At 62.0% G+C, this 55629-nt stretch carries 53 protein-coding genes and 3 tRNA genes (2 of these 56 cut by a window edge); 24 read left to right on the top strand and 32 right to left on the bottom strand.

Annotated elements, in window-relative coordinates; translation table 11 throughout:
- From JFN93_RS18595 to JFN93_RS18575, 5 genes are all read left to right on the top strand, one after another.
- Positions 1 to 155: the end of an ATP phosphoribosyltransferase regulatory subunit gene (locus tag JFN93_RS18595; protein WP_199385630.1), read on the top strand. 1165 nt of this gene lie to the left of the window's left edge; only the last 155 of its 1320 coding nucleotides appear in the window; its start codon lies off the left edge, out of view; it ends in the stop codon at positions 153 to 155.
- Positions 148 to 1443 carry an adenylosuccinate synthase gene (locus JFN93_RS18590; protein ID WP_199385629.1) on the top strand — a complete coding sequence of 432 codons (1296 nt, stop codon included), beginning with the start codon at positions 148 to 150 and terminating at the stop codon, positions 1441 to 1443. The genes JFN93_RS18595 and JFN93_RS18590 overlap by 8 nt, the downstream gene beginning before the upstream one ends.
- A 111-nt stretch (positions 1444 to 1554) precedes the next feature.
- Positions 1555 to 1630 (top strand) — tRNA-Lys (locus JFN93_RS18585).
- 5 nt (positions 1631 to 1635) lie between these two features.
- Positions 1636 to 1713 (top strand) — tRNA-Glu (locus tag JFN93_RS18580).
- A 51-nt stretch (positions 1714 to 1764) separates the two neighbouring features.
- A tRNA-Lys gene (locus JFN93_RS18575) sits at positions 1765 to 1840 on the top strand.
- A 137-nt stretch (positions 1841 to 1977) separates the two neighbouring features.
- Here JFN93_RS18575 and JFN93_RS18570 read toward each other — a convergent pair.
- The 4 genes from JFN93_RS18570 to JFN93_RS18555 all read right to left on the bottom strand — a co-directional run bounded on the left by JFN93_RS18570 (position 1978) and on the right by JFN93_RS18555 (position 4140).
- Positions 1978 to 2865, bottom strand: coding sequence for a DNA-methyltransferase (locus tag JFN93_RS18570; RefSeq protein WP_199385628.1), 888 nt, complete (start codon positions 2863 to 2865; stop codon positions 1978 to 1980).
- Between the two features lie 117 nt (positions 2866 to 2982).
- Entirely contained in the window at positions 2983 to 3537 is a 555-nt protein-coding gene (locus JFN93_RS18565; protein ID WP_199385627.1) for a DUF1003 domain-containing protein, read from the bottom strand.
- 65 nt (positions 3538 to 3602) lie between these two features.
- Entirely contained in the window at positions 3603 to 3758 is a 156-nt protein-coding gene (locus JFN93_RS18560; protein ID WP_199385626.1) for a hypothetical protein, read from the bottom strand.
- Between the two features lie 163 nt (positions 3759 to 3921).
- Complete coding sequence (locus JFN93_RS18555) at positions 3922 to 4140, bottom strand: 4Fe-4S dicluster domain-containing protein (protein WP_328754305.1); 219 nt, start codon at positions 4138 to 4140, stop codon at positions 3922 to 3924.
- 308 nt (positions 4141 to 4448) lie between these two features.
- Between JFN93_RS18555 and elbB the strand changes: the two genes are divergently transcribed.
- Positions 4449 to 5102 carry an isoprenoid biosynthesis glyoxalase ElbB gene (elbB, locus tag JFN93_RS18550; protein WP_199385624.1) on the top strand — a complete coding sequence of 218 codons (654 nt, stop codon included), beginning with the start codon at positions 4449 to 4451 and terminating at the stop codon, positions 5100 to 5102.
- Positions 5103 to 5205: 103 nt separating this feature from the next.
- The gene (locus JFN93_RS18545; RefSeq protein WP_199385623.1) at positions 5206 to 5820 is read left to right on the top strand and encodes a porin family protein; all 615 of its coding nucleotides are present in this window, start codon (positions 5206 to 5208) and stop codon (positions 5818 to 5820) included.
- A gap of 173 nt (positions 5821 to 5993) precedes the next feature.
- Here JFN93_RS18545 and JFN93_RS18540 read toward each other — a convergent pair whose 3' ends face one another.
- From JFN93_RS18540 to JFN93_RS18530, 3 genes are all read right to left on the bottom strand, one after another.
- On the bottom strand, positions 5994 to 7670 hold the full coding sequence (locus tag JFN93_RS18540; RefSeq protein WP_199385622.1) for a radical SAM protein: 1677 nt from the start codon (positions 7668 to 7670) through the stop codon (positions 5994 to 5996).
- Between the two features lie 174 nt (positions 7671 to 7844).
- Positions 7845 to 9296 (bottom strand): SLC13 family permease, encoded by a 1452-nt coding sequence (locus JFN93_RS18535; protein ID WP_199385621.1) that lies wholly within the window; start codon positions 9294 to 9296, stop codon positions 7845 to 7847.
- 30 nt (positions 9297 to 9326) lie between these two features.
- Entirely contained in the window at positions 9327 to 10112 is a 786-nt protein-coding gene (locus JFN93_RS18530; protein ID WP_199385620.1) for a hypothetical protein, read from the bottom strand.
- A 383-nt stretch (positions 10113 to 10495) separates the two neighbouring features.
- Between JFN93_RS18530 and JFN93_RS18525 the strand changes: the two genes are divergently transcribed.
- Positions 10496 to 10765 carry a hypothetical protein gene (locus tag JFN93_RS18525; protein WP_199385619.1) on the top strand — a complete coding sequence of 90 codons (270 nt, stop codon included), beginning with the start codon at positions 10496 to 10498 and terminating at the stop codon, positions 10763 to 10765.
- Between the two features lie 81 nt (positions 10766 to 10846).
- Here JFN93_RS18525 and JFN93_RS18520 read toward each other — a convergent pair whose 3' ends face one another.
- The 10 genes from JFN93_RS18520 to JFN93_RS18475 form a co-directional block, all read right to left on the bottom strand.
- Positions 10847 to 11953, bottom strand: a complete 1107-nt coding sequence (locus JFN93_RS18520) for a dipeptide epimerase (RefSeq protein WP_199385618.1) — start codon at positions 11951 to 11953, stop codon at positions 10847 to 10849.
- 438 nt (positions 11954 to 12391) lie between these two features.
- Positions 12392 to 13078: a response regulator transcription factor gene (locus JFN93_RS18515; RefSeq protein ID WP_199385617.1), complete on the bottom strand. Its 687-nt coding sequence runs from the start codon at positions 13076 to 13078 to the stop codon at positions 12392 to 12394.
- The gene (locus tag JFN93_RS18510; RefSeq protein WP_199385616.1) at positions 13075 to 14241 is read right to left on the bottom strand and encodes a sensor histidine kinase; all 1167 of its coding nucleotides are present in this window, start codon (positions 14239 to 14241) and stop codon (positions 13075 to 13077) included. Before JFN93_RS18510 ends, JFN93_RS18515 begins: the two co-directional genes overlap by 4 nt.
- A gap of 85 nt (positions 14242 to 14326) precedes the next feature.
- The gene (locus tag JFN93_RS18505; protein WP_199385615.1) at positions 14327 to 14971 is read right to left on the bottom strand and encodes a hypothetical protein; all 645 of its coding nucleotides are present in this window, start codon (positions 14969 to 14971) and stop codon (positions 14327 to 14329) included.
- Between the two features lie 280 nt (positions 14972 to 15251).
- A complete protein-coding gene (locus JFN93_RS18500; RefSeq protein WP_199385614.1) occupies positions 15252 to 15740 on the bottom strand; it encodes a hypothetical protein in 489 nt (162 codons plus the stop codon).
- 38 nt (positions 15741 to 15778) lie between these two features.
- The gene (locus JFN93_RS18495; protein ID WP_199385613.1) at positions 15779 to 16297 is read right to left on the bottom strand and encodes a tetratricopeptide repeat protein; all 519 of its coding nucleotides are present in this window, start codon (positions 16295 to 16297) and stop codon (positions 15779 to 15781) included.
- Between the two features lie 127 nt (positions 16298 to 16424).
- Positions 16425 to 17921 carry an oligosaccharide flippase family protein gene (locus tag JFN93_RS18490; protein WP_199385612.1) on the bottom strand — a complete coding sequence of 499 codons (1497 nt, stop codon included), beginning with the start codon at positions 17919 to 17921 and terminating at the stop codon, positions 16425 to 16427.
- 273 nt (positions 17922 to 18194) lie between these two features.
- A complete protein-coding gene (locus tag JFN93_RS18485) occupies positions 18195 to 19169 on the bottom strand; it encodes a quinone oxidoreductase family protein (protein ID WP_199385611.1) in 975 nt (324 codons plus the stop codon).
- Positions 19170 to 19342: 173 nt separating this feature from the next.
- A complete protein-coding gene (locus JFN93_RS18480; RefSeq protein ID WP_199385610.1) occupies positions 19343 to 20125 on the bottom strand; it encodes an ABC transporter permease in 783 nt (260 codons plus the stop codon).
- Positions 20115 to 20903, bottom strand: a complete 789-nt coding sequence (locus JFN93_RS18475; protein ID WP_199385649.1) for an ABC transporter ATP-binding protein — start codon at positions 20901 to 20903, stop codon at positions 20115 to 20117. Before JFN93_RS18475 ends, JFN93_RS18480 begins: the two co-directional genes overlap by 11 nt.
- Positions 20904 to 21263: 360 nt before the next feature.
- Between JFN93_RS18475 and JFN93_RS18470 the strand changes: the two genes are divergently transcribed.
- Entirely contained in the window at positions 21264 to 21683 is a 420-nt protein-coding gene (locus JFN93_RS18470; protein WP_199385609.1) for a hemerythrin domain-containing protein, read from the top strand.
- 87 nt (positions 21684 to 21770) lie between these two features.
- Here JFN93_RS18470 and JFN93_RS18465 read toward each other — a convergent pair whose 3' ends face one another.
- Positions 21771 to 22217, bottom strand: coding sequence for a heme-binding domain-containing protein (locus JFN93_RS18465; protein WP_236021807.1), 447 nt, complete (start codon positions 22215 to 22217; stop codon positions 21771 to 21773).
- Between the two features lie 165 nt (positions 22218 to 22382).
- Here JFN93_RS18465 and JFN93_RS18460 point away from each other — a divergent pair, with 165 nt between their 5' ends.
- From JFN93_RS18460 to JFN93_RS18440, 5 genes are all read left to right on the top strand, one after another.
- Entirely contained in the window at positions 22383 to 23264 is an 882-nt protein-coding gene (locus tag JFN93_RS18460) for a hypothetical protein (RefSeq protein ID WP_199385607.1), read from the top strand.
- Between the two features lie 229 nt (positions 23265 to 23493).
- Positions 23494 to 25956: a PAS domain-containing hybrid sensor histidine kinase/response regulator gene (locus JFN93_RS18455; protein ID WP_199385606.1), complete on the top strand. Its 2463-nt coding sequence runs from the start codon at positions 23494 to 23496 to the stop codon at positions 25954 to 25956.
- 206 nt (positions 25957 to 26162) lie between these two features.
- Entirely contained in the window at positions 26163 to 26564 is a 402-nt protein-coding gene (locus JFN93_RS18450) for a hypothetical protein (protein ID WP_199385605.1), read from the top strand.
- Between the two features lie 133 nt (positions 26565 to 26697).
- Positions 26698 to 26844, top strand: a complete 147-nt coding sequence (locus tag JFN93_RS18445; RefSeq protein WP_199385604.1) for a hypothetical protein — start codon at positions 26698 to 26700, stop codon at positions 26842 to 26844.
- 79 nt (positions 26845 to 26923) lie between these two features.
- Entirely contained in the window at positions 26924 to 27238 is a 315-nt protein-coding gene (locus JFN93_RS18440) for a hypothetical protein (protein WP_199385603.1), read from the top strand.
- A gap of 160 nt (positions 27239 to 27398) precedes the next feature.
- Here JFN93_RS18440 and JFN93_RS18435 read toward each other — a convergent pair whose 3' ends face one another.
- Positions 27399 to 28292, bottom strand: coding sequence for an AraC family transcriptional regulator (locus JFN93_RS18435; protein WP_199385602.1), 894 nt, complete (start codon positions 28290 to 28292; stop codon positions 27399 to 27401).
- A 320-nt stretch (positions 28293 to 28612) separates the two neighbouring features.
- Here JFN93_RS18435 and JFN93_RS18430 point away from each other — a divergent pair, with 320 nt between their 5' ends.
- From JFN93_RS18430 to JFN93_RS18405, 6 genes are all read left to right on the top strand, one after another.
- Positions 28613 to 29800 carry an iron-containing alcohol dehydrogenase gene (locus tag JFN93_RS18430; RefSeq protein ID WP_199385601.1) on the top strand — a complete coding sequence of 396 codons (1188 nt, stop codon included), beginning with the start codon at positions 28613 to 28615 and terminating at the stop codon, positions 29798 to 29800.
- A gap of 128 nt (positions 29801 to 29928) precedes the next feature.
- A complete protein-coding gene (locus JFN93_RS18425) occupies positions 29929 to 30930 on the top strand; it encodes an aldo/keto reductase (protein WP_199385648.1) in 1002 nt (333 codons plus the stop codon).
- 100 nt (positions 30931 to 31030) lie between these two features.
- Positions 31031 to 32089, top strand: coding sequence for an NAD(P)-dependent alcohol dehydrogenase (locus JFN93_RS18420; protein WP_199385600.1), 1059 nt, complete (start codon positions 31031 to 31033; stop codon positions 32087 to 32089).
- 14 nt (positions 32090 to 32103) lie between these two features.
- The gene (locus tag JFN93_RS18415) at positions 32104 to 32430 is read left to right on the top strand and encodes a carboxymuconolactone decarboxylase family protein (protein WP_199385599.1); all 327 of its coding nucleotides are present in this window, start codon (positions 32104 to 32106) and stop codon (positions 32428 to 32430) included.
- A gap of 133 nt (positions 32431 to 32563) precedes the next feature.
- Positions 32564 to 33112 (top strand): flavodoxin family protein, encoded by a 549-nt coding sequence (locus tag JFN93_RS18410; protein WP_199385598.1) that lies wholly within the window; start codon positions 32564 to 32566, stop codon positions 33110 to 33112.
- A gap of 862 nt (positions 33113 to 33974) precedes the next feature.
- Positions 33975 to 35600, top strand: a complete 1626-nt coding sequence (locus JFN93_RS18405) for a methyl-accepting chemotaxis protein (RefSeq protein ID WP_236021806.1) — start codon at positions 33975 to 33977, stop codon at positions 35598 to 35600.
- A 184-nt stretch (positions 35601 to 35784) separates the two neighbouring features.
- On the opposite strand, the gene JFN93_RS18400 is transcribed toward JFN93_RS18405, so the two are convergent.
- The 3 genes from JFN93_RS18400 to JFN93_RS18390 form a co-directional block, all read right to left on the bottom strand.
- Entirely contained in the window at positions 35785 to 38907 is a 3123-nt protein-coding gene (locus tag JFN93_RS18400) for an efflux RND transporter permease subunit (protein ID WP_199385597.1), read from the bottom strand.
- A 173-nt stretch (positions 38908 to 39080) separates the two neighbouring features.
- Positions 39081 to 40214, bottom strand: a complete 1134-nt coding sequence (locus JFN93_RS18395; protein ID WP_199385596.1) for an efflux RND transporter periplasmic adaptor subunit — start codon at positions 40212 to 40214, stop codon at positions 39081 to 39083.
- A gap of 84 nt (positions 40215 to 40298) precedes the next feature.
- Positions 40299 to 41852 (bottom strand): efflux transporter outer membrane subunit, encoded by a 1554-nt coding sequence (locus tag JFN93_RS18390; RefSeq protein ID WP_199385595.1) that lies wholly within the window; start codon positions 41850 to 41852, stop codon positions 40299 to 40301.
- Between the two features lie 469 nt (positions 41853 to 42321).
- Between JFN93_RS18390 and JFN93_RS18385 the strand changes: the two genes are divergently transcribed.
- Entirely contained in the window at positions 42322 to 43944 is a 1623-nt protein-coding gene (locus JFN93_RS18385; RefSeq protein WP_199385594.1) for a methyl-accepting chemotaxis protein, read from the top strand.
- Positions 43945 to 44203: 259 nt separating this feature from the next.
- Positions 44204 to 44446, top strand: a complete 243-nt coding sequence (locus JFN93_RS18380; RefSeq protein ID WP_199385593.1) for a hypothetical protein — start codon at positions 44204 to 44206, stop codon at positions 44444 to 44446.
- 117 nt (positions 44447 to 44563) lie between these two features.
- Here JFN93_RS18380 and JFN93_RS18375 read toward each other — a convergent pair whose 3' ends face one another.
- From JFN93_RS18375 to JFN93_RS18365, 3 genes are all read right to left on the bottom strand, one after another.
- Positions 44564 to 44998 carry a hypothetical protein gene (locus JFN93_RS18375; RefSeq protein WP_199385592.1) on the bottom strand — a complete coding sequence of 145 codons (435 nt, stop codon included), beginning with the start codon at positions 44996 to 44998 and terminating at the stop codon, positions 44564 to 44566.
- Positions 44999 to 45090: 92 nt separating this feature from the next.
- Entirely contained in the window at positions 45091 to 45453 is a 363-nt protein-coding gene (locus JFN93_RS18370) for a hypothetical protein (RefSeq protein ID WP_199385591.1), read from the bottom strand.
- A gap of 675 nt (positions 45454 to 46128) precedes the next feature.
- Entirely contained in the window at positions 46129 to 46572 is a 444-nt protein-coding gene (locus tag JFN93_RS18365) for a response regulator (RefSeq protein ID WP_199385590.1), read from the bottom strand.
- A gap of 593 nt (positions 46573 to 47165) precedes the next feature.
- Here JFN93_RS18365 and JFN93_RS18360 point away from each other — a divergent pair.
- Together JFN93_RS18360 and JFN93_RS18355 are read left to right on the top strand one after the other, a co-directional pair.
- Positions 47166 to 47804, top strand: coding sequence for a fibronectin type III domain-containing protein (locus JFN93_RS18360; protein WP_199385589.1), 639 nt, complete (start codon positions 47166 to 47168; stop codon positions 47802 to 47804).
- Between the two features lie 97 nt (positions 47805 to 47901).
- Entirely contained in the window at positions 47902 to 48216 is a 315-nt protein-coding gene (locus JFN93_RS18355; RefSeq protein ID WP_199385588.1) for a hypothetical protein, read from the top strand.
- Between the two features lie 123 nt (positions 48217 to 48339).
- On the opposite strand, the gene JFN93_RS18350 is transcribed toward JFN93_RS18355, so the two are convergent.
- The 7 genes from JFN93_RS18350 to murC form a co-directional block, all read right to left on the bottom strand.
- The gene (locus JFN93_RS18350; protein ID WP_199385587.1) at positions 48340 to 48903 is read right to left on the bottom strand and encodes a flavodoxin family protein; all 564 of its coding nucleotides are present in this window, start codon (positions 48901 to 48903) and stop codon (positions 48340 to 48342) included.
- 216 nt (positions 48904 to 49119) lie between these two features.
- Positions 49120 to 50283, bottom strand: coding sequence for a cell division protein FtsZ (ftsZ, locus tag JFN93_RS18345; protein ID WP_199385586.1), 1164 nt, complete (start codon positions 50281 to 50283; stop codon positions 49120 to 49122).
- Positions 50284 to 50395: 112 nt separating this feature from the next.
- On the bottom strand, positions 50396 to 51634 hold the full coding sequence (ftsA, locus tag JFN93_RS18340) for a cell division protein FtsA (RefSeq protein ID WP_199385585.1): 1239 nt from the start codon (positions 51632 to 51634) through the stop codon (positions 50396 to 50398).
- Between the two features lie 14 nt (positions 51635 to 51648).
- Positions 51649 to 52476, bottom strand: coding sequence for a cell division protein FtsQ/DivIB (locus JFN93_RS18335; protein WP_199385584.1), 828 nt, complete (start codon positions 52474 to 52476; stop codon positions 51649 to 51651).
- 166 nt (positions 52477 to 52642) lie between these two features.
- On the bottom strand, positions 52643 to 53560 hold the full coding sequence (locus JFN93_RS18330; RefSeq protein WP_199385646.1) for a D-alanine--D-alanine ligase: 918 nt from the start codon (positions 53558 to 53560) through the stop codon (positions 52643 to 52645).
- A 343-nt stretch (positions 53561 to 53903) separates the two neighbouring features.
- Positions 53904 to 54806: a UDP-N-acetylmuramate dehydrogenase gene (murB, locus tag JFN93_RS18325; protein WP_328754284.1), complete on the bottom strand. Its 903-nt coding sequence runs from the start codon at positions 54804 to 54806 to the stop codon at positions 53904 to 53906.
- Positions 54807 to 54809: 3 nt separating this feature from the next.
- Positions 54810 to 55629: the 3' portion of a UDP-N-acetylmuramate--L-alanine ligase gene (gene murC / locus JFN93_RS18320; protein ID WP_199385583.1), read on the bottom strand. 563 nt of this gene lie beyond the right edge of the window; the window shows 820 of its 1383 coding nt (coding positions 564-1383); the start codon falls outside the window, past its right edge — the gene reads right to left on this strand; it ends in the stop codon at positions 54810 to 54812.

Raw genomic sequence — 55629 nt, 5'->3', positions numbered from 1 at the left:
TCAGGACCATCCTGGTGATCGGCGCCGCCGAATGCGCCGAGGACGAGGCCTACCTGGTCCGGGTGTCGGACCGGGCCGGGCGCGCGATAAAGAAAGAATTACTTCTCGAAAAAGGATTACCCAACTTAGAACCAGAAGGGGAGAATCATGGCTAACGTCGTTGTTATTGGCGCCCAGTGGGGCGACGAAGGAAAGGGAAAAGTCGTCGACATCTATACCGAGTTTGCCGATGACGTGGTGCGCTACCAGGGCGGAAACAACGCCGGGCATACCCTGGTCGTCGGGGACCAGAAGGTGGTCCTGCATCTGATCCCGTCCGGCATTCTCCATGACGGAAAGAGATGCGTCATCGGCAACGGCGTCGTGCTCGACCCGGAAGTGTTCATCCGGGAGATCAACAACCTCAAGGCCAGCGGCCGCCTGCAGGACGACTCGGCGCTGGTCCTTTCCGAGGCGCTGCACCTGATCATGCCGTATCACAAGCGGATCGACATCGCCCGCGAAGCGAAGAGCGGTTCCAAGAAGATCGGGACCACCGGCCGGGGCATCGGGCCGGCCTACGAGGACAAGACCGGGCGCCGCGGCATCCGCCTCATGGACCTCCTCGACGAGAAGGCGTTCACCCGCAAGGTGAAGGACGTCCTGGAAGAGAAGAACCTGCTCCTCACCCAGCTTCTGGGGGAGAAGCCGTTCACCTTCGAGGAGATCTACAACGAGTACATGCCGTACGCCGAGATCCTCCGCAAGTACGCCGCCGACACCTCGCTCCTCCTGCACAAGGAGATCAAGGCCGGCAAGAGCCTGCTCTTCGAAGGCGCGCAGGGGACCCTGCTCGACGTCGACCACGGCACCTATCCCTACGTCACCTCCTCCTCGACCTGCTCCGGCGGCGCCTGCACCGGCTCCGGCGTCAGCCCGCGCGAGATCCACGAGGTGATCGGCATCTCCAAGGCCTACGCCACCCGCGTCGGTAGCGGTCCGTTCCCGACCGAGCTCGAGGACGAAACCGGGGAGCGCCTGCGCCAGGTAGGCGGCGAGTTCGGCGCCACCACCGGACGTCCGCGCCGCACCGGCTGGTGGGATGCGCTGGTTGCCCGCTACGCGGTCCGGGTGAACGGTCTTTCCGGTATCGCTCTCACCAAGCTCGACGTCCTCTCCGGCCTGGAGACCGTGAAGGTCTGCACCGGCTACACCTACAACGGCCAGGTGCTGGACGAGGTTCCGGCGAGCCTTGAGATCATGGAGCAGTGCCGCCCGATCTACGAAGAGATCCCCGGCTGGACCGAGGACATCACCAAGGCCCGCACGATGGCGGAACTGCCGGAAAACGCCCGCAAGTACGTGGCCCGCATCGAGGAACTCGCCGGCACCGAAGTGGTGATGGTCTCCGTCGGCCCGCGTCGCGACGAAACCATCCTGCTGCGGAACCCGTTCGGGAAGTAGGGAAGGTTTCTTCCGGTCGCTAATGAAAAAAATCGGCCGGCAGGAAACAAAACTGTTGACCGGCTGAAATAGATTTGTTATAAAGCTGTTCTTGCCTGCCGGAGCAGCTATGAGCCGCTAGCTCAGTTGGTAGAGCACCTGACTTTTAATCAGGTGGTCGTTGGTTCGATCCCAACGCGGCTCACCATTTACGTCCCCTTCGTCTAGCCCGGCCCAGGACACCGCCCTTTCACGGCGGCGACGCCGGTTCAAATCCGGCAGGGGACGCCAATTTCAAATAAGGGGACAGACCCTCCAAAAGAGACTGTCCCCCTTCCATGTGAGCCGCTAGCTCAGTTGGTAGAGCACCTGACTTTTAATCAGGTGGTCGTTGGTTCGATCCCAACGCGGCTCACCACTTTACCAACGCCCGATCGACGATCGGTTCCCACTTCAAAGGCCCTTCCAGTCCACACTGGAAGGGCCTTTTTCTTTACCGAGGCCCAGCCCCGACTGCTTCACTCAACAACCAATGCCGCCCGACCGGATCCCGCCTCAGTCCGCCTTTGCCTGAGCCCCCGGCATAAGCCGGGCAATCCGCTTCTCGGCAAGCGCCACGTAGTCCGGATTGATCTCGATCCCGGTGAAGCACCTGCCATGGTTCAGCGCGACCACCGCCGTCGTTCCTGCCCCGAAAAAGGGATCGAGGACCAAGCCACCCTCGGGGCAGCCGGCCAGCAGGCACGGCTCGATCAGCCGCTCCGGAAAGACCGCGAAGTGCGCTTCCCGGAACTTGGACAACGGCACGCTCCAGACCGAACGCTTGTTGCGCCCCTTGGGATGAAACGCCTGTGCCCAGCGCCCGTCATGGAGATTGGCGCTCCCCCCGTTTTTCCCCTTTTCCGGCGTACCGCCGTTGCGCCCGAAATGGTTCCTCCCCCCCCGCATCTGCGACCGATCGGAGAACGTCACGTGCTCCTCCCGGATGGCGTCCTGGTCGTAATGGTAGGAGGTGCGGCTCTTGGTGAAAAAGAAGAGGTATTCGTGATCCACGGTCAGGCGGTTTTTCACCGAGTGCGGCATTGCGTTCGGCTTGTGCCAGATGATGTCGTTGCGCAGCACCCACCCCTGGTCCCCCAGCGCCAGCGCCACCCGCCAGGGAAGCCCCAGCAGCCGCCCCTCCTGGTACTTGTCACCGAGGTTCAACCACAGGCTCCCCTCAGGCTTGAGCACCCGGTTGCATTCCCGGAAAACCTCGGCGAGGCTGGCGACGTACGCTGCGGCACTCGCCTCGCAGCCGATCTGTCCCGCCGCCCCGTAATCGCGCTGGGCGAAGTACGGGGGGCTCGAGATGACGCAATCGAAAGCCGCATCGGGAAACTGCCGCAGGACGTGGCGGGCATCGCCATTGATAATCAGGTTTTCCAGTTCAGCTTTTTCCACTGCGGCTCCGCCAATAGGTAAGTTGGTGGATACTACCAGAAAACCGTGCCCCAAAACAGTGAAACGCGCTTCCGATCCCGGAGGCGCGCTTCAAATACCTACCCGACTGGCTTGCTCTTACGCCTGCTCCGTCCCGTCCCGCTCCACCTCATCCATCCGGTCCAGCACTTTTTCCGGCGCAACATCCTTGGCCAGTTCCTCCAGTTCGGGGTTCTCGGCGTCCTCGATCCCCATCTGCCGGGCAATCTGCGTGATCAGGGAAATCATCCGGGTCACTTCGTGTTCGGCGAGGAGACTGATATGGAGGTCCAGGTCGGAACGCTTGTCCGCCAGCGCCTGCATCCGGTTCTGGCTGATCAGGACGAAGGTGGAGAGAAAGATCGCTTCCACCGACGCCACCATGGCCAACACCACAAAGGTAGGATCGAAAGCCGGTACTCCCGGAACCCACTTCAGGTTCACCACGATCCAGAGCCCGAAAATGACCAGGTGCAGGTAAACGAAGAGCATGCTGCCGGTGAACCGGGTGATCGCATCGGCTACCTTGTCCTGGGTCTTTTTGGCCTTCTCTTCCGTCTGACGGCGAGCGAGCAGGGCGGCGATGTTCCGGTCCACGATCGCGGCCATCCCTTCGTCTTCTTCCCTGGGCGGGTTTTCGTAGGATATCTCCATCTGCGCCCTCGGATTCATACGTCCGTTGCAACGCGCAAGCCCCCGCTACTGCTAAAGAGCCGCCGTCAATCCCTGTCGGCGGGCCAGATCCCCAGGCAATAGGGACACTCTTCCACATCGGAAGGAATGGTGTCGCGCAGCACCTGGTTTTCGTAGGTTTCGCTGCAGCGCCAGACCGGCGGATACTGGTGAATCGTCCCGTCCTTGATGAAATAGAGCATGGCGTTCTCCTGATCGCATTCGGCGTTCGACGTGGGGAAAAGCTCCAGAGGTCGCGGCGTTAGCCGGGGACAAAAGCGCATACTAGAGTAACAGGTATCGGCAGGGTGACAAATCGCAGCGGTGGGGTTGGCGATGAACGCCAATGAGAAAAGCGATCGGCGGTCAGGTAGCCGGGGGGAAAGAAATCGCGGAAACCGGACAGGCGGCGCGGCATTTCCGGCACAAAGCGCACCGGTCCGCCCGGATCAGGTGGGCATGCTTTCGAAAGCCGGAGGTTTCCAGGGTCAGCAGATGTTCGCAACAGACAGCGACGCAGCGCCCACAACCGGTGCAGCGGGCAGTGTCGATGATGGGATGACTTTTTTGTCTTAGCTTGTTCACCAAAGGTTTCCTTTAACGGTCAGACAGGGGCAGGGATGATGCCTGATTGCTTCCACCGCAGGGGCGCCGCAGCCCTTCCTCATACTTTTCGACAGCTCATACTCTCACAACGCCGGTCTCCCGCACAAGCATCAATCGGCAATGGTCTTGGCACCGCGCGGCAATGATCATCCGAGCCACCATGACTGGCCGTACCGCTTGGTTGCGCCCGTTCTGCAATCCGTCTTGCATCGGCCCGGGTTCCCGAATACAATGTGCCGCATCTTTTCTTTTGGCATGGCACCACATTCATAGGGAGGACATTTTCCATGAAGAAAATCGGCGTAGTGCTTTCCGGCTGCGGAGTCAAAGACGGCAGCGAAATCCACGAGGCGGTAGTCACCCTCCTGTCCATCGCGCGCAACGGCGCCAAGGCGGTCTGCATGGCCCCCGACGTTGAACTTGCCGAAGTGAACCACCTCACCGGCCAGGAGACCGGAGCCAAGCGCAACGTTCTGGTCGAATCGGCGCGCATCGCCCGGGGCGACATCAGCAACATCAGCGCAATCAGCGCCAAGGACATCGACGCGCTGGTCCTGCCCGGCGGCTTCGGCGCGGCCAAAAACCTCTGTGACTTTGCCGTGAACGGCCCGAACGGAAAGGTGGTCCCCGAGGTGCAGCGCCTGGTCCGGGAAATGGCCCAGGCCAGCAAACCGATCTGCGCCATCTGCATCGCGCCCGCCGTCCTGGCGTTGGCCCTGGGTAAGGAACTGGCCCCGGAGATCACCATCGGCACCGACCAGGGAACGGCCCAGGCAATCAACGCCACCGGTTCCAAGCACGTGGAGTGCGCGGTCAGCGACTTCGTGATCGACAAGAAACACAAGGTCGTCACCACCCCGGCGTACATGCTTGCCGAAAACATCGCCGAAGCCGCAGAAGGGATCGAGAAAGCGATCAAGGCGACCCTGGACCTCATCTGAGCCTGCCGGGACGCCAGGCGCACCGGCCGGTTTTTCGTTGATAAGGGAATGGGTATGCATTAAGATACCCGCCATCTTGTTATTACCGGGAGGGACGCTTCGCATGAAAAGAATCATTACCTGCGCCGCCGGCTTGTTGCTGGCGGCGACGCTTTTTGCCGGTCCGGCCTCGGCTGCTGAATTGCGCGGGAGACTCGCCGCCACCGCCAGGGTGGGGGTCGTCAATCCTACCGACAACGAAAGGTCCGGCGGGGCCTACAACATCGTCGTCCCCACCGATGCCGGGCTTTTGATCGGCGGCGGCATCCTGTACGGCATCGACGACAACGTGGCCTTGGAGATCAACATCGATCGTTCGGTGGTCTCCACCCCCGGCAACCCCAACGGATGGGGCGACGTGGAAATGAAGGACCTCTCCATCGGGATGCAGTACCGTCTCCCCGAACGCTCCCGGCTGGTCCCCTACGCGGGAGGGGGGATCGACGTGCTGATCAACGGCGCCAGCGACAGCAATGTGAGCGCCATCGACACCGTCTTCGGCGCCCACATCAAGGGAGGGCTCGACTACTTCGTCACCCGGGAGTTGGCCATCAACGCCGAACTGAAGGGGGTCGAGGCCATTTCGGCCGACGTGAAGGACAACGCCGGGCACAAGATCGGATCGTTCGACCCGACCAGCCTCAACTTCACCGTCGGGGTCCGGTTCTTCTTCAACTAGAACCGAAAGGACATGAGAAAAGGGGACCGGCACTACGGGTGCCGGTCCCTTTTTTTTGACTGCAATCGCACCGTACCTGTGGGAGCGCCTTTCCAGCCGCGAACCGCCGAAGGCGGTGACCGCGTTGCGGGAAATCGCCTGCAAAGGCTTATCCCACGGCGCCAGTCATCCCCCTATTCCAAATCCAGCCCGAACGCCTTCCGATACTCCCGCACCAGCCGCCCCTCGTCCGGCCCCTCGATGAAGCTCCACGGCAGCAGCTCATCCAGCCCAATATCGCGATACACGTAGGCATCGCAGTCAATGCCGAGCTCCTTCACCGCGGCGGGCCAGCTCCCGCGGGCGTCCGCCGCAATCAGCAGTTCGCACAGGCGCCGGTCGCCCCGGGACAAAAGCGCCTGACGGTAGGACTCGCGCGGGCTTTCCATCTGCATCTTCAGGTTGGGGAGCTTGCCGAATGCCTTTTGCAGGAACTTCACCTTCTGCTCGATGCTCTTCATGTTTTCCATGGCGCACCACTGAAACGGCGTGAAGGGCTTGGGGATGAAGGGATTCACCGACAGGAGCACCTCACCTACCCGCTTGTTGGCCTTGGCGGCGGCCAACACCCGTTCCCGGATCCGCGTCACCAGTTCCACCAACTCCTGCAGGTCGTCCTCGGTTTCCGTAGGAAGCCCGATGATGAAGTAGAGCTTCAGGTTGAGCAGGTCGTGCCCGATCAGCGTGTCGCAGGCGTTCAGGATCTGTTCCTCGTTGATCCCCTTGTGGATCAGGTCGCGCAGCCGCTGCGAGCCACCTTCCGGCGCAAGGGCGACCGTTTTCTGGCCGCTCGCTTTCAGTGCCGCGATCATCGCGGGGTCGACGCGGTCGATCCGGAACGAGGAGACGGAAACTTTCCCGCCCGCGGCCATGATCTCATTGCAGATCGCACCGATGGCCGGATAGTCGGAGACCGCCGCGGCCACCAGTCCCAGCTTGCGCCCTTCAGCCGCACCTTTGAGAACCTCCGCCTTGATCACCTCCGCCGACCGGGTGCGGTAGGGGTGGTAGATGAACCCGGCGGCGCAGAACCGGCAGCCGCGCGGGCAGCCGCGGGAAAGCTCCACCAGGTGCATGTCGGCAAATTCGGTGTGGGGGGTGTGGATTTCGGTGACGGTAGGACGGGCATCGAGGTCGGGATCCCAGACCCGCTGGACCCGCGCCGGCGCCCCGGAGAGGGGACGGAAAGAGACGAGGCGGATGCCGTCGTACTCGGGGAGGTAGAGCGATGGCACGTAGATGCCGGGGAGCCCGGCGCAGCTTGTCAAAAGCTCATCCCGCTCGGCGTCGCTTTCCAGCAGGAGATCGAGCAGCGCCGGAAGGGCGGATTCCGCTTCCCCGACCAGGACCGCATCGAGCAGCGGCGCCACCGGCTCGGGGTTGAGAAAGAGCGCCGCGCCGCCCGCCAGCACCAGCGGCTGCCGGTGATCCCGCTCCGAGGCCGACGCCAGGATGCCGGAAAGCCGGAAGATGGCGGGAATATTGAGGTAGTCGCTTTCGAAGGAGACGGAGAAGGCGAGCACATCGAAGGAGGAAAGGGGCCGCTGGGATTCCAGGGAGACGAGCGTGCTGCGGGTCCGTTCCATTTCGGCCAGGTCGTCGCGTTCCGGCAGGAAGGCCCGTTCGCAGACGATGCCGGGGTGCGCGTTCATCATGGCGTGCACCGCCTGGAACCCCAGGTTGCTCATCCCGGCGTGGTAACGGTTGGGATAGATCAGGCAGCAGCTGAGGCGACCGCCCCGGCTGCGGGTCTCCGCCCCGTCCTCCGCGGCCAGCAGCGAGCGTCTTTTATCTATGATCTTGCGCGACATCCGGTGAGAGTATCACGCCCGGGGGTGCCGCCGGAAGGGGAAATTAACCGTCAAAAAGTCATTTTTAACTGGATACGCCACGACTTTGCTTATTAAGGCACGAGGGGATCACGGATGAGAAGGCCGTTCCTGCAGAGAAAATAATTCCTTATGCCGGCGCCGCTCCCGTTTCCCTCACAGCTTGAGCCCGATGAGGGGCCAGACGAAGACCACCGAGGCCATGAACAAAAGCCAGGAGACGCTCATCACCACGATCCCGGAAACGATGATGTCCTTGCTTTTCAGGTAGCCGGAGGCGTAGGCGATGGCGGTCGCGGGGGTCCCCATCGGGAGGCAGTAGGCAAGCCCCGCCGGAAGGGCGATGGCAAGGGTCATCACCTTCGGGTCCATCCCGGTGGTCTTGCAAAGCCCCATGCCGACCGGCATCAGGATGGCGACCACCGCCGCGTGGCTGATGCACTCGGTCAGAACGATCGCTACCAGCGAGATCACCGCCACGATCGCCAGGGGAGCATGCGAGAACGTCCCCAGCCCCTGTTTCACCACCCATACCGCGGCGCCGGTCTTCTCCAGGGCGGAGGCAAGGGCGATGGTCCCACCGTACATGAGGATGACGCCCCAGTTCACGTACTCCTCGATCTTCTGCCAGGAAACCACCTTGAAGGTGAAAAGGACCGCCGCCCCCAGGATGGCGATGGCGGCAAGCCCGGTTTTTTCCCCGGCAAAGATCCAGCCGGCCACGGTGCCGACCATCACCAGCGCGGTCAGCATCTCGTCGTACCCCATCTTCCCCGTCTCCAGGCGCTTCCGGTTCAAAAAGACCCGCCCCGGCGCCACGTCCGCCAGGTCGGGAGGAAAGAAGCGGATCAGGATGATAAAGGCGATCACCAGCAGCGGAACGACGATCAGGCAGGCGGCCGCGGTCCATTCCAGGAACGTGAAGTGCAGGCCGGTCGCCTCCTTCAGAAGGCCCGCGGCGAGCGGCGCCCGGGCACCGCCCAGAAAGGTCGCGATCCCCCCGATGATGCACCCCCAGGCGAGCGCCATGAACAGGAGCCGGCCGTAGCTGCTCTTCCCCTTCTCCAGGTTCAGGGCGGTGACGATCTCGGAAACCACCGGAAAGAGCATCGCGGCGACCGCGTGCTCGCTCATGACAAACGACAAAAGCGCCGACAGGAGGAAAACCGTGACGGCAAGGCTGGTGGGGGTCTTGCCGAACCTGGCGAGCATGGCGCGGGCGAGCCGGGCCGAGATGCCGGTCCCGGTCATCGCCGCCGCCAGGATGAAGGCGCCGAGGATGAAGAAGACCGCCTCGTTGCCGAACATCGAATAGGTCTTCTTCGCGTCCATGATGCCGAGCAGCGGCAGCATTACCATGGAAAGGAGCGCGGTCACCGCGATCGGGAGCAGCCCAGAGATCCAGAAGAAGACCGTCCCACCGAAAAGCACCAGCGACCGGTAGGCATCCGGGGCCAGCCCCGCCGGAGGATCGAGGTGGAGCAGTACCGCGAGGACCACCACGACCGCCGCCATCACCTGGTAACGCGCGGTCCGGTCCAGGATGATGAGCCACATCGGGCGGTTGTCGATCTTCAACGGCTTGTCGAAAAGCTGGTTTTCCTGCATTTGCTGGTCGTCCCCTGGCGTGTGCATCGGTTACAGTCCGGACGAGGCGAAGGATTCCTCGACCTCTTTTACCCTGAGGACCCGGCGCAGGTCCGAAGTCGCCAGCAGACGCCGCTCCTCGATTTTGTCGATGAAGCCGCGCAGCACTCCGGGAGCCGCGGCCGGAACCAGGGGCGAGGTGGCGTAGATCAGCGGCAGCAGCGGCTTGATCGCCACCTTGTGGGCGCGCCAGCCGTGCTGCAGATGGGAATAGATCCGGTGCAGCTCTTCTTTGGCAAGGTGGGTGGCCCGGCTGGAAAGGACCACCAGGGGCACCACCTCCACCGCGAGGAGGGCGTCGATCTTCTCCAAAAGAGCTGAGGCGGGCTCTTCTCCCGCGACCAGGCTCGAGACGACGGCCCAGCGGGGAAAGACGGTACGAGCGTCCTCAAGGGCCCGAAACAGCTCCGGGCGAGGGACAGTTCCCGAGCCGGGAAGGGGGAAATCGAGGAGATCGACACCGGCGGCGTAGGCACGCTCGATGACCTGGGTGGGTGCCGCGAACTCGAGCCGCCCCATGAGATGGGCGTTGAAATTCTTCTTGATGGTGCGGGCCATCGCCTCCCCCTTCGGGAAAGCGTCACGGGCCCCGAAGGTGAGGTGAAACAGGGAGGCGTTGCTTTGGAAGTGGCTTTCGTAGAGGGTTTCCAGGGTCTCCCGCTCGGGGAGGTCGGCGCCGACGAAGAAGATGTTCAGCTCGCGGCGCAGTTCTTCCGGCGAACGGGCGGAGAATTCCCGCGCGGCAAGCTGCACCAATTTCTCCCCGTCGATCCTCATACACCCTCCCTGCTCCTGCGCCAAACCATGCGTGCTGACCGAAAATTTCCGAGCTACCGCGGCACGAGCGACGTTGTGTCGCGAGCCCCGAGTTGGATTCAGGCCACCAATGCGCCGACATCGGCGCGACTTACCCTACCGACTCGATAGTTTTTAGGAAGATAAACAAATAAATCATTTCAGTCAAGAAAAATAGTTTTTTATTCCCACACTCCAATGGTGTACTTTAACCAGACCCCCTTCAGGTCGGGCCACGCCAGGCCGACTCGCAAAAACGTCCGTTTTGCCGCTGGAAAATTAATTGAGGAGCTTGACACGATCTTCCAATGAGATGATAATGGCTTACATGAAAGTAGTATTCAATTTCAAGGAGGTTCACCCCAATGAAAAAAACTGCCCTAGCGTTCGCCGCTATTCTCAGCCTGACCAGCGCACTCCCCGCCTTCGCCGATATGACCAACAACCAGAAAGACGAGTGCCTGCTTGCCTCGATGAACTGCCCCGAAGCGGTGATGGATATCCAGACCCAGATCAACCGTCTCACCGCCGAAGTCAAAAAAGGTGGCCGGGTGTACACCCCGGAAGAGGTCGCCATCCTGGAGAACAAGCTGGAACAGGCCAAAGCCATGCTCACCACCCTGGAAGACGAATGACCTGACCGGCGGTGCCAGCCGGAAACAAAAAGAGCGGGCTGCGGCCCGCTCTTTTTTTGCTCCGTTTTCTTTATCTCCCGATCAGAACTTCGCAACCACCCCGATCCCCGGGCCGGCCCCGGCGAGGTCGAAATGTCCGCGTTCATTCAGGCACGGCGAATGCGCCGGCTCCCCTTTCAGGAAAAAGGTGGTGTCCAGGTCCATGAAGTCGAAGCAGCCGAGTCCGGCGGCAAAATGGGCCGAAGCGGTAATGGAAAGAGAACTTTCCATCATCGCCCCGAGCATCAGCCGGATCCCGTTCGCCGCGGCCAGCCGCGCGATCTCCACCCCCTCGATGAACCCGCTTTTCATGGTCTTGATGTTGATCGCGCTGACCGCCTGGCTTTCGATGGCGCGCTTCGCGTCATCGAGGCTGCCGACGCTCTCGTCGGCACAAACCAGGATCCCGCTCCCGGCCAGCTTCGCGGTGATCTGCGCCAGCCCCTGCCAGTCCGTTCTGGGCACCGGCTGCTCCAGGAGCGCGGGGCGGATCTGGTATTTTTCGAGCCGGGCGAGGAAGGCGAGCATCCGGTCGGCGGTGAACCCCATGTTGGCATCCAGGATCAGCTCGCTCCCCGGTGCGGCCTGCCAGACCGCCAGGATCCGCATCAGGTCCAGATCCTCGTCCTTGCCGATCTTGATCTTGAACTTGCGGAAGCCGCGGGCGGCGAACTGCTTTGCCCCGCTTCGCGCCTCGTCGAGGGTCCCGATCACGATGGTGATGTCGGTGTCAAAGCTCAACTGCGGCTGCCGGCCGGTCGCCGGGGCGAAAAGCTGGTACAGCGGGACCTCTTGCTTCCGGGCGAAGAGGTCCAGCACCGCCATTTCCAGCGCCGCCAGTCCGGCGTGGTTTCCGGCAAAGGCGTGTGCGAACCCCTTGCAGACCTCCTTGGGATTGTCGACCCAGCTGCCGCGTAGCGCGTGGGCCGCGATCTGCAGGTTGGCCAGGGTCCCCTCCACCGTTTCCCCGGTGATGTGGGTGGCAACGGCGGCCTCGCCGTAACCGCAGATCCCGTCGCCGGAACGAAGGCAGAGAAAGACGTTGGCCAGCTCATCGTGCTGCCCGGTGGCGATCCGGAACGGTGAGGCCAGCGGAGCGCGGACGATCGAAGCCACGGCGTCTTCAATCACAAAGGGTTTTCCTTCCATACGATCTCCTGGCAATTCGATTTTCGCCCCGGCTGCTGGCGGGTCCCTGCGATCGCCCAAATGTAACAAAGGCCAACGCCTATCTTCAAGGGAAACCAGCGGGAGGATGCCAATTTCATTATAAATATCGACCGAAAGGAGATTTACTAAAGCCCGAAGTGAGCCCGTTGCCGGGCCCGGAGGCGGATGGAAGGAGGGACGGGTAGTTAAAGGAACGACGTTCAGGCGACAGCGACAGCTCTTCCGATCTTTTGTGCGGAAGATCAGCGCTGGGGGAGCGCCTTTCCCGGCACGACCGGTTGTAGATCAATCGCGTCGGGAAAGGCGCTCCCACAATCAAGACGGTAGGATGGGCACCCCGTGCTCCCGGGCCCAAGGCCACCCAATGGGGACTGGCACCTTGCGGAGCCAGTCCCCTCTATGTTCACGTCCTCACGTTCAGGAATTGAACCGGTAGCCGGCTCCCCAGATCGTTTCTATGTAAACCGGCGCCGCCGGGTCGGCCTCGATTTTCTTGCGGATCTTCTGCACGTGCACCGCGACCGTGGCGGTGTCACCGAAGTACCCGTTGCCCCAGACCGCATCGAGGAGCCGGTCCTTGGTAAAGACGACGTTGGGATGGGTGGCCAGGAAAACCAGCAGGTCGTATTCCTTGGCGGTGAGCATCACTTCCCGGCCGTTCACCGTCACCTGCCGGGAGGCGGTGTTGATCTCCAGCCCCCGGTGCAGGATGACGCCCTGCCCCTCGGCGTCGCCGCGCAGCCTCTGGTAGCGCTTCAGGTGGGACTTGATGCGCGCCACGAACTCGGCCGGGCTGAAGGGCTTGGTCAGGTAGTCGTCGGCGCCGAGGTCGAGCCCGCGGATCTTGTCGATGTCCTCGGTTTTCGCCGAAACGACCACCACCGGGATCTCGTGGTCCCGGCGGATCGCCCGGAGGATCTCGAAACCGTCGGTCCGCGGCAGCATGAGGTCCACCACGACGATGTCGAAGCGCCCCGAGACCGCCTTGGCGAGCCCCGCGGTGCCGTCGGTCTCGATCTCCACGTGGTAGCCGTTGAGTTGGAGGTAGTCGCGCTCCAGCTCGGCGATATTGAGGTCATCCTCGATGATCAGGACCCGGATCATGGCTCACCCACCGGCTCGGCGTATTCGGGAAGGAGCAGGGTAAAGCAGGCGCCCGCCCCTTCCCCGCTGGCGACCGACACCTCGCCGCCATGGGCCTGCAGCAGCTCGCGGGTGATGGCAAGTCCGAGCCCGGTGCTCTCGAGATCCTTGGTCCGCTCCGCATCGACCCGGTAGAAACGCTCGAAGATGTGCGGCAGCTTGTCCTCAGGGATGCCGGGTCCGTTGTCCTCGATATCTATAGCAATCCAGGCGCCGCGCCGGTAGAGACGCACCTGGAGGGAGAGCTCGCGGCTCCGCCCGTGCGCCTTGGCGTTGGCGACGATGTTGTTGATGGCCTGGTAGAGACGCTTGCCGTCGAGCAAAACCTGCGGCTGGTCGGGCAACAGATCGGCATAGCGGAAGCCGATCCCCCTCCCCTCCATTTCGATCTGGTACTCCTCCATCACGTCGCGCAGGTAGTTGCGGATCGGCATCGGCTGGAAACGGAAATCGAGCTTTTGCATGTCGAGCTTGGAAAAGAGAAACAGGTCGTCGATCAGGCGGTTGAGATACCCCGCGTTGTTGTGGATGACCTTGAGGTATTTCTCCTGCCGGTCGGCGGCAAGCTCCGGCTGGTCCAAAAGGGCCTCGATGTGCCCCTGGATCGCGGTGATCGGGGTCTTCAGGTCGTGGGAGATGTTGGCGACGAGGTTTTTCCGGTTCTCTTCGTATTCCGCCTTCACCCGCTCCCCTTCCCTGAGCTGCAGCGCCATCTCGTTGAAGGCGGCGATCAGCATGCCGAGGTCGTTGGGAATCCGGCACTCCAGGTTGATGTCGTAATTGCCGCGGGCCACCTGGTCCACCCCCTGGCGCAACTGTTCGATCGGGATCATGATCCGCTGCTCCAGCCTCAGCAGGAAAACGAACTGGAAGATCTCCTTGATCGCGATCAGCACGGCGAAGAAGATGCCGAACGCCTTGAACCCGGCCCAGCTGAAGAGAAGGTAGAGCATGGTCAGGTTGAAAAGGAGGATGACCGGGCGGGCGTAGCGGAAGAAGCGATGGTACTGCTGGAACTCGTGGTGATGGGCGTGGAAGTGCTCGTGGATCCGCCGCATGCGAGCCTGCAGCTCTTCGCAGCGCTGGGTGGCGCAGGGATTGAAACGGGCGTCGTGGCCGTGCATGGTGAAGCTCCGCGGGTGGCGCTTAGGTTTTACCTGTCGGTAGTGGGGACGCACGGCCAAGCAGCGCGTGCGTCCCCGGTTTCGGTTACCAGGCAAACTGCACGTCGGCAGTTGCCGTCATGGTGTGGGGCTGCTCGTTTCGGTCCACCACCCGGCCGTCCAGGTGGAGCGAGATCTTCTCGATCTCCCGGGCACCATTCAGGGTGAGCAGCAGCAGGCCGTTGAGCGACTCGACGGTGTGCGGCCCGTCCGGGAGCTCACAGTGGCCGTGGCAGCCGCCGCGGTGGTTCAGCCGCTCTTTCAGGTGCGCCTGCACCTCCTCGGGGACCTCGGAGAGGTTCAGCGACAGGAGCACCGCGCCCCCCTCCTTTTCCTCCGCCTTCACCGCGCTGAACAGGCCGAAGACCATGGAGAGCCGGGTGAAGAACCCCTTGACGCAGTTCCCGCCTTCGGTGCCGTGCCGGTGGTGGAAGAAGCGGCGCAGGTGGCTGCCGCAGCACGGACCGGAACCGGAAAACTCGGTGGAGCTCTCCCGCTTGCCCCGTTTGCCCTCCAGGTTCACCTCGCAGGTCACGTTGGTGGTGGCGACGTCCCCTTGTTTGGAGAACTCGTTGCGCAGGGTGAAGACCTCCTCTTCGTCCTTCTGGGCGAAGGCGTTGATCACGCCGGTGATCTTCTCCTTGTTTCTGAGCACTCGGGCCACATCGAATAGAAGTTTTGCTTTGTTCATGGATTGCCTCCTTGGGTTTAAGATGAGGCTACCCTACCGGACAGTTCTAAAGTGCCCTTAAACAAAGCATAAAATTTCCATAAAAAGTGATTTCGATCTTCCCACCGCCTCGTTGACAAGGTGGACGCCGGTAGGAGCGACATTCCGGTCGCGATCAAGGCTCCGTGAACAAGCAAGGTAGCTGCCGAGCCTTTGGGGGCGCATTTCGAGGCGATTGATCACAACCGTTGTTGCCGCCTGCGACGGTTCGCGCCGGGAAAGGCGCTCCCACAGTAAAACTTCACCGCCCGCTCTTCGCCGCATCCCTCCCGTTTTCCCGGCACAGCTCTCCCAGGCGAAAAAACGCCTTCAAAAGCGCTGCCGCGTCCTTGTCATTGGCGACATTGACCACGGTGGAGCGGACCTTGATCTCCTGGACATCATCCCGGTAGGTAAAGGGCGTACCGAAGTAAAGCAGGACAAAGGCAGTGTAGTCGTGTCCGGTTCTGGATTCGGCAGGGTTCAAGCCGGAAAAATCGAGTCCGGTGAAGCTAAGCGTGTAGGGGGTGCCGACCGGGTAGGTCCCGGAGACAACATAATCCAGACGGCAGTTTTGGAAGCGCAAATACGGATAGGTGTCGTTGCGGACCGGTGACTTGCTGCAGTTCATGATGCGTTCGATGGCAGCTACGGTTTCCGGGTAGGATCCGGTGTTCTCGGCCCGCGCCAGGGGCACGGCCGACAAAGACAGCAGGGAAACCAGGGAAAGAGCGATAGTGCGTCGCAACATGAACGGCAGCCTCCTTCAACGGTTGATTTGGAAACGAACTACCTCAAAGAGGCGACGTTGGCGTACTCCCGGCAGGAGAAGTATTCCAGGACTTCGATCGCTTCCTGGTCCCCCTGAGCGGCGGCCTTCTCGTACCATTCCCGGGCCTTGTCGCAATCAAGGGCGACGCCAAGGCCGTTCTCGTACATGAAACCCATGTTGAAGATGGCGTCCAGGTTCCCCTGCTTGGCCGCCCTCAGGTACCACTGGACCGAGAGCTCGTAATCCGCCTTGACGCCGTCCCCGTCGAAGTAAAAGGAGCCCAGGCAGAGCTGCGCTTCGGCGTACCCCTGTTCCGCGGCCTTTTGCACCCACTTCACCGCGAGTACCGGGTCCGCGGGGGTCCCCTTGCCATCGTGGATCAGGAGTCCCACCGCGTATTGCGCCTCGAGGCTTCCCTGTTCCGCGCACTCCTGGTACAGCGACAGGGCCAGCCCGTAGTTCCCCTTGTCATAGGCGGCCCGCGCCGCCTCGATGCCGGCGCCAAACGCAGGAGAAACAGCTACAAGGGAAATCATCAGAAGCAACCACGGAAAGCGCCCGTATTTCATAGTTGGAACAATCCTTTCTGGCTAGAAAAGCTGCCCGAGCTCCCCTCCCCTTCAAGGGAAAGACCGGGTGAGGATGGGGTTAAACGGCCCTCGCTTACGCCGCCTTCCTTGGCAACAGCACCCTGGTGAGCTTTTCCTTGTAAACGGCCACTCCGACAAACAAGAGAAACGCCGCACTGTTGGCGGCAAAGAGCAGCAACGGGGACCGGAAGGGCCAGTAGCGGCTCAGGAAAAACAGCCCGAGGGCGAACCCGACATACCCGAGGATCTTCGTGGTCTCATACTCCACGTAGAAGTGCTTCTGTCCCCAAAAGTAAGAGAGGAGCATCATCAGGAAGTAGCAGATGAAGGTGGCCCAGGCCGCCCCGGCATAGCCCAGGATCGGGATGAGCACGAAGTTGGCGGCGATGGTCACCGTGGCCCCGAAAAAGGTGAGATACGCCCCGTACCTGGTCTTGTTGTTGAGCTTGTACCAGATGGAGAGGTTGAAGATGATCCCCAGGCAGAGGTTGGCCAACAGCAGGATGGGCACGATACCGAGCCCGGAATAGTACTTTCTCCCGACGAAATGCTTGATGATGTCGATGTAGAGCGTCGCCCCGAGGAAGATCATCAGACCGAAGACGATGAAGTAGGTCATCACCTGGCTGTAGATGTGCCGGGAATCGTGTTCCCGCGCCTGCGCGAAGAAAAACGGTTCCGCCGCGTACCGGAAGGTCTGGATGAAAAGGGTCATCAGGATGGAGATCTTGTAATTGGCGCCGTAGATCCCCATCTGCGCCATCACGTAGGCGCCGGCGTCGGCGATGCCGTGCGGCACCACGAGAAGGTACCGGAGCAGGATCCGGTCCAGGGTCTCGTTGACCATCCCGGCGAGCCCGGCCAAAAGCAGCGGCAGGGTGTACCAGGTCATCTCCTTGAGCAGTTTGCGGTCGAACGCCGGCCGCACCGCGCAGAGCTCCCGGTGCAGGATGACCAGCGTGGCGGCGCTCGCGATCATGTTGGAGAGAAAGACGTAGCCGACCCGGCCGGTGGAGTGGTAGAGAGCGTCCGGCAGCTGCACCCCGTGTCTGACCAGGTAGGGGCAGAAGATCAGGAAGAAGAAGTTGCAAAGGACGTTGATGCCGATGTTGACGAGCTTGATGGTCGAGAAGCGGAGCGCCTGGTGCTGCTGTCTGAGCCGCGCGAACGGAATGGCGGTGATCGCGTCCAGGGCGAGGATCAGGACGAAATAGACGATGTACTCGGCGTGGTCGCCGTAATGGAGTTTGCCGGAAAAGTAGGAGGCGCTGAGGATCCCGCCGGCGGCGAAGATGAGGTTCACCGTGACGACCGGCCAAAGCGACGTGGCATAGACGCTTTCCTTGTCATGGTCGCTCTCGGAGAAACGGAAGAAGGTGGTCTCCATCCCGAAGGTGAGCAGGATCATGAGGAAACTCGCGTAGGCGTAGAGCTCGGTGACGATGCCGTATTCCTGGGGGAGAAAGATGCGGGTGTAGAGCGGGACCAGGAAGTAGTTGATCAGTCTTCCGACGATGCTGCTCAGGCCGTAGGTCGCCGTCTGGCGGGCGAGTTTTTTCAGGGAACTCATAGGTAGGGGTGAGTGCCGATGCAGCCTCGTTCTTTTAGAGAGACCGTGGGCTGCCCTTTAGGTGACGTTCAAGGTACCTTCCTGTTTTAGCATAATCCGGGCGTTTAAAGCACTAACAACTTAGCAAGCCCCCGCCCGGCCTTTGCATGCTCCTGCAGGAGCGCCATTTCTGGCGCGAACCGCCGGAGGCGGGGACTCCGGCGCACAAAGAAACAGGCGGTCCCGTAGCAAGACCGCCTGTCCCTTTGCATGGTCCCGTTTCAGCCAACTACCTTACTCCGGCAGCAATATCGTCGACCCGGTCGTCTTCCTCGCTTCCAGATCCCGGTGCGCCTGCGCCGCATCCTTCAGATCGAACCGCTGCTGCACCTCGATCCGGACGTTCCCGGTGGTCACCGCGTTGAAAAGCTCATCCGCCATCGCCCTGAGGTCGTCGGCCTTCTCGGTGTAGGTCATCATGGTCGGACGGGTGATGTAAAGCGAGCCGAGCTGCGACAGGATCGACAGATCGAACGGCGGCACCGGCCCGGAGGCGTTGCCGAAGGAAACCATGAGCCCGTAAGGGCGCAGGCATTTGAGCGACGACTCGAAGGTATCCTTCCCCACCGAATCGTAGACCACCGGCACCCCCTCGCCGTTGGTCAGCTCGCGCACCCGCTCCACCACGTTCTCGTTACGGTAGTTGATGCAGTGGTCGGCGCCGAACTTAAGCGCCAACTGGCACTTCTCCTGGGACCCGGCGGTGCCGATCACCCGGGCGCCGAGCGCTTTCAGCCACTGGCAGGCGATCAGCCCCACCCCGCCGGCTGCGGCATGGAACAGGACCGTGTCCCCCGCCTCGACCCGGTAGGTCTGGCGGATCAGGTACTGGACGGTCAGCCCCTTGAGCATCATCCCCGCCGCCTGCTCGAACCCGATGTTGTCTGGAAGCAGGCAGAGCCGGTCCGCCGGTATGACCCGCGCCTGGCAATAGGCGCCCAACTTCCCGGCATAGGCGACCCGGTCCCCCGGCTTCAGCGCCGTCACCCCGGCACCGACCGCCTCGACGACCCCGGCCCCCTCGTTGCCGGCGACCGCCGGGAGTTTCACCTGGTAAAGGCCGCTGCGCTGATAGATATCGACGAAGTTGACCCCCACCGCCCGGTGGCGAATCCGCACCTCCCCGGGACCGGGTTCGGGAACCTCGACATCCATGTAACGGAGGACCTCGGGCCCTCCGAACTCACTGAAACATACCGCTTTGCTCATCTCGTGCCTCCTGTGCCGCAAGCTATGAAGCTGATCTGAAACTGTCTCAGTACGTAGATTCAATGATGAGTTTACTCAATCAGAATAGCACCAGCGATGATCGAAGCTCCATACTAAAAAACAAGCCCCGACATAACAATCGCGGCAGGGCTTTGCAGTCCGCTCAACGGTCCCTATTCCTTGAGCTGGTGCGCCTCGGTGAAGTAGTGCCGGTAGCCCTGGAGGAGGATGAGAAAGGAGGTGATGGCAACCGCACCGGTGATGGCGCACATGATGGCAATCTGGTAGCGGACCGCAACCCCCGGCTCGGTGCCGGAGAGGATCTGGCCGGTCATCATCCCGGGGAGCGCCACGATCCCGGTTGCCGCCATGGTGTTCATGGTGGGGATGAGGGAAGCCTTGTAGGCGTTGCGCACCGCGGGCTCGGCGGCCTGCCGGGCGTTGGCGCCCAGGCAGAGGGCGGTTTCGATCTCCTCGCGGCGGTCGTGCATCTCCGAGGAGAGCCGCTCCGCGGCAAGGGTGGCGCCGTTCATGGCGTTGCCGATGATCATTCCCGCGAGCGGGATCAGGTAGCGCGGATCGAACCAAGGGGTGTAGCCGACCACCAGCAGACAAAAGTAGAAGGTCACCGCGCCGCAGCCGATGACGATCGAACTCCCGACCACCCGGTAAAAGTGCGGCATCCGCCGTTTGATGCGGGTTCCCGCGATCTGGAGCGAAAACCCGGTCATGGCCAGGAGCATCAAAAGGACCGGAAGGGGCGAGCGGACGGCGAAAACCAGGTGCAGCAGGTATCCCACCGCCAGAAGCTGCAAGACCATGCGGAGCGAGTCCCACAAAAGTTTGCCTTCCTGCCCGATCTTGCGCAGCCGGGACAACCCGGCGGCGAGAAGGATCAGCCCGTAGGCGAAGCCCAACTGGGCGAGGTCCATCGGAACCACGTGGTTACTTTCCATCGGTCGACTCCTTTTCCCAGGCCGGCTCGGCCAGAAACTGCCGGAACGCCTCGGTCTGCGGCCGGGCGAGCAGCTCCGCCGCGCCCCCCTCCTCGACCACCCTTCCCTTTTCCAGGTAGATCAGGTGGTCGGCGGTGTGCTGGGCCAGGCGCAGGTCGTGGGTCACCATCACGATGGCGAGCTGTTCCGAGCGGCAGACGTCATGCAGGGTGGCGGCGAGATGATCGGCAGTGGGGCGGTCCAGGGCGCTGGTCGGCTCGTCCAGAAGGAGCACCTCCGGGCGGCCGATCAGGGCGCGCGCCAGGTTCACCCGCTGCTGTTCGCCGCCGGAGAGGGAGCGCGCCTCGCGGTCCAGAAAATCGGGAGAGAGCCGGGCCAGGGCGACCGCACGCCGGACCTCGTCGGAATCGGCGGACGGAGGCGCCGCATTGCGATAACGAAAAGGAAGCTGCAGGTTGTCCAGGACGCTTCCCGGGAACATGAACGGCTTCTGCAGCACCATCGCGACCCGGCGGCGCAGCTCCAGCGGGTCCAGCGTGCCGGTTTCCGTATCGTCCAGGTAGATCCGGCCCGAACTCGGCTCGTCGAGACGGTTGAGGAGACGGATCAGCGTGCTCTTGCCGCTGCCGGACGGGCCGATGATGGTGGTGGTCTCCCCCCGCCCCGCAGCGAAGGAGACGTCATCGACGATGACGACGGAACCGCCGGGGACACCACGTACCACGCCGACATTTTCGACGCGGATTTTTACCGCTTGATTATCTTTGCCATCCCCCATCAGCGTCACGACTCCCTCCGGCTGCCCGAAATGCCCAGATATATACCCCACTGTGGGCAGGGTTATCCACTGCTAAATCAGCCGGGGATCGACTCTCCCCTGCAGGAGCGACGTTCCTGTCGCGAATCAGCAAGTTAGCTGCCTACCCGGTGGGAGCGCCTTTCCAGGCGCGAATGCCGGCACCATTATCACCGCCTCCGGCGGTTCGCGCCAGGATGGCGCTTCAACAGGGTCTCGCCTCCAGCGTCTAGGTCCGGTCTTTGTGTTTTCTTGACCCGCATCAAACTCTCACTCCGGTGCCGGGGGTACCATCGAACCATCTCAAACGACTACCTCAGGTAGCCCAGATAGGAGGGTAAGATGGCACGGCTGATTGACGAACTGAAGCGGGACCACGCTGAAATGGAACAGATGCTGCGCAAGGTACGGGAGTCGGGGGTGGGAACCCGGGAGGGGCACAAGATCCTCCAGGCGGCGCAGGCCAGCCTGCTCGCCCATTTGCGTAAGGAGGATCTCCAGCTCTACCCCGCGCTCAAGACGGCGGCGGCAACCGATCAGCAACTCAGGATGACCCTCGATCTCCTGGCCAAGGACATGGACCAGATCACCAGGAAGGCGACCGAGTTCTTCCAAAAGTACGCCGCACCCGACGCCAAGGGGGATCTCGTTTTCGCGCAGGACCTGGGGCGGCTTCTCGCCATCCTCACCCAGCGGATGCGCAACGAGGAGATGAAACTCTACAGCGAGTTCGAAAAGCGCAACCTCGGCGGCCGCGCCTGATCCGCCCCGTCGGCCGGCGACGAAAAAAGGGGACCGCCCGGTGGCGGCCCCCTTTTTTGCCTGAATCCTGCAGCGGCAAGCTCCCTGTCAGCGGCGGCTGAACCTCGCCACCCCATCCACCAGCTCCCGTTTTTGCTCCTCGGAGAGCCGGGCCTGCGGATGCGCCAGCCGATACATGAGCGGCGGCATCTCCCCTTCGGTCACCTCCTCCCGGATCTCCTCGGGACGTTCTCCCTTGCGCGCCCCATTGCGCCAATCGGAAAAATTCAGTTTTCGTCGCCCCTCATCCACGTCGTGTTGGACCAGCCACGATATCGGAGCGACCTGCGAATACCAGGGCCAGACCGTTTCGTTGCTGTGGCAGCCGAAGCAGGCGCGCATGGCAAGCTCGCGGGTCGCCGGACGGTCCCAGGCAGGCTCGCGCAGCACCGGCGGGTTGATGTGATTTCGGCCGTACGGCACGGCCTGGATGAGCACCAGAATGACGATGATCGCGGTCACTATCTTCCCTAATGGAATCCTTCGCTTCGTCATGTAACGCATCCCCTTTCTCATTGGTTTCAATCGCTCCTGATGATACCAGTCGAAATGTACTGCAACAACCCGACCTCAACCTTACCGGCCGATTTGCCGATAAGCCTTCCATGGGGGCAGCACCATCCAAAGCCCCGCCTCTCCGCCCCTATGAGGACACAAACGATGGCAAAAGATAAATCCACCGCTCCCTCTTTCGTGGTTCCGGTTGCGCACCTTTGGACGGCCCTGCTCGGGATGCTCCTGATGCTCATGGCCGGCGGCTGCTCGGCGATCCGGATGGGCGAGACCCGCTCCCTGCCGCCGACCACGATGCCGCAGACCGTCACCGTGTCCCCCCACCTGAAGCGAGCCCAGGTCAACTTTCACCCCTTCGACGTCAACGCCACCGTCATTTCCGGCGGACACTACGAGGGGCTGCTCCAGGTCAAACAGCCCTGGATCTGGGGACTCTCCGACGAGCAGAAAGCGGCGATGTACGGGGACCTGCGCAACGTCGCCCGTTACGCCTTCATCGACCAGTTCATCCGGCTGGGGCTCGAGGTTCGCGTCCCCCAGGAGCACGCCGCCCAGTTGGACCTGCCCAAACCGAAACGGACCAAGCCGGTCAAACGGGAGAGCCTCGAGATCCAGGGGGTGGTGACCTCGATCGACATGAACACCTACGGCCGGGGGCTTTCGGGAACCTTCGAGGGGTACGGCTCGGCAGGGAACTACTGGGAGGCGACCCTCGTTTTTTCCGGCATCAGCGTCGTCGACGCCCGGGGGAACATCATCTGGAGCGGAGACATCAAGAAGTACTGCAAGCTTGCGAACAGCCCGGTCCAACTCGACTGGACCATGTTCACCCTCATATCGAAATCCCTGGAGATGTCGGCTGCCCACCAGGGGCTCCTCGGCGCAAAGAACGCCCTCGAGAAAAGCAAGGCGGAGTACCACCTGGAGCCGATCAACGAGAACCCCGTCGAAATCGCGGCGCGGCTGGCCGCCATCGACCTGATCGGCATCATCGAGCAGGAGTTGTCAAAGAACACCTCCGGTCGATAAGTTACGCTCTCAGCGCCGTCAAGACTCCGGGACAGACTGACTCGGCCATAGTCCGGGCTGTCATTGCCCCCACTGATCCAGTCGCCGGCACAGTACCAAGATTACCTAACCTGTGAAAATTCGGTTATACTAAGCCCGCTGTCTTAGTAGCACTGCAACTGGGTATAGCTCATTCATAGCAGACTGAATCGCTGGCTTCGATTCTGCTTTCCTGCCGCCGGAGGTGACCGTGGCACAGGACCACAGCCAACAGCAGAAAATCCGGGACGAGATTCGATCCCTCCGTGAACGTCTGGCCGCAGCAGAAGCGGCCTTGACCACCGCACCAAGCCAAGGTGCCGGGGGAGGCGACGAGAACCGTCTGCTCCTGGCTTTGGACGCCGCTCATCTGGGGATGTGGGATTGGCACCTCCCCAGCGGCCGGGTTACCTGGAACAAGGAACACTTCCGCATGATGGGGTACGAGCCGGACAGTTTCGTCCCGACCTACCGGCACTGGACGGATCGCATCCATCCCGAGGATCGGGCGGCCGCCGAAGCGGAGATCCAGGCGGCGCTGGCCCGGGGAGCCGAATATCACGCCGAATTCCGGGTGCTCCAGCCGGACGGGGTGGAACGGACCCTGGAGGCCCTCGGGCGGGTCGAGCACGACGCATCGGGCGCCCCGGTGCGCCTCTACGGGGTGGTTTCCGACATCACCGAGCGCAAGCAGATGGTCGACGAACTGCGCAGCGCCAAGGAAAACCTCGAACAGCGGGTCGCCGACCGTACCGCGAACTGGGAACAGGCGGCCAAGGAGCGGGAACAGTTCTACCGGTTCTTCCAGACCTCCGCCGACATCATGGCCATTGCCGACCCCAACGGCGCCTTTCTCCAGACCAACCCCGCCTGCACCGATCTGCTCGGCTATTCCCCGGAAGAACTGGTTTCCCGCCCCTTCATCGCGTTCGTCCACCCCGATGATCAGCAGCCGACCCTGGACGAAATGGCCCGGCAACAAAAACTCGGCTACACCCTCAAATTCGACAACCGTTACGTATGCAAGGACAGGACGATTCGTTGGATCTCCTGGCGGGCGGTCTACGACGCCGAAGAGAACTGCACCTACGCCACCGGCCGTGACATCTCCCTGCAGCGGCAGCAGGAGGAGGCCCTGCGCAAAAGCGAGCGCGACTTCCGGCTGCTTGCCGAAGCGATGCCCCAGATCGTCTGGGTCACCGACCCCGCGGGGAGAAACACCTATTTCAACCAGCAGTGGGTCGACTACACCGGCATCCCTCTCGAAGAGGGCTACGGCGACGGCTGGATCAAGCCGTTTCATCCGGAGGACCGGCAACGGGCCTGGGACGCCTGGCAGGCCGCCACGAAACAGGAGGGTCGCTATTCGCTGGAGGTGCGGCTGCGGAGGTGGGACGGGGCTTACAAGTGGTGGCTGGTCCGGGGCGTGCCGGTTCTCGATGAGCAGGGGGGGATTCTCAAATGGTTCGGCACCTGTACCGACATCGAGGAGGTGAAAAAGGCCGAACAGGAGCGGCTCGCCCTCGAACAACAGATGCAGCAGACCCAGAAACTGGAGAGCCTGGGCATTCTCGCCGGCGGGATCGCGCACGACTTCAACAACATCCTCATGGCCATCATGGGAAACGCCAGCCTGGCCCTCATGAAGATGGATCCGGACTCGCCGCTGGCCTCCAACCTTCAGCAGATCGAGCAGGCCTCCGAGCGGGCGGCGGACCTAGCCAGACAGATGCTCGCCTATTCGGGAAAGGGAAAGTTCCTGGTCGAATCGGTGGACCTGAACGCGCTGGTGCGGGAAATGCTGCACATGCTCAAGGTCTCGATCTCGCGAAACGCCGTCTTGCGCCTCGAGCTTTCCGAACGCCTCCCCTGGGTCGAGGCGGACTCGACCCAGATGCGGCAGGTTATCATGAACCTCGTCCTCAACGCCTCCGAGGCACTGGCAGAGGAGACCGGCATCATCACCATCAGGAGCGGATACCGGCACTGCAGCCACGACGAGTTGAAGGATGCCTGGGGTGAGAGAACCCTGGCCGAGGGGGCCTACGTCTACCTGGAAGTAAGCGACACCGGCTGCGGCATGGACCAGGCAACCCTGGCCAGGATCTTCGACCCGTTCTTCACGACGAAGTTCCTCGGGAGAGGGCTGGGCATGGCGGCGGTGCAGGGGATCGTCCGGGGACACAAGGGGGGAATCAAGATCTCCAGCGAGCCTGGGCAAGGAAGCACCTTCCGGCTTCTTTTGCCGGTACAAGGGAAAGTCCCCCCGGAGTACGCCAACCAGGCCGCGTCGGACCAATGGCACGGAGCCGGCACCATCTTGCTCGTGGACGATGAGGAACTGGTCCTCGGGGTTGGTTCGGAGATGCTCAGGGAGCTCGGTTTTTCCGTGGTGACTGCCGACAGCGGGAAGAAGGCCGTGGAAATCGTCGGTTCCGGCAGGGATATTTCCCTGGTGATCCTGGACCTGAGCATGCCGGAAATGAGCGGGGATGTCTGTTTCCAGGAGCTGCGCAAGACGCGACCCGACCTGAGGGTCATGATCTCCAGCGGATACAGCGAACAGGAGGTCGTGCAGCGGTTTCCCGAGGGTCGAGGTCTGGCGGGCTTCATCCAGAAGCCGTACAAGGTTTCGGTGCTCAAAGATGCGCTGCGGAAGGCCATGGAGAGCTGATCGTTAGCAGGATCGTGCTTGACCGGTGGGTATAAACCCGTCTATAACGTGACGCTGTCTCACGAGGTAACGGCATCAAAGGTTCCGCCGGCACGTAGCTGGGGGCAAGGTGGATGATGATCCAAAGCAGATTAGTATCAGTTCTCGCAGCCGTCGTTTTCTTTGGCATCCCCGCCGTCAGTCATGCCGCGGAGGAGACGTCCCCGATGGGGAACCAAACTTCGGCGCGGACCGAAAAGCAGGAACCGCCCCTGCAGGCTGAGTACCGTCGGCTTCGGACCGCGCTCAAGGAAACCCAGGAGGAGCTGGACCGCAACCGGGCCGAACTCGCCCGGCTCAAGCACCGCTGGATCGTTCAGAAGGGAAGGCTCCCCACCGCCAAAGAGATCAAGGAGTACGAAGAGAAACTGGCGCAGGGGAAGAAGGTAAAACCGGAGGAAAATCCCTACGTGAACCGGAACCCGCTGTCCAGCCCGGCCCGCGCCCGGGCGGCGTTTTACGGCAAGCTCGAAGAGGTCCGGCGGGAGGAAAGCCACCTGAAGCAGTTGAACGATGATCTTGCCGCACTGGAGCGCAAAGCCGCTCGCGCGGGTGCCCCCGCTCCCTGACCGCACCGCTATTAATCCATTCCCGATCCGTCGACATGAAAAGGCCGGCTCCTCATCCCTGAGGTCGCCGGCGGCGGAACAGCTGCAGGCAGCCATCGCCTTTTTCAACGTGGGGGAGGCGGGAGGACGCAGGGTGAAAATGGCTTCCCGGAAGTTGCCCCAGTCCAAGGCCGCCCCCATCGCGGTTTCCCAGCAGAGGATCCAGCGCATGCCGGTTGCCGCAGCTGCCACTGTCGATTTAGGCGGCGACCCGTTGGACGTCGGATTTGAACGCTTCTGAGGTTACCCTTTCCATGCATAGCCCGTTGTGCTATCATCCTGTACCTTTGGAAACACTATTCCAATAGGAGGAGATGGAGATGAAGAAGGTTCTGTTATTAAGTGCTTTGTTATTAGTATTTGGTTGCAGCAAGGGTAAAAATGAACTGGTAGGACAATGGGAATCTGGCAAAGCCCAGGGCGGCAAGGCAGCGAAGATAGAGTTTTTCGCCGACCATACCGCCACGTTGAGCCTTGGTGTCGGTCAACCGATGAAGATTAAATGGAGCATGGGAAAGAACGGCCAGGTCAAGCTTCAGTCGGCCCAGGACCGCAACATGCTGACCTTCCAGCTCAACGGCGACAAGCTCGCGCCTGAAGGAGGCGACGGGGTGATGACCTTCACCAAGCAATAGCCAAAGCCGAATCAGCCCCCCCCTCACGCAGGCCAGACCACCGAGGCCCGGGCATGAAAAAAGGGACCCTGCTACTTTTCCAGCGAAAAGTGGCAGGGTCCCTTTTTTTTCGCCCCGCCTGAGCCGCCAGCCGTTCCAACCCGTTCCCAATAAAACAAACTCACGCCCCGTTTCCCATCTGCCGCAGGTTGTTGATGTCCCGCAGCGGCGGGGCCCCGAAGAACCGGTTGTATTCGCGGCTGAACTGAGACGGGCTTTCGTAGCCGACCTGGAACGCAGCCGTGGCGGCATCGACGTGCTCGGCCAGCATCAGGCGCCGGGCTTCGTGCAAGCGGAGCTGCTTCTGGTATTGTAATGGGCTTAATGCCGTCATGGACCGGAAGTGGTGGTGGAAGGTCGAACTGCTCATGCGCGCCTCGGCGGCGAGATCATCGATGCGCAACGGCCGGTTGAAGTTGTCCTTGAGCCAGTCGAGCGCCCGGGCGATCTGCTGGCTCTGGCTTCCCGCCGAGGCGATCTGGCGCAGGCGCCCCCCCTGCTCCCCGACCAGCAACCGGTAGACGATTTCCCGCTGGATGATCGGCGCCAGGATCGGAATGTCCCGCTCCTCGTCGAGGAGGTCGATCAGGCGCTGAAAGGCGCAAAGGAGCGGCAAGGTGATCTTGCTGGTCGCCATGCCGCGGCTGGACTGCACCGGAGCCGAAGGGAGGTTGCTGTCCACGATCAGCTGCGAGATCTCGCGCTGGTCCAGTTTCAGCTTGAGCCCCAGGTAGGGCTTCTCCGGGCTCGCCTCGGTAATCTGCACGATGGTGGGGAGGTGCACCGAGGTGATCAGGTAGTGGTTCGCGTCGTACTGATACGCCTCGTCACCAAGCAGCACGCGCTTGGCACCCTGGGCCACCAGGCAGACGCTCGGCTCATACATGCCGCTCATCGGCTGGGTCGGCTCGTCCCGGCGAAAGAGCGACAGCCCCGGCACCGGCGAGGCAAATAGCTCTCCCTTCTCGGTCCATCGGGCAATACTGTTTTTCAGTTCCTCCAGCGCAAGTTCCATCGCCTGCTCCTTTTTTCACGCTTGCCATCGACGGGGGGAGCGCCCTTCCCGGCGCGTTTTCTGCCGCAACCGGGCGGAAGGCAGCCTCTGATGCAGCAAAGCCCGGCTCCGGCCCGGGGGGGGGAAATCAACCTGTTTCCCTGCATTGCCCCCTGACCAGCACCTTACCCGACTCAACCTGGCCTTACAATATTTTTTGCAGCGTCCGGACGATCGGGCAAGAATCGGGCAGAATCATTCTACCTCTCGCTGCGAGATCGGGAGTACGATCCGATCATCAACAGGGGCAACCGGATCCAGCGTTGCCCGAGGAGGAGAGCATGCAGTTCGAGTTTCAAAATCCCACCCGCCTGATCTTCGCCGCCGGGGCGCTCGCGCGCCTGGGGGAGGTGGTACGCCGCCACGGCAAGCGCGCCCTGCTCGTTACCGGTGGCGGCAGCGTCAAGCGCAGCGGCGTCTTCGCCCGCGCCGTGGTCAGCCTCAATGCCGCCGGCGTGACCGTCATCGAATGTTCCGGCGTCGAGCCCAATCCCCGCCTTTCCACGGTGCTCCGCGGCGCAGAGCTCGCGCGCCGCGAAGGGTGCGACGTGGTCATCGCGCTGGGTGGCGGCAGCACCATGGACGCCGCCAAGGTGATGGCCGCAGCCGTCTACTACGAGGGGGACCCGTGGGACATGATCGCCCACGGCCAGGACCGGCAACGGCTCCCCACCCGCGCGCTCCCCGTCGTCACCGTGCCGACCCTCGCCGCCACCGGCTCCGAGATGAACTGCGGCGCGGTCATCACCAACGAGCAGACGACGGAGAAATCCTTCGTCATGGCCGAGTGCCTCTATCCGGTCGCCGCGGTGGTCGATCCGGAGCTCACCGTGAGCGTCCCGGCCGATCAGACGGCCTATGGCATCTGCGATCTCATCACCCACGTGACCGAAGGATACTTCAACGGCGTCGACGGGACCCCGGTGCAGGACCGTTTCGCCGAAGGGGTGGTCGCGACGGCGCTGGAATGGGGCCCCAAGGCGGTTGCCGACGGAAACGATCTCGAGGCGCGGGCCCAGATACAATGGGCGTCGGTGGTGGCCTTGAACGGCTGGGTGCAGATCGGAACTGACGCGCCGTTTCCGGTCCACATGATCGAGCACGTCCTGTCCGCCCACCACGATGTCGCCCACGGAGCGGGACTTGCCGTGGTGAATCCGGCCTGGATGCGCTATGCCGCCGAATCCCGCCCGGAGCGCTTCGCGCAGTTTGCCCACCGGGTGTTCGGCGTGCCGGCGAAGTGGAGCGACCCCGCCGGTTGCGCACAGGAGGGGATCGCGAGCTTCGAGTCGTTCCTCCGCTCGATCGGCTGTCCGACGCGTCTCTCCGAGCTGCGCATCGGCGACGCGCTCCTGGCGCGCTACGCCCAGGAAACGGTGCGGATCGCCCACGATGACCAGCGCCGTCTGCCGGGGCGTCCCGCGCTGAGCGAGGCCGAGATCGTCAACCTGCTCCGCTCGGCGCTGTAGCACCTACAAAGGAGATCCATGTAACGCTGCGTTGAAAGCAATCCCTGCGCCCCCTCCCCTTCAAGGGGAGGGATAGGGTGAGGATGGGGTACAAATTCGTCCTCTCCATCATGGAAAAGGAGAACGACATGCAAAAGCGAAAACTGGGGAAAAACGGTCTGGAAGTATCCGCCATCGGGCTCGGCTGCATGGGGATGAGCTTTTCCTACGGCCCTCCGAAAGATAAGGAAGAGATGGTCCGGCTGCTGCGGGGCGCTGTCGAGCGCGGAGTGACCTTCTTCGATACCGCAGAGGTCTACGGTCCGTTCATCAACGAGGAGCTGGTCGGCGAGGCGCTCTCCCCGCTGCGCGACCGGGTGGTGATCGCCACCAAATTCGGCTTTGCCACCGGCACCGATCCCCGGGGCAACCAGGGGGGACCGCGCCTGAACAGCCGTCCCGAGCACATCAAGGAAGTTGCCGAAGCCTCCCTGAAAAGGCTCCGGACCGACGTGATCGACCTTTTCTACCAGCACCGCGTCGACCCGGACGTGCCGATCGAAGAGGTAGCCGGAGCGGTGGGCGAGCTGATCCGGGAAGGAAAGGTCAAGCACTTCGGCCTCTCCGAAGCGGCGGTGGCGACGATCCGCCGCGCGCACGCGGTCCAGCCGGTGACCGCAGTCCAAAGCGAGTACTCGCTGTGGTGGCGGCGCCCGGAGGAAGAACTGCTCACGGCCCTGGAAGAGCTCGGTATCGGCTTTGTGCCGTACAGCCCGCTGGGACGCGGCTTTCTCACCGGGAAGATCGACGAGAAGACCACCTTCGAAAGCGGCGACTTCCGCGCCAACCTCCCCCGTTTTACCGCGGAGGCACGCAAGGCAAACCATGCTCTGGTCGACCTTTTGGGGAGCATCGCGGCCAAGAAGAAGGCAACTCCGGCCCAGATCGCCCTAGCGTGGCTCCTCGCCCAGAAGCCGTGGATCGTGCCGATTCCCGGCACCACCAAGCTGGAGCGTCTGGAGGAAAACCTGGGAGCGGCGGCTATCGAACTGACGCCGGACGACCTTCGCGAGATCGATGCCGCCTCCGCCCGGATCAAGGTCGAGGGTGAACGCTACCCGGAAACCCTGGAACAGATGACCAACCGCTGAAAAGCTCGCGTTACTACCTGGAGGGAACATCTGACGTCTCCTCCCCTTCAAGGGGAGGGACAGGGTGAGGATGGGTTTCCCACCCACATGGAGGAAACACATGTTCAACGTAAAAGCTTATTCCGCAGCCAGCGCGACTTCTCCGCTGGCCTCCGCCACCATCCCGCGCCGGGAGCCGACCGTGCGGGACGTACAGATCGAAATCCTTTTCTGCGGCATCTGCCATTCCGACCTGCACTACGCCCGCGACGAATGGCACAGCGTGATGCCGACCGTGTATCCCTGCGTTCCGGGGCACGAGATCGTCGGCCGGGTCACCAAGGTCGGCGCCGCCGTCACCAGGTTCAAGGCCGGCGACGTGGTCGGCGTCGGCTGCATGGTCGACACCGACCAGACCTGCCCCCATTGTGAATCCGGGCACGAGCAGTTTTGTGCCGACATGACCCTCACCTACGGCTCTCCGGACAAGCACCTGGGCGGGGTGACCTACGGCGGGTACTCGGACAGCATCGTCGTCAACGAGCGTTTCGTGCTGCGCGTCCCGACCAACCTGAACCTCTCCGGCGTGGCGCCGCTGCTTTGCGCCGGCATCACCACGTACTCCCCCATGCGTCACTGGGGCGTCACCCAGGGGAAAAAGGTCGGGATCGTCGGGCTGGGCGGGCTCGGCCACATGGGGGTGAAATTCGCCCATGCCTTCGGCGCCCACGTCGTTGTCTTCACCACTTCACCGGGCAAGAAGGAAGACGCCCTGCGCCTGGGGGCCGATGAGGTGGTGATCTCCCGCAACCCCGAAGAGATGCAGCAGCATGCCGGGAGTTTCGACTTCATCCTCGATACCATCGCGGCCGAACATGACATCAACGCCTACCTGAACCAGCTCAAGGTCGACGGCAACCTCACCCTGGTCGGAGCCCCCGACAAGCCGCTTGCCGTCTCCGCCTTCGGGCTGATCTTCGGGCGGCGCAGCCTCTCCGGCTCCCCGATCGGCGGGATTCCCGAGACCCAGGAGATGCTGGATTTCTGCGGAGCTCATAACATCACCGCCGACGTCGAAGTCATCCCGATCCAGAAGATCAACGAAGCCTACGAGAGGATGGCCAAGTCCGACGTCAAATACCGCTTCTCCATCGACATGGCCTCCCTGAGGTCCGAATGAACGGAGATACCACGATGAGTAAAGAACCTTCCGCAGCAAAGAAGCTGATCGGCGACTTCGCCCCGAAGCTGGTTGAACTGACCGACGACGTCCTGTTCGGGGATGTTTGGGAGCGCCCGGAGCTTTCCCCGCGCGACCGGAGCCTGGTAACGGTGAGCGCCCTGGTCGCCCTGAACCGCACCGAACAATTGCGTTTTCACTTGGGAAAGGCGCTGGACAACGGGGTAACCAAGGAAGAGCTGATCGAGCCGATAACCCATCTCGCCTTCTATTCCGGCTGGCCCACGGCGATGAGCGCCATCCTACTCGCCAAGGAGATCTGCGGGCAGCGGGCCGGCTGAGACAGGCAGGTGGTGCCCGCTTCGCGAGAAGCTATCACTTTGCAGGTAGGCGGGCAGCACGCCCTTCACTACCGACTACCGATGATCGCGCCAGGGATGTCGCTCTACCAGAAAAGATAACGAAGGAGTACCCATGCCTAAAAACATCCTCGTCCTCACCGGCAGCCCCAGGAAAGGTGGCAACACCGACAAACTGGCCGATGCCTTCATCGCCGGGGCCCAAAAGGCCGGACACACCACGGTCCGCTACGCAACCGCAGACAAGCACATCAGGGGATGTGTCGACTGCCAGACCTGCTTCAGCAAGGGAGTCGCCTGTTCTTTTGCGGACGACTTCAATGCGCTCGCCCCACTCGTCGAACAGGCCGACATGCTCGTGTTGGCAACACCCCTTTACTGGTTCTCTTTCCCAACCCAGCTGAAAGCGGCCATCGACAAGTTCTATGCCTTTTTCATCGGGAACCGGCCGTTGAAGATCAAGGAGTGCGCACTGGTTGTCAGCGGGGGAGACAGCGAGGTGAGGAAATTCGACGGCATCGTGACGTCGTACCAGTTGATCGCCGAGTTCCTCGGCTGGAAGGATAGCGGCATCGTCATCGTACCCGGACTGCACGACAAGGATGACGTCTTGAAAACGGACGGACTGCAGCGCGCCGAAGCGCTCGGACAGAGCCTCGTTTAACGTGAGGGTGGGCACGATTCGGGGACGGGCTCCCAAAGGTGCCGGCTCCCCGTCACCCTTGCCCCCCCCGAAAGGTCATCGGAAGAATCTCTTCCAAATCCGCAGCCAATGCAAAAGGGGACCAGCAGATTAACCTGCCGGTCCCCTTTCCTCGTTATTCGCTATGCACAGCTAGGCAGCCATCCCCCACCGGTGAACCAGCGGCAGGCACAGGGATAACAGTGTGCTATCCCTACTGTTTTTCGGTAACAGGGTAGGGTTTTCCCGGTATATTCCTCAGAATACGTCCCGTGCTATAAAAGGCTTCAAGGCTGCTCGCCCTCTTCGATCGGAACCACCTTGTTGACCAGGTTGGCCACCGCATGCACTACGCAGTACATCACCACGATAAGGATGAAAACCGTCACCGAAAGCGTGTCCTTCATTACCCATCCCCTTTCTGCCGTGCCTGTGCCACAGCCCTTCCTGTTACCGTCCCCGCCGGCAGCGGCGCCCGGTGCTGATGTGTATCGGTTCGAGAAGCGTCGGACTGAAGTACTTTTCAATACCTCGCCAAATAGCAGCCACGATCCCCAACAGCACGGTTCATGCCAGCAATAACACCTGCATTTTCAACACTTTCCCCAGAAGGCTCCCCCCCGACGTGTTCACGGTTTGCGCATCCGGGTCGGCGTCGTGAACAGGTGCACTGGCACAGCAGGTGATCCTGGCGCGAGTTCTCAAACAGAAAAGCAAGGAACAGTCAGCAGCGAAGGTAACAATACTGTCAGTATTTTGTTACACTCTCTTTACCCTGCTGAACCCCCTCATTGTGTTACCGGCAACAAGACATCACCCCCCCATCACCCAGAGAGGTAAGTACATGGACTGGATTAGAAACAGTGTCCGCAACAAGCTTTTTGCAACAACTACCTTTGGCGCAGCCATGCTCATTGCCGCAGCCGGCCTTGGGTTCCTCATGATGTGGAACAGCGTCCGCACCTTTCGCGACGACGTCGACCGCCAGTACCGAAATGCGGTGCAGGTGCTCTCGGTCCAGGCCGACTTCAAAAAACAGGTCCAGGAATGGAAGGACACCCTTCTGCGCGGCAGCAACCCGGCCGACCTCGACAAGTACTGGGGTCAGTTCGAGAAGCAGGAATCCCTGGTACGCAACGGGATGACCGAGCTGCTGAAAACGGTCGACGATGCCGAATCGAGGGCGTTGGTCGAACACTTCCTGGCGGCGCATCAAAAGATGGGATGGGATTACCGGAAGGGCCTCAACGCCTTCAAGGATTCCGGCTTTGCAAGCAGCGCCGGGGATGCAGCGGTGAAGGGGATGGACCGGGCTCCGAGCGAGCTTCTGTCGCAGGCGGCCCAGCGGTTGAAGACCCTTGCCGCGGAAAGCTCGCACCAAGCGGAGGCACGAAGCCGCCAGGGTATCGTCTGGAGCGTAGGCGCCATGGCGGTGGCTTGCGCCTTCGGCACGATCATCACCCTCGTATTCATCAGAAAAGAGGTCCTGCTCCCGATCGCACAACTGGAACTCGATCTCGGCAATCTGGCCAACTTAGACCTTGCCACCGCCTTTACCCAGAAGGGTTCCGACGAACTGGGAATGATCGCGGCAAGCGCCGAAAAGGTACGCAGAAACATGCAGGATATGATGGCCCAACTCCTCCGGTCGGCCGACGAGGTCTCCTCGGCAGCGCTGCAGTTGCGTGAGAGTTCGGACGTGATCGCCACGGCCACCGAAAAGATTGCCAGCCAGGCACAGACCGTCGCCACCGCCGGCGAGGAGATGACCGCGACCAGCCAGGGGATTGCCGAAAACTGCCAGCAGGCCGCGCAGGAAGCCCACCTTGCCACCACCTCCGCGCAGAGCGGGGCGGTCATCGTCGACACCACCATCGTCTCCATGACCAACATCGCCACCAAGGTGCAGGAATCCGCCAAGACCGTGGAGAGCCTCGGCTCCCGCTCCAAGCAGATCGGGGAGATCAGCTCGACCATCGAGGAGATCGCGGATCAGACCAACCTGCTGGCGCTCAATGCCGCCATCGAGGCCGCGCGGGCCGGCGAACAGGGTCGCGGCTTTGCCGTCGTCGCCGACGAGGTTCGCGCCCTGGCGGAACGTACCTCCCGGGCGACCCGCGAAATAACCCAGATGATCGCCATGATTCAGGCGGAAACCAATGGTGCGGTAGCGGTAATGGAGGCCGGCGTGGACCAGGTCTCTTCCGGCACCACCGAGGCGGCCCGCTCCGGCGAGGCCCTGCAGACCATACTGCAGCAGATCGACTCCTTGAACCTCCAGGTCAGCCAGATTGCCACCGCAGCCGAGGAGCAGACCGCCACCACCACCGAGATATCCCTCAACATCCAGCAGATAAACGACGTGGTCAGCACCGCCGCCCAAAACGCCCATGAGTCGGCACAAGCCGCCGCCCTTTTGAGCAGCAACGCGGAACGGCTTCACACCCTGGTGCAGCGCTTCCGGATCTGAGAGAGCCTTACCCCTGCTTGAATAGTTGGGCGTAAAACAAATAAGGGGATCGGCAAATTCCGCCGATCCCCTTCCTGTTCCTCCTGTGGGAGCGCCCTTCCGGGCGCGATTGATCGTCTTTCCCCCAACTCCCGACCCAGCTTGATTACCCTGGGGGAGCGACCTTCCCTCCCGCCCCGTCCCCCTACGACGGCTCCGCCGTCTCTCCCTCCGGCACCGTGCCCCCTTCGCCCCCCATCCGCTCCCGGTCCTTGCTGTGGTCGCGCGCGATCAGCATGTAAATGGAAGGCACGGCAAAAAGCGTGAAAAGGGTGCCGACGAACATCCCCCCCACCAGGACCAGGCCGATGGAATTCCGGGCTGCCGCGCCCGGGCCGGTGACCAGGGTGAGGGGAAAATGCCCCGCGATGGTTGCGGCGGTCGTCATCAGGATCGGGCGCAGCCGGGTCATCGCCGCCTCGCGTACCGCCTCCAGCTTGGCGCGCCCCTGCAGTTGCAGCTTGTTGGCGAACTCCACGATCAGGATGCCGTTTTTCGAGACCAGCCCGACCAGGGTTACCAGCCCCACCTGGGAGTAGATGTTGAGCGTGGTGGTCCAGCCGTGGGTGAAAAAGGGGGTATTCGGGTCGGGCATCTTCAGGAAGGTGAAGATGAGCGCGCCGAACATGGCGAGCGGCACCGAACCGGCCAGGATGACGAAGGGATCGCGGAAGCTGTTGAACTGGGCGGCCAGAACCAGGAAGATCAGGACCACCGCGAGGGCGAAGGCGGGGAGGAACTTGTTCCCCTCGGTGCGCAGCTGGCGCGACTCGCCGGTGTAGTCCAGGACGTACCCCTTGGGGAGCATCTTGGCCGCCTCCCCTTCGAGGTAACGGAGCGCCTCGTCCAACGGGCGCATCGCGACGCCGCTGATCTTCACCGCGTTCAGCTGCTGGAACCGGTTCAGCGAGCGCGGCACCACCGACTCTCTGATTTTCGCGATCGTACTGAGGCGGATCAGCTGCCCGTTGGGGCCGGTAACGTAGATCCCCTCCAACTGCTCCGGGTTGAGCCTCCCGGCTCTCTTCACCTGCGGGATCACCTTGTAGCTGCGCCCCGAGATGTCGAAGCGGTTCACGTAATCGCCCCCCACCATCCCGCCCAGGTCGCCCCCCACCTCACTCAGGTTGAGTCCCAGCGACCCCACCTTGTCCTTGTCGATGATGAAACGGGTCTCCGGCTGGTCGATCTTCACGTCGATGATCGGGGGAAACGCGAACATGCCGCTTTGCATCGCTTTGAGCTTCAGCTTCTGGGCGAACTCCAGGATCTGGTCGGTGTCCGCCGTCGAGGCGAGAATGAACTCCACCGGGAAGTCGCCCCCCCCCGGCAGCGCCGGCGGCGTCACCGGGAAGATCTGGATCCCGGGAATCCCCATCAGCTTTTGCTGCACCTCGGGCATGATCTGGAAGATGTTCCTTTTGCGCTCGGTCCAGGGCTTGGCCACCATCCCGGAAAATCCAGAGTTGGGGAAGGTGATCTGGAAGGTGAACTCGGTCTCCGGGATGCTCATGAACGCGCGGTTCACCGCACTGGCGAAGATGTGGTTTTGGTCCAGGGTCGAGTTGGCCGAGGCGTCGACGATCCCGAAGATGACCCCCTGGTCCTCCATCGGGGCGAGCTCCTTGGCGGACATGGTGAACATCGGCACCGTGAGGAGGACTACCACCAGCCAGACGAGGTAGACCGCCGGCCGCACCCGGAGGATCGTGTCGAGCCGTCTGCCGTACCACTCCCGCAGGCGGTGGAAGTCGCGCGCGATCTTCCCGGCAAAGCCGCGCTGGTCGCCTCCCGGCTTGAGCAGGCGCGCCGACATCACCGGAGAGAGCGTCAGTGCCACCACCCCGGAAATGGTGACCGCCCCCGCCAGGGTCAGGGCGAACTCCCGGAAAAGGGACCCGGTGAGCCCCCCCTGCAGTGCGATCGGCAGGTAGACCGCGGCCAGGGTGATGGTCATCGCGATGATCGGCCCCACCAGCTCCCGGGCTCCGGCCAGGGCCGCCTCCAGCGGTGTTTCCCCCTGCTCCAGGTGCCGCTCGACGTTTTCGACCACGACGATCGCATCGTCGACCACGAGGCCCACCGAGAGGACGATGGCGAGCAGGGTGAGGAGGTTGACCGTGAAGCCGAAGGCCTGCATCAGGAAGACCCCGCCGATCAGCGACACCGGGATCGCGACGATCGGAATCAGCACCGACCGGAAGGAGCCTAAGAACAGGAAGATCACCACCATGACGATTAGCAGGGTGTCGCGCAGGGTCTTGAGCACTTCGGTGATGGCGCTGGAGATGTAGTTGGTGGCGTCGTAGGCGATGTTCGCCTTCAGCCCGGTGGGGAGCTCCCGCTCGATCCCCTCCATCTCGACGCGGACCCTTTTGATGACGTCGAGGGAGTTGGCGTTGGGGAGGGCCCAAATTCCCATGAAGACCGCGGTCTGCCCGGAAAAATGCACCTCCGAATCGTAATCCTCCGCCCCCAGCACCACGTCGGCGATGTCCGAAAGACGCACCACCGTCCCCCCGGACTGGCGCACGATCAGCTGCTTGAACTCCGGCACCGTGCTCAGGTTGGTATCAGCGGTGAGGTTTACCTGGATAAAGCTCCCTTTGCTCCGCCCCAGCGCCGTGAGGAAGTTGTTGGCGGCGAGCGCCTGACGCACCTGCGCAGGGGTGATGTTGAGCGCCGCCATCCGGTCCGGCTTGAGCCAGATCCGCATGGCGAAGGTGCGGGCCCCCAGGATGTCGGCGCGCTGCACCCCCGGGATCGCCGAGAGCCGGGGCTGTACCACCCGCACCAGGTAGTCGGTGATCTCGTTTTGCTGCAAAAGATCGGAGGAGAAACTCAGGTATGCCGAGGCGAACTGGCTGTCGGCCGACTCGATGTTGATTACCGGGACTTCCGCCTCCGGCGGGAGGTCCCGGCGCACCTGGTCCACTTTCGAGCTGATCTCGGCGAGGGCCTTGGTCGAGTCGTAGTTGAGCTTGAGCCGGATGGTGATGGTGGAGAGCCCGAGCGTGCTCTGGGACTGCATGTATTCGATGCCGTCCGCAGCGGCGATGGCCCGCTCCAAGGGAGAGGTGATGAAGCCGCGCACCAGTTCCGCGCTCGCCCCGACGTAGACCGTGGTCACCGTCACCGAGGCGTTCTCGCTTTTCGGGTACTGGCGGACGTTGAGAGTCCGGATCGCCTGCAGTCCCGCGATCACGATGATCAGGTTGACCACGATCGCGAGCACCGGACGGCGTATGAAAAGGTCGGTGATCTTCATACCGATAAGCCCTTATCCTCCCCCCTTTGATTGAAAAAGAGGGGGTGGGGGGGATTTGCCTTTAGGGGCCCCCCGTATTTCCACCCGAACCTCGTTCCCAAGGTCCACCTTGGGAACGCAATGATGTTCAAAGCTCCAGCTTTCCCCCAGCCCCGAGTCCCCACTCCCCGCCTTTAAGAATCCTCCGGCTTGGGTGCCGTCTGGAACGACGGTGACAGCTTGTTGTTGACCACCACCGACTGACCGTTACGCAACTTGAACACCCCGGTGCTGACGACCACATCCCCCTGGTTCACCCCGCTCAACACCGCGACGAAATCCCCCCGTTTTTCCCCGAGCCGCACGAACTGCTGGCGCAGGACGAAGCCACCCTTGTGTTTGGGATCCGCGGCCACGATGAACACCGAATCGCCGTACGGATTATAGAGCACCGAGGTGGTCGGGATGATCAGCACCTGCTGGCGTACCGGCAGCCCCACCGCCACGTTCACGAATAGTCCGGGGCGCAGCCGTTCGCTGGCATTGGTCAGGGTCGCCCGGAGCCTGACGTTGCGGGTGTCGGTGTCGACGATGGGGTTGATGGCCGAGACCCGTCCGGTGACGACGACGCCGGGAAGGGAGTCGCAGGTGACCCGGACCGGCAGCCCCTGGTTAAGCCGGCCGATTTCCTGCTGCGGTATGGCAAAGTCCGCATAGATCGGATTGAGGGTCTGGAGGGTGACGATCGGGTCCCCCTCGCGCAGCATCTGCCCGAGGTTGACCTGCCGGATGCCGGCGCGCCCGGTGAAGGGGGCGCGGATGGTCTTCTTGCCGATGGTGGCGCGGATGTTGTTCGCCTGCGAGATCGCCTGGCGGTGGTTGGCGACCGCGGTGTCGTAGTCGTTTTGGGAGATGATCTTTCTCGGCAGCATCTTGGCATCGCGCTCGAGGATGAGCCGGGTGAGCGATTCCTGGGCTTCGGCGCCGGGGAGTTGGGCCGCTTCGGAACTGATGTCCTGGCGCAACAACGGCTCCCCCTTCCGGACCAGCTTCCCGGATTCAAATGATATGTCGGCAACCTTGCCGGCTAGTTCGGCGGCAACCGTCACCCCCTGTACGGCGGTGAGCGTACCGACCGCCGTCAGCGTGTTCTCCCACGATTCCCGTGCGACCTGGGCCGTGGTCACCGTTTCCGGCGGAGGGACCGTATGCTTCGCCTTGTCGATCATCGCCCTGATCTGCATGAACTTCAGCAGCGCGAGGATGCCGATGACGACCAGCACCCCCACCCCCGCCAGCAGAACGGCCTTCTTGGTACCCGATTTCATATCGTCCGCACTCCTTGATTGATGCCGAAGGTGGAACTGGAGCAGGGGAGCCGGTCCCAGCGCCCCCTCCCCTTCAAGGGGAGGTCAGGGGGAGGATGGGGTTGGTTGGGTTCCCCCGTTGCGCGAGGAGCCCGCATCCTTGTTTGCCGCCCCTGCTCCCTGTTGCGTCACCTTTTCTTCCGGTGGCCGGTTCCACCACCCGCCCCCGACGGCCTGGAAGAGCGCCGCCGTGTCGGCATAACCTGCCGCCCGCGCCGGAACCACCGCGAGCCGTGCCTCCTGGTACTGCCGCTCCGCGTTGAGCAGGGTCAGATAACTTACCACCCCGAAACCGTACTGGTCCCGGCTCACCTCGAAACTCTGCCGCGCCACGGTCTCCGCGTCGCCCAGCGCCACCAGGGTTGCCGCGTCCCGGTCCAGCGCCTGCAGCACGTCGGCCACGTTTTGAAACGCCTCCAGCACCGTCTCCCGGTACCGGGCCCCGGCCGCCTCGAACGCGGCCACTGCGGCGCGCTTCTTCGCCTTGAGTTCGCCGCCGTGGAAGATCGGGGCAACCAGGCTCCCCCCCAATCCCCAGACCAGGTTGTTGGCATTGAAAAGTCCGGAACCGTTCAGCGCCTCGGTCCCCAGGGTCCCGGTGAGGCTGATCTGGGGATAGAGATTTGCCGTCGCCACGCCGATGTCCGCACTCGCGGCATGGAAGAGTTCCTCCGCCCCCCGGATGTCGGGACGCTGACGGACCAGCGCCGAAGGGAGGCTCACCGGAAGGTCCCGGGGGAGCCGCAGCTCCTCCAGAGTAAAGGCCGGCAGCGCGGGATCGCCGGGAAACCTGCCGCTCAGGACCGCAAGCCGGTGCCGGGTCTGTTCGAGCTCCTTTTCCAGGGGGGGGAGGTTGGCACGCAGCTGGGCAAGCTGGGACCGCTGGGCGAGTACATCCGGCAGGCTTGCCGCCCCGAACTGCTGCTGCTCCTCAACGAGCGCGAGCAGCCGCTCCTGGAGCGCGATCAGCTCCTTGGTCGCGGCGATCCGGGCCCGCGCCGATGCCTCGCTTACCGCCGCCGTCACGATGTTCGCGGAGAGCGCCAGGTGCGCCCCCTCCAACTGGAAGCGCTGGTACCCTATCTGCGCGGCAAGTCCCTCCAACTCCCGCCGACCGCCGCCGAAGAGGTCCAGATCGTAGGAGACGTTGACCGACGCCTGGTACAGGGTGAGGTCGAAGGAGCCGGGGGCGCCGAAGGCCGCACCCGAAACGTGTTCCCGGTTCACGCCGAGGTTTGCGTCCACCTTGGGCGATTTGAGCGCTCCCCGGCGCGAGGTCAGGTTTTCCTGGGCCTGACGCAAGGTCGCCGCGGCGGCCTCGATGGTGGGGCTCTGCTTGAGCGCCTGCCGGATCAGCCCGTCGAGCTTTTCGCTTTGAAAAAGCCGCCACCATTGCGCCGGGATCTCTCCCCCGACCACGAAGCGCTGTTCCCCACCCGCTGCGTCCTGGGCCGGGATCTTCTCCGCCGGCGGGACAGTCGCGGTACGCGCGCTGGGAGCGGGAGGCTCGGGCGCCCGAAAGTCGGGGCCAACGGTGCATCCCGCCAAACCAAGCGCTGCGGCAAGCATGCTATTTATCACCAAACGGATCGCCTTCATCCTTTTCCCCTCATATCCGCGAAGTATACCCACCTTTTGCCATACCGCTATGCCTCGAAACGATAAGGGTCAGTGAATTTTCCTTACTGAAACAACTTCTCTCAGCTAACGGGCCAGAATCTTTGCATATCATATGGAAAACAATGACTATTGTGAGAGTAACGGCTACTCGCTTTGCCTGTGAGCACATCCAGGCCCACTATTAAGAAAAGACCAATGACTGCCCAAGACGCAGTAGCTCACTACTTGGCAAGAATTTGACTGTTCGATACACCGGGGGGGCTGAGTGGCGGCTCGACTGCCGGGCCGGAGAAACCGTTACCAGGTACCGACGCCGAGGGCCCACCTTACGAAAAAGTAAATAATATGCAGCAATTATGTACTCAAGTTTTATTTCAACCGGTCGATAGGGGTTTCCATCCGCAACTTCGACGATTTCAATGTGGCCCGAGACGGGCCGGGAGGCACCATGTCCGGTTTCTGTATTAAAACTAAGCTGTTCCTCGGGTTCGGAATCGCCGCCCTGCTGCTCATGATATGTTCCGGCACCGGCATCCTGTCGGTTTCAGCCGGCACCCGGCAGCTCAGGGAGGTTGAAGCGGTGGACCAAGTGCGCAACGACGTAGGGAGCATCGTGGCCTTCGCAGCCAGCATCAGCGACGCCATCAAAGGGCTGGCCCTCACCGACGACGAGGCCGAACGGCAGAAGATGTTGGAGGGGATTGGCGCACTGCGCAAAGCCTACAAGGCCAAACTGGATGCCGTCGCCAAGAACGCCACCAGCGAGGACGGGCAAAGGCTGTTGGGCAAACTCAAGGACGCCCTTGCCACCGGCAAGCTGACCAACCAGAAGCTGATCGAGGCGGGGATGAAGGGTGACCGGTCCTCCTTCATCGAGCTTTACAAAAACGAAGGCAAAGCCGCCTTCGAACGGGTGCGGGACGCCAGCAAGGATCTCGACGATTACTTCCAGGCCCGCGCGGCAGCCAAGACCGAAGCGGCCATCAGCAGCGGCAAAACGGAAAAGGTGCTCCTGCTCGCCAGCACTGCCGCCGCCCTGGCGGTCAGCTTTCTCATCTCCGGCCTCATCGCGAGGGCCATCACTCGCCGGATCCGTTCCTGCGTTGCCGTCGCCGACCGCATCGCGGAGGGCGATCTCTCCGTGGACGTCGACCACAGCGGCACCGACGAGGTCGCTCAGCTCCTGCGTGCCATGCACCATATGGTCGGCAACATGAAGCAGACCATCGGCGCGGTAACCAAGGCATCGATGGCCGTTTCCTCGGCGGCGACCCAGTTGCACAGCACGTCAAAGGAAATGGTTACCGGCGCCGACCAAGTCGTGCAGCAGTCGCACACGGTCGGGACCGCCGGCGAGGAGATGGCGGCGACATCGAATGACATTGCCAACAGCTGCCACATCACGGCAACGACCGCCGGCCGGGCCCACAATGCGGCAGTAGAGGGCTCCCACGTGGTGCAGCGGAGCATCTCCGCCATGGAAGCCATCGCGGGCTGCGTCAAGAGTGCTGCGGACACGGTGGCAAGCCTCGGTAGCCGCTCCGAACAGATCGGCGAGATCGTCGGTACCATCGAGGACATCGCCGACCAGACCAACCTCCTTGCACTTAACGCTGCAATCGAGGCGGCCCGGGCCGGCGAGCAGGGACGCGGCTTTGCCGTGGTGGCCGACGAGGTACGGGCGCTGGCGGAGAGAACGACCAAGGCGACCCGCGAGATCGGTCTGATGATCAAGACCATTCAGGGCGAGACCAAGGAAGCTGTCGAAGCGATGAACCAGGGGGTAAGCGAGGTTGAGAGAGGAACCGGCGAGGTGGCGCGTTCGGGGGATGCCCTGGAAGCGATTCTCGAACAAATCGCCGCGGTCACCCAACAGGCAAGCCAGATCGCAACGGCTGCGGAAGAGCAAACCGCCACGACCAGCGAGATCAGTGCGAACATGCAGCGGATCACCGAAATCGTCCGCAACTCCGCCCGGGGAGCGCAGGAGACCGACAATGCGGCAAGCGAGCTGACCCGGCTTGCCGATGAATTGCACCAAAACGTGGGGCGCTTCCGGCTGGCGGCGTAAGAGCCGGGCTGGGCGCCGAAATCATTGCTTTTCCGATCGGGCACCGACCGTTCCTCCAGGCCGCAAAAATAGGGGCCGGCTACTTCTAGCCGGCCCTTTTTGTCCGAATCATCACCTTCGCTGCTTTTTACCACACAACTCCCTCACTGAACTTTCTTCGTTTCTCCTTATTCAGATATTACCTTTTACAGTACAGTTTCCCTCAGCCATCATACTTCTGGATGAAGAACGAATCCTTCCGCAAAGGCAGGGACCTGACATGATGACCGAACAACAGAAGGCGATCGCCTTACGCATGCTCGTCGATCCGCGTCTTCCTCTTGAGGAGAGCGATATCTTGAGTAAGACGTGCGAGCAGCAAGAAAACAGGTCCTATCATATTACTGAGGAGCGGTTGGAGAACCTCACTCAGTTCCTTCCCGACCTGGTGGCGGAGTATCGCAGCGCCGAGAGACGGAGAAAACAGCGGGCCGAAGAAGCGTTGCAGCAGAAAGCCAGCTGACGCCGCGCTCCTTTGGATCGCAGGGCGACCTACGGAGCATGAAAAAAAGGGGCAAAGACAGACCGACTCGAACGTCGGCCATCTTTGCCCCTTTTCAGTTCAGGCAACCCCGGCTAGTTATGCCGAGACGCTGATGGTGCTGTTTTCCAGCAGGGCCGTCGAGTTCGTCGTGCTTTGACTGTCGGTGTTGGAGCCGGCCCCGCGATGATGGTGCCGCCCCCCTTGGGCCTTCATGTCCGACTGGATCTTTGCGAACGCGCTTTTGGCATCGGCAAGGTTACCCGACTGCAGGGCCTGGGACAGGGCCGCGAAATCGTTCTTGACGCCGCTGTTTCCGCTGTTGCTCCCGGTTGCCGAACTGCTTTGGGTCTGGCTGGAGTTCGCGGTGTTCTGTCCCTGGCCACTGATGTTCTGGAGGTCGGCAAAAGCCTGCTGTGCACCGGAGAGATCGCCGTTGTTGAGGGCGCTGGCAAGCTGGCTGAAGTCCTGCTTGCGCTGCTGCATCATGGTCTGCCAAGTCTGGGTGTTGCCGGAAACGCTCGAGATAGTCATGTCTTTTCTCCTTTGTTTATAGTAAGTTGCGGTGAACCAGTCTAAAAAGCCAAGACGCCCTCTCCCATGGAGGGGTGGGACGTTTGGCTGTGTCAGGCAAGCAGGCTGCCGGCCGCCGGCGGATTCGCGGTCGGGTCGAATCCCAGCAGGCCGCTGACCGGTACCGACAACAGGTTCTGGGCGAGCTGGTTGGGATCCGAGGTTGTGCTGCTGGTGGATGCGGTCTGGGTACTGCTCGTCGGGGAGGCTCCGGCAGTCCCATGATGGTGATGACGGCCATGCATACCCTTGGGCTGTCCCGTGCCCCCCTGGCCTTGCATGTCCTGCATCAGCTGCGCAAAGCTTTGTTTCGCGGTGGAGAGGTCCCCGCTTTGCCACGCGCTGCGGAGACTCTGCAGGTCCTGCTGCAACGTGGCTTGCGACGGGCTCGTGGTAGATACTCCCGTTACTGACATTTCTTTCTCCTCCTTACGGTGTCGTGTCGTGCCAAAACCTGGAATGCTTCAGTCAGTCCGCATTCACGGCCTTCCTTAAGAGGTCCGGCCTCATGGTTGTTCTGGCAGTTTTTCCCAATGATCGAAACACGGCTGCGGCCGCCTTGCTGTGCAGCGCCTCCTCTTCGCTACGCACCGTACTGGAGCAGCATCCGTTCCGAGGTTTACGCGGCAAAGGTTTCCCGTGCACAATTGGCAGGGCGTGGGATCGTTTGCGGTGGAGGAGAGTAAACAGCGGCTGGATGGGGCTCTGGCAAAGAATGACGCGGTCCAACTCTGAAGGGGACCGGTAGAGGGGGGCAAAAACCATTGCCGGTACAAGTCCCGCCGCAGCGGGAGCCTGCACGTTGTTTCCGAAATTGGTACACGTTTAGGAGGGGAAGAATTTAATCAAGACGGCAAAGCTGAGTCAAAGCCCTGACGAAGGTGGGATTTCGAGGTGCAACCGCAGAGGTAAATTTGACAGAATTTCTGAATCTGCTGTCATCGACGACCGCAGCTGTCGATACAGCCTTGCCCGCGCCAGGAGGATCGGGACTTGGTTCCACCCCCTTCCTGGGTGGGGGCTGAATCTAAGCAGCCTTATAATGCCAAAAGGACCTGCCGATAACCGCCAGGTCCTTTTGCATTTACTGCTCAGGCGAAAACACTCAGTGGGGCATTCGGCGGGTTTGGTTCCGGATCGAAACCGTTTTCTGCCAGGAGCCGTTGCAGCTGTGGGGCACGACAGGGTTTGAGAATGTACCCGTCCGCGGCACCACTCATGAACGTATCTACAATGTCATTGGCCGAGTTACTCGCGCTTACCACAAAGACCTTGGTCTTCTTCTCGTTCGCATTCTCCCCCGACGCTTCCAGGGCGCGCAGCTTCCCGATCAGGGTCCGGCCGTCCAGACCGGGCATGTGGAGATCGCAGCAGATCAGTTCGTAGGGGGTGCCGGCCTGGTAATTCAGGTCGATCAGCTCCCAGGCGTGTTGGCCGCTCATCACTGCCGTGCACTGAAAGTAACCGCGGAGCATCCGGTGCATCATTTCACAACTCATTGCATCATCATCGACGATCAAACATCTCTTCGCCATATCACCCTCCTCCGCCAGCTCGCCCCCTCCCTCCTTTGACTGGGGGGCTTTCCGTGGCCTATTGACCACAAAGCAGGGTGTATGCCAGCCGCGATGGTACAGAATTACCACCACTTACGTCCTCAGAAAGGTCCCGCGCGTCCCTTTAAAGGACATAATGTCCCCGTTAGTCACACAGAGCCTAACCTGCTTGATTATCATCGGTTTCACAATTCATCCCAGACGCCCTGTCCCTTTTTCGGCCAGCCCCTGTCCTTAACGGCTCCGGTACCCGACGGGCCCCCCCGGTATCGAAAGCTTCGTACCCGGAAACTTCCCCGTCGCTTTACGTCTTCGAAACTCTTGGCACCAAGTGCCTTGGCAAGTGTGCGGGCAGCCCTCCCCAACTAACAGCCCGGAATCCCAGGCGCATTCCCGCGCAGCGTGATACGCGGTGCCAAGGATATGGGTCCTTGGTATCAAGTGTTACGTTTATTAGGCTCCCCAACTATCAGCCTCCCGAGCGATTTACCGCTTTTGCCTCTTGCATTGCCGCCCGCCTGATTTATACTTCTAGAAATTAGCCACCACTAAACTACGAACGAGGTGTGGTTATGGGCGCATTGATCACCGACTTCAGCTCATTGAAAGATAAGGACTTCCTCTTCTCCGCCCGAGCCCTGCTTGCCGCTCTGGCCTGCCATGAAGCCTTTACCGGCAACGTGCCGCCCTACGTCCCATCGATTGCGGATCTTGGGGAAAGCATCGATTTGTACCAAACCGCTTTCGACGCCGCGGCGAACCGTGACTCGGTCAAGGTCCAGCTGAGAAAAGTCGCTCGTCGTCGGGTCGCTGAGCATATTAAGAAGATGGCTAAACACGTGGAGTTAGTCTGCGCGGGGGATGTGATGAAACTTCGCCTGAGCGGCTTCGCCCTTGCCAAACAAAGCACTAAAGGCCAGGCCCCAGCCAATCTGACCGCCATGGTCCTGGAAATCAAACGAGGGCACCTTTCCGGCACGCTGCTGATCCGGTCGCTCAGGGTCCACGGCGCCGGGAGCTACGAGCTGCAGATTACCGACGGTGACCCGACCATTGAAGAGAACTGGCGCGAACAGGGAATCTACGTGCACATCTCGCACATCGAGGTTACCGGGCTTCAGCCCGGGAAAAACTACTCCTTCCGCATCCGGCCTATCGGTCCCAAAGGAAGAGGTCCCTGGTCGCAGGTGAAGACGATCATGCCGGTATGAGATTGCGGTTTTGGTCGACTGCCTTGGTTATTTGCAGCTTCTGGTGACACTTAGGCTTTCGCCACCAGAGGCTCGATCAGCATGGAGGATGATGGGTATGAAGCAGGGTGAGGTGACCGATGATCCGCCGACTGAAATCGGCCGTGCGCTTTTGGAGTCGATTGCTTTGAGTCTTCTCTCCCTCGGGATGGACGATCACCGGGAGAAGGGCTTTGAGATGTGCCGGATGGGCGACCTGACGCATGTGCGGGTGACCGACGCCGAGGGAGAGGTCGCCTTCCAGGTATGCGGAAAAACCGTGGACGAACTGGGCGACCAGCTCATGCTGGCCTGCCTCCACAACCTGAGCATCGAACACCTCGGTGCTCTCCACCTCAAACCGCTGAACCGGCCGCTCAGGGTGAAAAAGTAACGGCTGGTGCGTCGGCAGCAAAAAAGAGGCTACTTCCATGATGGAAGCAGCCTCTTTTTTTTTCGCTATAATCTGCCGCCATGGAGGATGGGTAATGGGGTCCTTCGTAGCCAGTCACTGCCGCTATGACATCAACGCACGGGCAGTTGCTTCGGCTTGCTGCATGACCGCCTCAGGAATCGTGGTGCCAGGTCCAACGCCGCAGGCGCGGATCAGATGGATCTCGGTGAAACCGATCGCTGTGAAGCAGGTCGCGTTGCGCTGATAAATATCAGCGTACAGGTTTTCATCCGGATGCCCCTGCGTGATGATGAAGACCAGCTTCTTCGGAGCCAGGCGGCTCGGTGCGGGATTTGTGAGGAAGTCGGGTTTGAGATAGGCGAACGTGCGGTCAATAAAGCCTTTGAGTTGGGCGGTGACGTCGCCGTAGTAAACCGGGGTGGTCAAGACCAGCGCGTCGGCGTTGCGCACCGCTTCGAGGGCTTCGGAGAGATCGTCTTTCACGGCGCAATGATCGAGGGGCGTCTTGCAGGCGTAGCACCCCTGGCAGCCGCGATAGGACATCTTGTTCAATGCGAAGGTCTGGGTGTCGGCACCAAGTTGGGCGGCGGTATCGTTCAAGCGCTGGGCGATGGCGGAGCTGTGCGAGTCGGCGCGTGGGCTGCCGAGGAGAGTTACTATCTTCATGGTCGGGTCTCCTTCAAGATGGACGCTCAGGTCTTCTTCACCTGGCAAGCGTTTCTACTCCTTTCCTGAAATATCTACAAAGGTTTTTCACCGGCACTGGCAATTCGCGCCAGGAATGGCGCGCCCACAGGTTTTCCTTCCGCGTGCCTCTGGGATAAAAAAAAGCCCGGTCCTTTGGAAGGACCGGGCTTTTTTGTTTCAGTTCGGAGGGTGCTGCTAGTCGACCGATTTGCGGAGGAAGGTCGGAATGTCGTACTGGTCTTCCTCTTCCATGAAGAAGTTGCGGTTACGGTTTTGCGGCACTTCGCGCTGCTGTTGCTGACGGCGCACGATGGTCGGGATCTCGAGGTTGACTTCAACCGGCTTGGCGGCAGCGGCAGCGGTCACGCTGCGCAGCTCCTGACGGCTCTTCTCGACATCGAAACGGTCGCCGAAACCGGTGGCAATCGCGGTGATCTTGATGGTCTCGCCGAGGGTCTCGTCAATGACCAGACCGACGATGATGTTGGCGTCTTCGTGGACTTTCTCGTGGATGATGCGGCTCGCCGCGTCGAACTCGTCCATGGTCATGCTGGCGGATCCGGAGATGTTGACCAGAACGCCCTTGGCGCCGGAGATGTCGATGTCTTCCAGAAGGGGGCTGGAAATCGCTTTGGTCGCGGCGTCGACGGCACGGTTTTCACCGGTGCCCAGTCCGATACCCATCATCGCCATGCCGCGTTCGCTCATGATCGACTTCACATCCGCGAAGTCGACGTTGATCATGCCGGACTGGGTGATCAGGTCGGAAATGCCCTGGACCGCCTGGCGGAGCACGTCGTCGGAAGGCTTGAAGGCGTCGAGGATCGACATGGACTTGCCGGCCAGACCGAGGAGCCGGTCGTTCGGGATCACGATGAGGGAGTCAACGTGCTTTTTCAGTTCCTTGATGCCGTCTTCACCCTTGGCCAGACGTTGGCGCCCTTCGCGGGTGAACGGCTTGGTGACCACGCCGACGGTGAGAGCTCCCGCCTCGCGGGCCACTTCGGCGATGACCGGAGCCGCGCCGGTCCCGGTGCCGCCGCCCATGCCGGCGGCGATGAAGATCATGTCCGCGCCCTTGAGTGATTCGACCAGCTTTTCCTTGTCTTCGAGCGCAGCCTCGCGCCCGACGTTGGGATTAGCGCCCGCCCCGAGCCCCTTGGTCATCTGGGTCCCGATCTGGATCTTCACCGGCGCCTTGGACATGCGGAGCGCCTGGGCGTCCGTGTTCGCGACGATGAAGTCAACTCCGGCAATCCCCACATCCATCATGGTGTTGACGGCGTTGCCACCACTTCCGCCGACTCCGATTACCTTGATCTTCGCGCTTTGGTCGATGCTCTCATCGAACTGAAACATGTCTCCTCCCCCCTTAATCGGCAGCGGCAAAAAAATGAACAATATTAGCCGCTTGTTATACTACGAAATGAGTTTCAAATAAAGCTTAAAATGGCCGCCATCTTTATTTTTATTAGAAAAATTCTCCGAACCATTCCCGCATCCGGCGGCTTACCCGGCGGAAGACGGTGTCATCGCTTTGAACGGTCGGGAACTCGTGTACCCCGACGTTCTTGGAACCGTAGACGACCAGGCCAACGCCGGTTGCGTAGACCGGGGAATTGACGACGTCGATCAGGCCACCGATCCGCTGGGGCAGGCCGCGGCGCACCGGGAGGTTGAAGATCTGCTCGGCGAGCTCGGGCATCCCTTCCAGGATGGTGCTCCCGCCGGTGATGACCACGCCGGAGGCGATCTGGTCTTCCAGGCCGCTCTTCATGATCTCGCGGTTCACCAGGGTGAAGATCTCCTCAACCCGCGGCTCCAGTATCTCGCAGAGGAGCTGGCGGGAGAGGACCCGCGGCTTGCGGCCGCCCACGCTGGGAACTTCGATGGTCTCGTCTTTTCCCACCAGCGACGAAAGGCAGCAGCCGTACTTCTGCTTGATCCGCTCCGCCTCGGCCATAGGGGTGCGCAGGCCGACCGCGATGTCGTTGGTGAGGTGGTTGCCGCCCAGGGAAAGCACCGAGGTGTGCTTGATGGCCCCGTCGACGAAGATGGCGATGTCGGTGGTGCCGCCGCCGATATCGACCAGCGCCACGCCGAGTTCCTTCTCGTCGGCCGAGAGGACCGCCTCGGAGGAGGCGAGCTGTTCGAGGACGATGTCGGCGACCTCAAGCCCGGCGCGGTTGCACGACTTGACGATGTTCTGGGCGCTCGCCACCGCACCGGTGACGATGTGCACCTTCGCCTCCAGACGAACCCCGCTCATGCCAAGCGGTTCGCGGATGCCATCCTGGTCGTCGATGATGAATTCCTGGGGGAGGATGTGGATGACCTCGCGGTCCATCGGAATGGCGATCGCCTTGGCCGCCTCGATGACGCGCTTGACGTCCTCGGTGGTGACCTCGCGGTTCTTGATGGCGATCACACCCTGGGAGTTGAATCCCTTGATGTGCCCGCCGGCGATCCCGGCGTAGACAGACTTGATCTCGCAGCCGGCCATGAGCTCCGCCTCTTCGATCGCTTTCTTTACCGAAGCCACGGTGCTCTCGATGTTGATGACGACCCCCTTGCGCAGGCCGCGCGAGGGGCTGGTTCCGATGCCGACGATATCTATGCCTTCTTCGGTCAGATTGCCCACGATCGCGCAGATCTTGGTCGTCCCGATATCGAGTCCCACTATGAGATTGTCTCTTTTAACCGATGACATACTCCCCCCTTTTCCTACCCTTTTTTCACAATTATTTTGTCACTGTAATCCAGATCGACGTAATCAAGCGCATGCATCTGCGGCTGGAGCTCCTTGTAGATGCTGGCAAACCGCGCGAGCTTCTCGCTGAAACCGCCGTTGCCGAGCTTCACCGGGACGCCCCCCTGCATGGTGAAAAGCGTGTAGCCATACCCCTTGTCGTAGTGGATCTCGGAGACGTCGGTCAGGCCGAAAACGGTACCCGCCTTGAGTTGGTCGACCACCTGCAGGGCACCGAGGAACGCATCCCGGGAACCGTTCGGGTCCTTGGTGAGGTCCTCCTCGCTCACCCCGGTGACGAGCGGATAGTCGAGCCGATCCCCCTCGGCCAGCGCCTTGAAGAGGTTTGCCTTGGCGTCCAGGTAGTAGAGGCAACCGACGTTCGCCACCGCTTTTGGTTCCCGCTCGGTAAGCGAGATGCTCAGGGTGTGCGGATAGTAGCGCCGGACGTGGACCTGCTCGATCCAGGGATTTCTGGAGAGCTGGTCGACGACCCCCTTGAGCGAGATCCGGTAAAGCGGATCGCCCGGTTTGATGCCGGCCAGGGTCACCACTTCGTTTCGGGTCAGCTTGCGCATCGGCGAGACCTCGATGGTCTCCAGCCGGAGCAGGTTCGATACGCCGATCAGACGGTAGAGCTTCATCCCGCCGAAGCCGGTCGCCGCAAAGAGGGCCGCACCGCCGACGAACTTGGACGCACCCTTGATGATGGGGCGCCAGTTGATCGGCTTGCGCTCTTTGGGCGGCTTCTTGACCCGGTTGACCGGGACCTGCCGTCGGGTTCGGGGATGTAGATCACGCATAATATAAAATCCGGGGTCGGGGGTCAGGTGTCAGGGGTCGGGGGGAAAACCGCCCGCTGTTCCCGCCTCGTGGTTTCAGTCAAATAACTCCCTCTCCTTCCAGGAGAGGGTTGGGGTGAGGACGGGTTTCCGCTTTTTAAGCGGGAACCTCGCCCCTTCCGATCAACTAGATCTTCAGCGAGGAGGCGAGGACGATGCGCTCGACCAACTCGGGAAATTCGATGCCGCTTCCTTTGGCGATCTCGGGAAGCAAACTCAGGGCGGTCATGCCCGGCAGCGTGTTCACCTCGAGGATGTAACACTCACCGGCCTCGGTCACCAGGAAGTCGACCCGGCTGTAGCCGTCGCAGCCGAGACAGGCATGGGCGGTTTCGCCGGCACGGAGCACCTTTTCATAGATCGGTACGGGAAGCGGGGCCGGGAGGATGTGCTCGGCCATCCCGTCGGTGTACTTGGCCTCGAAGTCGTAAAACTCGTTCTTGGGAACGATCTCGATTGCGCCCAGCGCCCTGCCGTCCAGGATCCCGACCTGGATCTCGCGGCCGGCGATGAACTTCTCCACCAGGATGTCCGCATCATAGGTGAAAGCGTCGGCTACGGCGGCCTCGATCTGGGACTCTTCGCGCACGATGCTGACCCCGACGGAGGAGCCTTCCTGGGAAGGCTTCACCACCACCGGAAGCGGGAAGTTGAGGCTCGGCTTGTCGCCGCGGTGCAGCACCTGGTACGGTGCCACGGTAAGTCCCGCCGACTTGAAGACGATTTTCGAGTAGATCTTGTTGATGGCGAGGGCACTTGCCAGGACGCCGGAGCCGGTGTAGGGAATCCCCTTCAGCTCCAGAAGTCCCTGGACCGAACCGTCCTCACCGAAACGGCCGTGCAGCGCGATGAAGGCAACCTCCACCTTCTCCTGGACCAGCTTCTCCGCCAGATCGCGCCCGACGTCGATGCCGACCGCGTTGTACCCTTTCTCGACCAGTGCCTTGAGCACCGCGGCGCCGCTTTTCAGGGAAACCTCGCGCTCGGCGGAAAGCCCGCCCATCAACACCCCGACCCGTTTTGCTTTCATCTCCTCGACGGTCATCTTCGTATCCTTTTCAGCGGGGAGGCGGGAGAACCCATCCTCGACCTGCCCCCGCGCTCTCGCGCCCCCCTTGAAGGAGAGGCGGCTTAGCAAGCTCTTCTGCTACCTAACCGGCGACGACTGTTTTCTGCTCATTGCTCTTTGCCCATTGCATCATGGTTTGTGCCGGCTCGGCACGTAACGCGACAGGCCCCCTTTGAAAGGAAGGGCCCTCGCGCCCGGTCCGGACCGGAACGAAATGGGCGACGGCGTCTTTAAAAGCCTTCGGATTCCCGTGAGCTTGCTGGTCAAAACGATCCGGGTTCTCACGTTGCACCTCGAAGTTTGACCGTTGAACCGGCTGCTAGGCATCTTCACCGACAATCCGTACCTCCTCTTCCAGCTCTATTCCACTTTCCGCCTTCACCTTTTCCTTGATGACCCGCGCCAGTTCCAGGAGATCGGCAGCGGTGGCATCGCCGCGGTTGACCAGGAAGTTGGTGTGCACCTCGGAAACCTGGGCGCCGCCAACCGTGTACCCGCGCAGCCCTGCCTGGTCAATCAGCTTCCAGGCCGCGTGCCCGGCGGGGTTCTTGAAGAAGGAGCCCGCATTCGGGTAGCCAACCTGCTGGCTCTCGCCCCGATGGGTCAGGTAGTCGGCCATCTGCGCCATGATGTCGGTGGGATCTCCGGGATGGAGTTCCAACACCGCCGAAACGACGACTTCCTCCGGATCGAGGTACAGGTACCGATAGGCGTACTCCAATTCGTGGCGCCCACGCATCCGCAGCCCCGCGGGATCCACGGTGAGCAGCGTCTCGATCTTTCCCACGATGTTGCGCCCGTACGCTCCGGCGTTCACCGCAATGGCGCCGCCGATGGTCCCGGGAATCGCGCAAAGAAACTCGATTCCGGTCAGGCCGAATTTCGCGGCGAAACGGGAAACCGCCGCGCTGCGCGCCCCTCCAGCCACCTCGATCCGCGCGTTGGGAAGAACGTGGATGCCGCGGAACATCTTAAGGGAGATGACGCACCCCCGGATGCCGCCGTCCTTCACCAGGAGGTTGCTGCCGCCGCCCAGGACCAGGTACGGGATCCGCGCCTCGCGGAGCTGGACCAAGGCCGCCTGGAGGTCGTCAAGGTCGGCCGGGAAGAAGAGCAGATCGGCGCCCCCCCCCACCTTGAGGGTGGTGTGCCGCGCCATCGGCTCGTCCCAGAGGACCTCGCCCCGGCATTCCCGGGCAAACCTTTCCAGGCGCTCACGCACCTTTTATTCCTCCTCCTTGTTCATCAGCCGCTCGAGCATCGCCTCTCCCACCTGCCAGACGTTCCCCGCGCCCAGGGTGAGCAGGATGTCGTCGGGCTGCAGGATGCTTTCCAGGTGGTCGCACAGGAGGTCCCGTTCCGAGATCCAGGTGACGTCCTTCTGGCCGTGGCGCCTGATGCGCGCCGCGAGCGCCTCGGCGGTCACCCCCTCGATCGGCTTTTCGCCGGCGGGGTAGATATCGGTGAGGATCAGGACGTCGGCGTCATAGAAAGCCTTGACGAACTCCTCGAAAAGCTCCGCGGTCCGGGTATAGCGATGCGGCTGGAACACCACGACCAGCCTGCGGTCCCAGCCGTTTTTCGCCGCAGCGAGCGTGGCGCGGATCTCGGTCGGATGGTGTCCGTAATCATCGACCACCATCACCCCGGCGGCCCCGCCTTTCATCTGGAACCGGCGGCCGACCCCGCCGAAGGCGGCGAACCCTTCCCGGATCACCTCAAACGGGATGTTCAGCTCCATCGCCACCGCAATGGCGGCCAGCGAGTTGAGCACGTTGTGGGCACCCGGCATGGAGAAGGTAATCTCCCCGAGCCGCACTCCCTTGTGGTGGGCGACGAAGCTCGTGGTGAAGCCGGAAAGCTTGACATCGGTGGCGCGGTAGTCGGCCTGGGCGGAGAGGCCGTAGCTCGTGAAGCGCTTTTTCACCTTCGGAACGATGTCGGCCACGTTCGGGTTGTCCAGGCAGAGAACCGCCAACCCGTAGAAGGGGATCTTGTTGATGAACTCGACGAAGGTGTCCTTGATCTCCTCGATGCCGCTGTAG

Origin of the sequence: Geomesophilobacter sediminis (assembly GCF_016458275.1) — a bacterium.
GTDB classification, from domain to species: domain Bacteria; phylum Desulfobacterota; class Desulfuromonadia; order Geobacterales; family Geobacteraceae; genus Geomesophilobacter; species Geomesophilobacter sediminis.
This window is presented reverse-complemented; position numbering and strand designations above follow the sequence as displayed.

What these genes read in the sequence shown, in the direction of transcription:
- JFN93_RS18590 (WP_199385629.1), top strand. Translation starts at nt 148, where the DNA reads ATGGCTAACGTCGTTGTTATTGGCGCCCAGTGGGGCGACGAAGGAAAG.
- JFN93_RS18565 (WP_199385627.1), bottom strand. Translation starts at nt 3,537, where the DNA reads ATGGAGATATCCTACGAAAACCCGCCCAGGGAAGAAGACGAAGGGATG.
- JFN93_RS18560 (WP_199385626.1), bottom strand. Translation starts at nt 3,758, where the DNA reads ATGCTCTATTTCATCAAGGACGGGACGATTCACCAGTATCCGCCGGTC.
- elbB (WP_199385624.1), top strand. Translation starts at nt 4,449, where the DNA reads ATGAAGAAAATCGGCGTAGTGCTTTCCGGCTGCGGAGTCAAAGACGGC.
- JFN93_RS18545 (WP_199385623.1), top strand. Translation starts at nt 5,206, where the DNA reads ATGAAAAGAATCATTACCTGCGCCGCCGGCTTGTTGCTGGCGGCGACG.
- JFN93_RS18540 (WP_199385622.1), bottom strand. Translation starts at nt 7,670, where the DNA reads ATGTCGCGCAAGATCATAGATAAAAGACGCTCGCTGCTGGCCGCGGAG.
- JFN93_RS18535 (WP_199385621.1), bottom strand. Translation starts at nt 9,296, where the DNA reads ATGCAGGAAAACCAGCTTTTCGACAAGCCGTTGAAGATCGACAACCGC.
- JFN93_RS18530 (WP_199385620.1), bottom strand. Translation starts at nt 10,112, where the DNA reads ATGAGGATCGACGGGGAGAAATTGGTGCAGCTTGCCGCGCGGGAATTC.
- JFN93_RS18525 (WP_199385619.1), top strand. Translation starts at nt 10,496, where the DNA reads ATGAAAAAAACTGCCCTAGCGTTCGCCGCTATTCTCAGCCTGACCAGC.
- JFN93_RS18520 (WP_199385618.1), bottom strand. Translation starts at nt 11,953, where the DNA reads ATGGAAGGAAAACCCTTTGTGATTGAAGACGCCGTGGCTTCGATCGTC.
- JFN93_RS18515 (WP_199385617.1), bottom strand. Translation starts at nt 13,078, where the DNA reads ATGATCCGGGTCCTGATCATCGAGGATGACCTCAATATCGCCGAGCTG.
- JFN93_RS18510 (WP_199385616.1), bottom strand. Translation starts at nt 14,241, where the DNA reads ATGCACGGCCACGACGCCCGTTTCAATCCCTGCGCCACCCAGCGCTGC.
- JFN93_RS18505 (WP_199385615.1), bottom strand. Translation starts at nt 14,971, where the DNA reads ATGAACAAAGCAAAACTTCTATTCGATGTGGCCCGAGTGCTCAGAAAC.
- JFN93_RS18500 (WP_199385614.1), bottom strand. Translation starts at nt 15,740, where the DNA reads ATGTTGCGACGCACTATCGCTCTTTCCCTGGTTTCCCTGCTGTCTTTG.
- JFN93_RS18495 (WP_199385613.1), bottom strand. Translation starts at nt 16,297, where the DNA reads ATGATTTCCCTTGTAGCTGTTTCTCCTGCGTTTGGCGCCGGCATCGAG.
- JFN93_RS18490 (WP_199385612.1), bottom strand. Translation starts at nt 17,921, where the DNA reads ATGAGTTCCCTGAAAAAACTCGCCCGCCAGACGGCGACCTACGGCCTG.
- JFN93_RS18485 (WP_199385611.1), bottom strand. Translation starts at nt 19,169, where the DNA reads ATGAGCAAAGCGGTATGTTTCAGTGAGTTCGGAGGGCCCGAGGTCCTC.
- JFN93_RS18480 (WP_199385610.1), bottom strand. Translation starts at nt 20,125, where the DNA reads ATGGAAAGTAACCACGTGGTTCCGATGGACCTCGCCCAGTTGGGCTTC.
- JFN93_RS18475 (WP_199385649.1), bottom strand. Translation starts at nt 20,903, where the DNA reads ATGGGGGATGGCAAAGATAATCAAGCGGTAAAAATCCGCGTCGAAAAT.
- JFN93_RS18470 (WP_199385609.1), top strand. Translation starts at nt 21,264, where the DNA reads ATGGCACGGCTGATTGACGAACTGAAGCGGGACCACGCTGAAATGGAA.
- JFN93_RS18465 (WP_236021807.1), bottom strand. Translation starts at nt 22,217, where the DNA reads ATGACGAAGCGAAGGATTCCATTAGGGAAGATAGTGACCGCGATCATC.
- JFN93_RS18460 (WP_199385607.1), top strand. Translation starts at nt 22,383, where the DNA reads ATGGCAAAAGATAAATCCACCGCTCCCTCTTTCGTGGTTCCGGTTGCG.
- JFN93_RS18450 (WP_199385605.1), top strand. Translation starts at nt 26,163, where the DNA reads ATGGGGAACCAAACTTCGGCGCGGACCGAAAAGCAGGAACCGCCCCTG.
- JFN93_RS18440 (WP_199385603.1), top strand. Translation starts at nt 26,924, where the DNA reads ATGAAGAAGGTTCTGTTATTAAGTGCTTTGTTATTAGTATTTGGTTGC.
- JFN93_RS18435 (WP_199385602.1), bottom strand. Translation starts at nt 28,292, where the DNA reads ATGGAACTTGCGCTGGAGGAACTGAAAAACAGTATTGCCCGATGGACC.
- JFN93_RS18430 (WP_199385601.1), top strand. Translation starts at nt 28,613, where the DNA reads ATGCAGTTCGAGTTTCAAAATCCCACCCGCCTGATCTTCGCCGCCGGG.
- JFN93_RS18425 (WP_199385648.1), top strand. Translation starts at nt 29,929, where the DNA reads ATGCAAAAGCGAAAACTGGGGAAAAACGGTCTGGAAGTATCCGCCATC.
- JFN93_RS18420 (WP_199385600.1), top strand. Translation starts at nt 31,031, where the DNA reads ATGTTCAACGTAAAAGCTTATTCCGCAGCCAGCGCGACTTCTCCGCTG.
- JFN93_RS18415 (WP_199385599.1), top strand. Translation starts at nt 32,104, where the DNA reads ATGAGTAAAGAACCTTCCGCAGCAAAGAAGCTGATCGGCGACTTCGCC.
- JFN93_RS18410 (WP_199385598.1), top strand. Translation starts at nt 32,564, where the DNA reads ATGCCTAAAAACATCCTCGTCCTCACCGGCAGCCCCAGGAAAGGTGGC.
- JFN93_RS18405 (WP_236021806.1), top strand. Translation starts at nt 33,975, where the DNA reads ATGGACTGGATTAGAAACAGTGTCCGCAACAAGCTTTTTGCAACAACT.
- JFN93_RS18400 (WP_199385597.1), bottom strand. Translation starts at nt 38,907, where the DNA reads ATGAAGATCACCGACCTTTTCATACGCCGTCCGGTGCTCGCGATCGTG.
- JFN93_RS18395 (WP_199385596.1), bottom strand. Translation starts at nt 40,214, where the DNA reads ATGAAATCGGGTACCAAGAAGGCCGTTCTGCTGGCGGGGGTGGGGGTG.
- JFN93_RS18390 (WP_199385595.1), bottom strand. Translation starts at nt 41,852, where the DNA reads ATGAAGGCGATCCGTTTGGTGATAAATAGCATGCTTGCCGCAGCGCTT.
- JFN93_RS18385 (WP_199385594.1), top strand. Translation starts at nt 42,322, where the DNA reads ATGTCCGGTTTCTGTATTAAAACTAAGCTGTTCCTCGGGTTCGGAATC.
- JFN93_RS18380 (WP_199385593.1), top strand. Translation starts at nt 44,204, where the DNA reads ATGATGACCGAACAACAGAAGGCGATCGCCTTACGCATGCTCGTCGAT.
- JFN93_RS18375 (WP_199385592.1), bottom strand. Translation starts at nt 44,998, where the DNA reads ATGACTATCTCGAGCGTTTCCGGCAACACCCAGACTTGGCAGACCATG.
- JFN93_RS18370 (WP_199385591.1), bottom strand. Translation starts at nt 45,453, where the DNA reads ATGTCAGTAACGGGAGTATCTACCACGAGCCCGTCGCAAGCCACGTTG.
- JFN93_RS18365 (WP_199385590.1), bottom strand. Translation starts at nt 46,572, where the DNA reads ATGGCGAAGAGATGTTTGATCGTCGATGATGATGCAATGAGTTGTGAA.
- JFN93_RS18360 (WP_199385589.1), top strand. Translation starts at nt 47,166, where the DNA reads ATGGGCGCATTGATCACCGACTTCAGCTCATTGAAAGATAAGGACTTC.
- JFN93_RS18355 (WP_199385588.1), top strand. Translation starts at nt 47,902, where the DNA reads ATGAAGCAGGGTGAGGTGACCGATGATCCGCCGACTGAAATCGGCCGT.
- JFN93_RS18350 (WP_199385587.1), bottom strand. Translation starts at nt 48,903, where the DNA reads ATGAAGATAGTAACTCTCCTCGGCAGCCCACGCGCCGACTCGCACAGC.
- ftsZ (WP_199385586.1), bottom strand. Translation starts at nt 50,283, where the DNA reads ATGTTTCAGTTCGATGAGAGCATCGACCAAAGCGCGAAGATCAAGGTA.
- ftsA (WP_199385585.1), bottom strand. Translation starts at nt 51,634, where the DNA reads ATGTCATCGGTTAAAAGAGACAATCTCATAGTGGGACTCGATATCGGG.
- JFN93_RS18335 (WP_199385584.1), bottom strand. Translation starts at nt 52,476, where the DNA reads ATGCGTGATCTACATCCCCGAACCCGACGGCAGGTCCCGGTCAACCGG.
- JFN93_RS18330 (WP_199385646.1), bottom strand. Translation starts at nt 53,560, where the DNA reads ATGACCGTCGAGGAGATGAAAGCAAAACGGGTCGGGGTGTTGATGGGC.